The organism is Aeromonas sp. FDAARGOS 1415, assembly GCF_019048365.1.
Lineage (GTDB): Bacteria > Pseudomonadota > Gammaproteobacteria > Enterobacterales > Aeromonadaceae > Aeromonas > Aeromonas taiwanensis.
In genome coordinates this window covers 1129005-1185702 of the sequence record NZ_CP077363.1, presented here as the reverse complement: position 1 = coordinate 1185702, position 56698 = coordinate 1129005, and the positions used below count along the sequence as shown (strand labels likewise).

54 protein-coding genes (2 of these 54 only partly in view) are annotated in these 56698 nt (G+C 61.8%); 28 read left to right on the top strand and 26 right to left on the bottom strand.

The window, feature by feature from the left end:
• From I6L45_RS05710 to I6L45_RS05695, 4 genes are all read left to right on the top strand, one after another.
• On the top strand, positions 1–1049 hold the 3' portion of the coding sequence (locus tag I6L45_RS05710; RefSeq protein WP_216983665.1) for an amino acid permease. It extends 397 nt beyond the left edge of the window; only the last 1049 of its 1446 coding nucleotides appear in the window; its start codon lies off the left edge, out of view; its stop codon occupies positions 1047–1049.
• 76 nt (positions 1050–1125) lie between these two features.
• Entirely contained in the window at positions 1126–1464 is a 339-nt protein-coding gene (locus I6L45_RS05705) for a tRNA-binding protein (RefSeq protein WP_026080427.1), read from the top strand.
• A gap of 166 nt (positions 1465–1630) precedes the next feature.
• The gene (locus I6L45_RS05700) at positions 1631–3070 is read left to right on the top strand and encodes an amino acid permease (protein ID WP_216983664.1); all 1440 of its coding nucleotides are present in this window, start codon (positions 1631–1633) and stop codon (positions 3068–3070) included.
• A gap of 211 nt (positions 3071–3281) precedes the next feature.
• Positions 3282–4253, top strand: a complete 972-nt coding sequence (locus tag I6L45_RS05695) for a bile acid:sodium symporter family protein (protein WP_216983663.1) — start codon at positions 3282–3284, stop codon at positions 4251–4253.
• A gap of 58 nt (positions 4254–4311) precedes the next feature.
• On the opposite strand, the gene ovoA is transcribed toward I6L45_RS05695, so the two are convergent.
• Complete coding sequence (gene ovoA, locus I6L45_RS05690; RefSeq protein ID WP_216983662.1) at positions 4312–6462, bottom strand: 5-histidylcysteine sulfoxide synthase; 2151 nt, start codon at positions 6460–6462, stop codon at positions 4312–4314.
• 325 nt (positions 6463–6787) lie between these two features.
• On the opposite strand from ovoA, the gene I6L45_RS05685 reads away from it, so the two are divergent.
• Positions 6788–7510: a head GIN domain-containing protein gene (locus I6L45_RS05685; protein ID WP_216983661.1), complete on the top strand. Its 723-nt coding sequence runs from the start codon at positions 6788–6790 to the stop codon at positions 7508–7510.
• Between the two features lie 75 nt (positions 7511–7585).
• On the opposite strand, the gene I6L45_RS05680 is transcribed toward I6L45_RS05685, so the two are convergent.
• The 3 genes from I6L45_RS05680 to I6L45_RS05670 form a co-directional block, all read right to left on the bottom strand.
• Positions 7586–8092, bottom strand: a complete 507-nt coding sequence (locus I6L45_RS05680; protein ID WP_216983660.1) for a DinB family protein — start codon at positions 8090–8092, stop codon at positions 7586–7588.
• A gap of 64 nt (positions 8093–8156) precedes the next feature.
• A complete protein-coding gene (fghA, locus tag I6L45_RS05675) occupies positions 8157–9011 on the bottom strand; it encodes an S-formylglutathione hydrolase (RefSeq protein ID WP_216983659.1) in 855 nt (284 codons plus the stop codon).
• A gap of 51 nt (positions 9012–9062) precedes the next feature.
• Positions 9063–10190 carry an S-(hydroxymethyl)glutathione dehydrogenase/class III alcohol dehydrogenase gene (locus tag I6L45_RS05670; RefSeq protein ID WP_010672469.1) on the bottom strand — a complete coding sequence of 376 codons (1128 nt, stop codon included), beginning with the start codon at positions 10188–10190 and terminating at the stop codon, positions 9063–9065.
• 118 nt (positions 10191–10308) lie between these two features.
• On the opposite strand from I6L45_RS05670, the gene I6L45_RS05665 reads away from it, so the two are divergent.
• Positions 10309–11214 (top strand): LysR substrate-binding domain-containing protein, encoded by a 906-nt coding sequence (locus I6L45_RS05665; RefSeq protein ID WP_216983658.1) that lies wholly within the window; start codon positions 10309–10311, stop codon positions 11212–11214.
• A gap of 59 nt (positions 11215–11273) precedes the next feature.
• On the opposite strand, the gene I6L45_RS05660 is transcribed toward I6L45_RS05665, so the two are convergent.
• From I6L45_RS05660 to I6L45_RS05645, 4 genes are all read right to left on the bottom strand, one after another.
• Entirely contained in the window at positions 11274–12239 is a 966-nt protein-coding gene (locus I6L45_RS05660; protein ID WP_134697209.1) for an ABC transporter permease, read from the bottom strand.
• A gap of 2 nt (positions 12240–12241) precedes the next feature.
• A complete protein-coding gene (locus I6L45_RS05655; RefSeq protein ID WP_134697210.1) occupies positions 12242–13360 on the bottom strand; it encodes an ABC transporter permease in 1119 nt (372 codons plus the stop codon).
• 82 nt (positions 13361–13442) lie between these two features.
• Positions 13443–15020, bottom strand: coding sequence for an ABC transporter ATP-binding protein (locus I6L45_RS05650; protein WP_216983657.1), 1578 nt, complete (start codon positions 15018–15020; stop codon positions 13443–13445).
• An 86-nt stretch (positions 15021–15106) separates the two neighbouring features.
• Positions 15107–16105 carry a BMP family protein gene (locus I6L45_RS05645; RefSeq protein ID WP_043763496.1) on the bottom strand — a complete coding sequence of 333 codons (999 nt, stop codon included), beginning with the start codon at positions 16103–16105 and terminating at the stop codon, positions 15107–15109.
• A gap of 583 nt (positions 16106–16688) precedes the next feature.
• On the opposite strand from I6L45_RS05645, the gene I6L45_RS05640 reads away from it, so the two are divergent.
• From I6L45_RS05640 to uvrD, 3 genes are all read left to right on the top strand, one after another.
• Positions 16689–18698 (top strand): hypothetical protein, encoded by a 2010-nt coding sequence (locus tag I6L45_RS05640; RefSeq protein WP_216983656.1) that lies wholly within the window; start codon positions 16689–16691, stop codon positions 18696–18698.
• A gap of 2 nt (positions 18699–18700) precedes the next feature.
• Positions 18701–19162 carry a hypothetical protein gene (locus I6L45_RS05635; RefSeq protein ID WP_216983655.1) on the top strand — a complete coding sequence of 154 codons (462 nt, stop codon included), beginning with the start codon at positions 18701–18703 and terminating at the stop codon, positions 19160–19162.
• A gap of 67 nt (positions 19163–19229) precedes the next feature.
• A complete protein-coding gene (gene uvrD / locus I6L45_RS05630; protein WP_216983654.1) occupies positions 19230–21401 on the top strand; it encodes a DNA helicase II in 2172 nt (723 codons plus the stop codon).
• A 146-nt stretch (positions 21402–21547) separates the two neighbouring features.
• On the opposite strand, the gene I6L45_RS05625 is transcribed toward uvrD, so the two are convergent.
• The 3 genes from I6L45_RS05625 to ydfZ form a co-directional block, all read right to left on the bottom strand.
• Entirely contained in the window at positions 21548–22435 is an 888-nt protein-coding gene (locus I6L45_RS05625) for a DUF6216 family protein (RefSeq protein WP_216983653.1), read from the bottom strand.
• 259 nt (positions 22436–22694) lie between these two features.
• Positions 22695–23225: a transposase gene (locus I6L45_RS05620; protein ID WP_216983652.1), complete on the bottom strand. Its 531-nt coding sequence runs from the start codon at positions 23223–23225 to the stop codon at positions 22695–22697.
• A gap of 245 nt (positions 23226–23470) precedes the next feature.
• Positions 23471–23668: a putative selenium delivery protein YdfZ gene (gene ydfZ, locus I6L45_RS05615; RefSeq protein WP_134695915.1), complete on the bottom strand. Its 198-nt coding sequence runs from the start codon at positions 23666–23668 to the stop codon at positions 23471–23473.
• 270 nt (positions 23669–23938) lie between these two features.
• Between ydfZ and I6L45_RS05610 the strand changes: the two genes are divergently transcribed.
• Positions 23939–24439 (top strand): DUF1993 domain-containing protein, encoded by a 501-nt coding sequence (locus I6L45_RS05610; protein ID WP_216983651.1) that lies wholly within the window; start codon positions 23939–23941, stop codon positions 24437–24439.
• Positions 24440–24659: 220 nt separating this feature from the next.
• Here I6L45_RS05610 and I6L45_RS05605 read toward each other — a convergent pair whose 3' ends face one another.
• Together I6L45_RS05605 and I6L45_RS05600 are read right to left on the bottom strand one after the other, a co-directional pair.
• The gene (locus I6L45_RS05605; protein WP_216983650.1) at positions 24660–25109 is read right to left on the bottom strand and encodes an SRPBCC family protein; all 450 of its coding nucleotides are present in this window, start codon (positions 25107–25109) and stop codon (positions 24660–24662) included.
• Between the two features lie 114 nt (positions 25110–25223).
• Positions 25224–25880, bottom strand: coding sequence for a hypothetical protein (locus tag I6L45_RS05600; RefSeq protein ID WP_134695912.1), 657 nt, complete (start codon positions 25878–25880; stop codon positions 25224–25226).
• A 254-nt stretch (positions 25881–26134) separates the two neighbouring features.
• On the opposite strand from I6L45_RS05600, the gene I6L45_RS05595 reads away from it, so the two are divergent.
• Positions 26135–26803: a chromophore lyase CpcT/CpeT gene (locus I6L45_RS05595; protein WP_216983649.1), complete on the top strand. Its 669-nt coding sequence runs from the start codon at positions 26135–26137 to the stop codon at positions 26801–26803.
• 65 nt (positions 26804–26868) lie between these two features.
• Here the strand turns inward: I6L45_RS05595 and I6L45_RS05590 are convergent, their stop codons facing one another.
• From I6L45_RS05590 to I6L45_RS05565, 6 genes are all read right to left on the bottom strand, one after another.
• Complete coding sequence (locus I6L45_RS05590) at positions 26869–27510, bottom strand: LysE family translocator (RefSeq protein ID WP_216983648.1); 642 nt, start codon at positions 27508–27510, stop codon at positions 26869–26871.
• A gap of 84 nt (positions 27511–27594) precedes the next feature.
• Complete coding sequence (locus tag I6L45_RS05585; RefSeq protein ID WP_216983647.1) at positions 27595–28398, bottom strand: AraC family transcriptional regulator; 804 nt, start codon at positions 28396–28398, stop codon at positions 27595–27597.
• 56 nt (positions 28399–28454) lie between these two features.
• Positions 28455–29351 carry an EamA family transporter RarD gene (gene rarD / locus I6L45_RS05580; protein WP_043763466.1) on the bottom strand — a complete coding sequence of 299 codons (897 nt, stop codon included), beginning with the start codon at positions 29349–29351 and terminating at the stop codon, positions 28455–28457.
• Between the two features lie 122 nt (positions 29352–29473).
• Positions 29474–29647 carry a hypothetical protein gene (locus I6L45_RS05575; protein WP_167332244.1) on the bottom strand — a complete coding sequence of 58 codons (174 nt, stop codon included), beginning with the start codon at positions 29645–29647 and terminating at the stop codon, positions 29474–29476.
• A gap of 124 nt (positions 29648–29771) precedes the next feature.
• Complete coding sequence (locus I6L45_RS05570; protein ID WP_216983646.1) at positions 29772–31268, bottom strand: aldehyde dehydrogenase; 1497 nt, start codon at positions 31266–31268, stop codon at positions 29772–29774.
• 244 nt (positions 31269–31512) lie between these two features.
• Complete coding sequence (locus I6L45_RS05565) at positions 31513–32055, bottom strand: cupin domain-containing protein (RefSeq protein ID WP_043763458.1); 543 nt, start codon at positions 32053–32055, stop codon at positions 31513–31515.
• Between the two features lie 171 nt (positions 32056–32226).
• On the opposite strand from I6L45_RS05565, the gene I6L45_RS05560 reads away from it, so the two are divergent.
• From I6L45_RS05560 to I6L45_RS05535, 6 genes are all read left to right on the top strand, one after another.
• Complete coding sequence (locus I6L45_RS05560) at positions 32227–33555, top strand: aspartate aminotransferase family protein (RefSeq protein ID WP_134695907.1); 1329 nt, start codon at positions 32227–32229, stop codon at positions 33553–33555.
• A 99-nt stretch (positions 33556–33654) separates the two neighbouring features.
• Entirely contained in the window at positions 33655–35151 is a 1497-nt protein-coding gene (locus tag I6L45_RS05555) for a CoA-acylating methylmalonate-semialdehyde dehydrogenase (RefSeq protein WP_216983645.1), read from the top strand.
• 82 nt (positions 35152–35233) lie between these two features.
• Positions 35234–35962: a glutamine amidotransferase gene (locus tag I6L45_RS05550; RefSeq protein WP_043763453.1), complete on the top strand. Its 729-nt coding sequence runs from the start codon at positions 35234–35236 to the stop codon at positions 35960–35962.
• 154 nt (positions 35963–36116) lie between these two features.
• Positions 36117–37088: a LysR substrate-binding domain-containing protein gene (locus tag I6L45_RS05545; protein WP_043763451.1), complete on the top strand. Its 972-nt coding sequence runs from the start codon at positions 36117–36119 to the stop codon at positions 37086–37088.
• A 64-nt stretch (positions 37089–37152) separates the two neighbouring features.
• Positions 37153–37992 (top strand): PfkB family carbohydrate kinase, encoded by an 840-nt coding sequence (locus I6L45_RS05540; RefSeq protein ID WP_043763449.1) that lies wholly within the window; start codon positions 37153–37155, stop codon positions 37990–37992.
• A 286-nt stretch (positions 37993–38278) separates the two neighbouring features.
• Positions 38279–38731 carry an Rrf2 family transcriptional regulator gene (locus I6L45_RS05535; protein ID WP_005326180.1) on the top strand — a complete coding sequence of 151 codons (453 nt, stop codon included), beginning with the start codon at positions 38279–38281 and terminating at the stop codon, positions 38729–38731.
• Positions 38732–38802: 71 nt separating this feature from the next.
• On the opposite strand, the gene I6L45_RS05530 is transcribed toward I6L45_RS05535, so the two are convergent.
• Positions 38803–39315 carry a ferredoxin-type protein NapF gene (locus I6L45_RS05530; protein WP_182935653.1) on the bottom strand — a complete coding sequence of 171 codons (513 nt, stop codon included), beginning with the start codon at positions 39313–39315 and terminating at the stop codon, positions 38803–38805.
• Between the two features lie 136 nt (positions 39316–39451).
• Here I6L45_RS05530 and I6L45_RS05525 point away from each other — a divergent pair, with 136 nt between their 5' ends.
• Together I6L45_RS05525 and rmuC are read left to right on the top strand one after the other, a co-directional pair.
• Positions 39452–39667 (top strand): hypothetical protein, encoded by a 216-nt coding sequence (locus tag I6L45_RS05525; RefSeq protein ID WP_043763441.1) that lies wholly within the window; start codon positions 39452–39454, stop codon positions 39665–39667.
• A 67-nt stretch (positions 39668–39734) separates the two neighbouring features.
• A complete protein-coding gene (gene rmuC, locus I6L45_RS05520; protein WP_216983644.1) occupies positions 39735–41066 on the top strand; it encodes a DNA recombination protein RmuC in 1332 nt (443 codons plus the stop codon).
• An 84-nt stretch (positions 41067–41150) separates the two neighbouring features.
• On the opposite strand, the gene I6L45_RS05515 is transcribed toward rmuC, so the two are convergent.
• The 5 genes from I6L45_RS05515 to def all read right to left on the bottom strand — a co-directional run bounded on the left by I6L45_RS05515 (position 41151) and on the right by def (position 46960).
• Positions 41151–42593 carry a TrkH family potassium uptake protein gene (locus tag I6L45_RS05515; RefSeq protein ID WP_210549880.1) on the bottom strand — a complete coding sequence of 481 codons (1443 nt, stop codon included), beginning with the start codon at positions 42591–42593 and terminating at the stop codon, positions 41151–41153.
• A 93-nt stretch (positions 42594–42686) separates the two neighbouring features.
• On the bottom strand, positions 42687–44063 hold the full coding sequence (gene trkA / locus I6L45_RS05510; RefSeq protein WP_043763436.1) for a Trk system potassium transporter TrkA: 1377 nt from the start codon (positions 44061–44063) through the stop codon (positions 42687–42689).
• 74 nt (positions 44064–44137) lie between these two features.
• Positions 44138–45430 carry a 16S rRNA (cytosine(967)-C(5))-methyltransferase RsmB gene (gene rsmB, locus I6L45_RS05505; RefSeq protein WP_134695903.1) on the bottom strand — a complete coding sequence of 431 codons (1293 nt, stop codon included), beginning with the start codon at positions 45428–45430 and terminating at the stop codon, positions 44138–44140.
• Positions 45431–45490: 60 nt separating this feature from the next.
• Complete coding sequence (gene fmt, locus I6L45_RS05500; protein ID WP_216983643.1) at positions 45491–46435, bottom strand: methionyl-tRNA formyltransferase; 945 nt, start codon at positions 46433–46435, stop codon at positions 45491–45493.
• 12 nt (positions 46436–46447) lie between these two features.
• Complete coding sequence (gene def / locus I6L45_RS05495) at positions 46448–46960, bottom strand: peptide deformylase (protein ID WP_042078370.1); 513 nt, start codon at positions 46958–46960, stop codon at positions 46448–46450.
• Positions 46961–47068: 108 nt separating this feature from the next.
• Between def and I6L45_RS05490 the strand changes: the two genes are divergently transcribed.
• The 7 genes from I6L45_RS05490 to aroE all read left to right on the top strand — a co-directional run bounded on the left by I6L45_RS05490 (position 47069) and on the right by aroE (position 53085).
• On the top strand, positions 47069–48157 hold the full coding sequence (locus I6L45_RS05490) for a LysM peptidoglycan-binding domain-containing protein (protein WP_216983642.1): 1089 nt from the start codon (positions 47069–47071) through the stop codon (positions 48155–48157).
• Position 48158: 1 nt separating this feature from the next.
• Entirely contained in the window at positions 48159–49274 is a 1116-nt protein-coding gene (gene dprA, locus I6L45_RS05485) for a DNA-processing protein DprA (protein WP_216983641.1), read from the top strand.
• On the top strand, positions 49267–49740 hold the full coding sequence (locus I6L45_RS05480) for a DUF494 family protein (RefSeq protein ID WP_025325340.1): 474 nt from the start codon (positions 49267–49269) through the stop codon (positions 49738–49740). The genes dprA and I6L45_RS05480 overlap by 8 nt, the downstream gene beginning before the upstream one ends.
• 55 nt (positions 49741–49795) lie before the next feature.
• Positions 49796–50353, top strand: coding sequence for a type I DNA topoisomerase (locus I6L45_RS05475; protein WP_216983640.1), 558 nt, complete (start codon positions 49796–49798; stop codon positions 50351–50353).
• Positions 50354–50592: 239 nt separating this feature from the next.
• Entirely contained in the window at positions 50593–51153 is a 561-nt protein-coding gene (locus tag I6L45_RS05470; RefSeq protein ID WP_216983639.1) for a Sua5/YciO/YrdC/YwlC family protein, read from the top strand.
• 98 nt (positions 51154–51251) lie between these two features.
• On the top strand, positions 51252–52160 hold the full coding sequence (hemF, locus tag I6L45_RS05465; protein WP_216983638.1) for an oxygen-dependent coproporphyrinogen oxidase: 909 nt from the start codon (positions 51252–51254) through the stop codon (positions 52158–52160).
• A gap of 103 nt (positions 52161–52263) precedes the next feature.
• Positions 52264–53085: a shikimate dehydrogenase gene (gene aroE, locus I6L45_RS05460; protein ID WP_210549871.1), complete on the top strand. Its 822-nt coding sequence runs from the start codon at positions 52264–52266 to the stop codon at positions 53083–53085.
• A 999-nt stretch (positions 53086–54084) separates the two neighbouring features.
• Here aroE and yihA read toward each other — a convergent pair.
• Positions 54085–54741, bottom strand: coding sequence for a ribosome biogenesis GTP-binding protein YihA/YsxC (yihA, locus tag I6L45_RS05455; protein ID WP_043763412.1), 657 nt, complete (start codon positions 54739–54741; stop codon positions 54085–54087).
• A gap of 143 nt (positions 54742–54884) precedes the next feature.
• Here yihA and I6L45_RS05450 point away from each other — a divergent pair, with 143 nt between their 5' ends.
• Together I6L45_RS05450 and yihI are read left to right on the top strand one after the other, a co-directional pair.
• On the top strand, positions 54885–55502 hold the full coding sequence (locus I6L45_RS05450; RefSeq protein ID WP_216983637.1) for a cytochrome c: 618 nt from the start codon (positions 54885–54887) through the stop codon (positions 55500–55502).
• Between the two features lie 802 nt (positions 55503–56304).
• Positions 56305–56698 carry the 5' portion of a Der GTPase-activating protein YihI gene (yihI, locus tag I6L45_RS05445; protein ID WP_043763407.1) on the top strand. 182 nt of this gene lie beyond the right edge of the window, so the window shows 394 of its 576 coding nt (coding positions 1–394); its start codon is at positions 56305–56307; its stop codon lies beyond the right edge, outside the window.

Genomic DNA, 56698 nt, shown 5'->3' with positions numbered 1-56698 from the left:
TCCTGTTCGCCTTCGCCACCTATGTCTCTACCAACGGCGCCAAGATGCTGGGCCCCATCACCTCGGTGACCTCGTCCCTGATGCTGCTGCTGACTCTCTCCTACATTCTGCTGGCGGGTGCGGCCCTGATCGGCGGCGTGCAGCCGGCCGACCCCATCACGGTGGAAGCCATGGTTCCCGATTTCAGCTGGGCCTTCCTGGGTATTACTACCTGGATCTTTATGGCGGCCGGTGGCGCCGAGTCGGTGGCGGTCTACGTCAACGACGTCAAGGGCGGCTCCAAATCCTTTGTGAAGGTGATCATCGTCGCCGGCATCTTCATCGGCGTGCTCTACTCCATCGCCTCCCTGCTGATCAACGTCTTCGTGCCGAGCGGCACCCTGAAATACACCGGCGGCTCGGTGCAGGTGTTCGAGGGGCTGGCCTCCTACTTCGGTCTGCCTGAAGTCCTGGTGAACCGCTTCGTGGGTCTGGTCTCCTTCACCGCCATGTTCGGCTCCCTGCTGATGTGGACTGCCACTCCGGTAAAGATCTTCTTCTCCGAGATCCCGGCCGGCATCTTCGGCAAGAAGACCGTCGAGCTGAACGAGAACGGCGTGCCCGCCCGGGCGGCCTGGATCCAGTACCTCATCGTGCTGCCGCTGATGGTGATCCCGACCCTGGGCTCCAACACAGCACAGGATCTGATGAACACCGTCATCAACATGACCGCCGCCGCCTCCATGTTGCCGCCGCTGTTCATCATGCTGGCCTACCTGAATCTGCGGCTGAAGCTCGATCACCTGCCGCGGGAGTTCAAGATGGGGTCGCGCACCACCGGCATCGCCGTGGTGTCGGTGTTGATCGCCATCTTCTCGGTGGGCTTCCTCGCCTCCACCTTCCCCACCGGCGCCGACATCATGACCATCATCTTCTACAACGTCGGCGGGATCGTGATTTTCCTCGGTTTTGCCTGGTGGAAATACAACAGATACGAGGCCTCCCTCAGCGCCGAGGCGCGCGCGAAAGAGGCCCAGCCGGCGGCGCAGGTCGCCATGCAGGCGCCATAGGCACTGCATTGAATCCCAATCAGACCGGGTGGCCGTTGGCCACCCGCAAACCATTGAGCCAGATAAGGAGAAGAGCATGAGCGAGACGATCGAGTTTGCCGAATTCAAGCGGGTCGAGATGAAGGTGGGCAAGGTGCTGGAGGTGGTGCGCCACCCCGGGGCCGACAAACTCTACATCGTCCAGATCGACGTGGGGGGCGAGCGACCGCTGCAGACCGTCACCAGTCTGGTGCCTTACTACAGCGAAGAGGAGCTGATGGGCAGCGAGGTGGTGGTGCTGACCAACCTCAAGCCCACCCGAATGCGCGGTGAGCGCTCCGAGTGCATGTTGCTCTGCGCCGAGACCCCGGACGAGAGCCAGAGCGTGCTGTTGCAGCCGCGGGTGCCGATGGCACCGGGCACTCCGATCGTCTGACTGGTTTTGCGAGCCGGTGCGGGAGACTGCACCGGTTCACCAACGAGGCCGCCCAAGCGGCCCGATCATAACAAGAGAGTAAAGCGCAGGGCCGACAGACCCTTGCCAAACACATCACAGAGTCACAGCGTTACCCGCAGGGAGCGCGAGTCCATTGGAGGACACCATGTCTGAATCCGTACGCGACACCATAGGCAAGTTTGCCCTGTTGTCGATGACCTTTGCCGCCGTGTTCAACGTGCGCAACATCGTCAACAACAACATCGAGCTGGGGCTCAGCTCCGCCCCCATCTTCCTGCTGGCGACCATCGTCTACTTCATCCCGTTCGTCTTCATCATCGCCGAGTTCGTCTCGGCGAACAAAAACTCCGAGTCTGGGATGTACGACTGGCTGAAAAAGCCGCTCGGCACCCGGATGGCCTATCTGGGTTCGTTCCTCTACTGGTTCGTGAACCTGTTCTGGTTCGTCTCATTGCTGCCCAACGTCATCGCCTACGCCTCTTACGCCATGCTGGGGTACGAGTACAGCTTCTCCCCCATGGTCACCTCGATCATCTCCATCGTGCTGTTTGCGGCGGCGACCCACATCTCCACCAAGGGGGCGAGCTGGCTCGGCAAGATTGCCGAGATCGTGGCCTACGGGGTGTTTGCCCTGTTCGCCATCTATGTGCTGGGTGCCCTGATGGCCCTCGGCGGCGATCACGTGCCGGCCCAGCCGATTACGCTGGAGGCCATGACCCCCACCGTCAACTGGGCGACGCTCGGCATCATGTGCTGGATCTTCCAGGCGGCGGGCGGTGCCGAGACGGCAGCGGCCTACCTCAATGACGTGAAGGGGGGCCAGAAATCCTTCATCAAGGTGATCATCAGTGCCGGCGTCGTCATCGGTGCCATGTATGCGGTCGGTTCCCTGCTGGTGAACGTGTTCGTACCGCGCGAGAGCCTCACCTATGCCGGCGGCATGGTGGAGATCTTCACCGGCATGGCCCAGTACTTCCAGCTGTCGGAGGCGCTGGTGGGCCGCTTCGTCGGCGTGGTGCTGTTCATCGCCATGTTCGGCTCCATGATGATGTGGACCTCGGCGCCGGTGAAGATCCACTTCTCCGAGATCCCGCAAGGGGTTTACGGCGAGAAGACCACCCAGCTCAACGAGCACGGCGTGCCGGTGCGCGCCGCCTGGTGGCAGTTTGCTTTCGTGTTCGTGATGCTGGTGGTCAACGGCTTCGGCTCGGAATCGGTGCAGCAGATGATGAACACCGCCATCAATCTCACCGCAGGGACTGCCATGTTGCCGCCGATCTTCATCATGGTGGCCTACTTCGTGTTCCGCTGGAAACATGACGACACTCCCCGCGAGTTCCGCATGGGGTCGCGCAAATTCGGCATGGCGGTGGTGTCGGTGCTGATCGCCATCTTCGTGGTGAGCATGAGTGCCTCCGCCTTCCCGGCGGGGGTCGATCTGGTGCGCGCCTTCTTCATCAACGTCTTCATGACGGCGGTCTTCTCGGCGCTGGCCTACTGGTGGATCTCCCGCTTCGAGAAGCGGCAGGCCCGCAGGCTGGCCGGTGGAGCGAACGACGGCGGCACGCTGGCCAAGCAGAGTTGAGACACAAGGCTGGCCGGATCCGGTGGCCAGCCGGGCTTGCTTAATTTCCGGCAGATAAAGGGGGGGCGCTCAACTTTGCGCCTCCCGCTTATCGGGGTAAGCTGGGGATTCGTTTCAACAGGAGCTGTGCCACAGCTCCTGTTGTGTTTCCTGTCGTCCCCGATCACCGGCCCCGCGCGGGGACGGGATCTGCTTTCACCGGAGACCGCTCGTGCGTCTGGATCCCTTTACCTCTGTACTGATTGTGGTGGTCGCGCTGGCCTCCTTCTTCCCCTGCGAGGGGCAGGTGGCCGTCTGGTTCGGTCTGCTGACCAAGCTGGCGGTGGCGCTGCTGTTCTTCATGCATGGTGCCAAGCTGTCGCGCCAGAACCTGCTGGCGGGCCTCGGCCACTGGCGGCTGCACCTGGTGGTGATGGCCAGCACCTTCGTGCTGTTTCCGCTGCTGGGGCTGCTGCTCACGCCCCTGGTGCCCCACTGGCTGAGCCCGGCCATCTACCTCGGCTTCCTTTATCTCTGCGCCTTGCCCGCCACCGTGCAGTCGGCCATCGCCTTCACCTCCATGGCCGGCGGCAATGTGTCGGCGGCGGTGTGCAGCGCCTCGGCCTCCAGCATCCTCGGTATCTTCCTCTCGCCTGTGCTGGTGGGGCTGATGATCAATGTACAGGGGGAGGGGGTCGATACCTGGCACTCCATTCAGGCCATCATGGTGCAGCTGATGCTGCCGTTCGTGGTGGGCCATCTGTCGCGCCCGCTCATCGGCCGCTGGGTCGACAGTCACCGGCCGCTCATCGGCAAGCTGGATCAGAGCTCCATCCTGCTGGTGGTCTATGTGGCCTTCAGCGAGGCGGTGGTGCAGGGGATTTGGCACCAGGTCGGCTGGTACGATCTCGCCAGTATCGTGCTGCTGAGCTGTGTGCTGCTGGCACTGGTGCTGGGCTGGAACGTCTGGATCAGCCGTCGCCTCGGTTTTGGCAAGGCGGACGAGATCACCATCGTCTTCTGCGGCTCCAAGAAGAGCCTGGCCAACGGGGTGCCCATGGCCAACGTCATGTTCCCGGCTGCCAGCGTCGGGGTCATGGTGCTGCCCCTGATGATCTTCCACCAGATCCAGCTGATGGTGTGCGCCGTGCTGGCCCGTCGCTACCGCGAGCAGGAGACGGTGCCCCAGGTGCAGCAGGGGTAAGACGTCCGGATAAAGAAGAGGGAGGCCAGTGGGCCTCCCTCTTTCGTTTGCCGCCTCGTCAGCGTCTGCGCCAGACGGTGAGCTGGGCCACCGTGTGCTGGTACTTGCGGGCGGTCTCGCGGATGACGAAGGGGACGTCCCTCGGGGGCATGTATTCCTCGAACTCCTCCGCCAGCAGCCGCTGCAGCGCCTGATAGGTGCCGAGGGCCTCGCCATTTTCCCGGATGCCGCCGAGCCAGTTGGCCCTGGGGGTGTAGTCGGTCAGCCAGGTGTAGGGACTGGTGAGCACCAGCAGGCCGCCGCTGCGAAGGCGCGGAGCAATGTCCCGCAGGAAGCGGGCGGGTTCCCGCAGCCGGTCGATGAGGTTGGAGGCGAGCACCAGATCGTAGTCCGCATACTTGGGCTTGAGGTTGCAGGCATCCCCCTGGCTGAAGTGGACGCGATCGGCCTGCTCGCGGCCGAGCTCATGGCGGGAGAGCCGCGCCTCGCAATACTCCACCAGCTCCCCTTCCACCGGCACCGCGTAGCGGAAGCTGTCCTGGCTGGCGAGCGCCAGCGCCACGTCGATGAAGCGGGCCGAGTAGTCGACCCCGTCCACGTGGGCGAAGTGGCGGGCCAGTTCGAAGCTGGCGCGGCCGGTGGCGCAGCCGATGTCGAGCGCCCGCTCATGGCGGCCGCAGAGCTCGCTGGCAAGACCGGCCAGAGCCTCGGCGTAGTTGGCGACCCCGAAGTGGCTCGGACCGTACTGGAAGTCGAGATACTGGGCGACCAGGGTGTCGGTTTCATAAGGGTTCACGATGACGGGCTCCTGATGGCGTGAGACCAGGTAGCGGAAGCCCGCGTGCTGGAAGAAGTGGCGACGGAAGGCGTAGCGGGAGGATTTGAGTGCCTCGTTGCCGGTGCTGATCCAGCTCCCGCCCTTGATGAGGGTGTGCTTGCCGTCGAAGGTGGGGGTGGAGAAGTCGTCGTAGAGGGGATGCACCTTGAACCCCTCGAAGCCGTCGATGGCGGTGCTGGTCCACTGCCAGACGTTGCCCACCAGATCGAAGAAGCTGCCCTGGGGGCAGGCATCCACCGGACAGGAGGAGGCGAAGCGGGCCAGGTTGATGTTGCCGGGCGCCTCGATCCAATCCGGCTGATCGCCGGCCAGTTGCTCCCGCAGCAGCATCCACTCCGCCTCGCTCGGCAGCTGGATGGGCAGGCCGGTCTGATCCGCCTTCCAGCGGCAGAAGGCGGCGGCCTCCAGCTGGTTCACCTCCACCGGCCAGTCCCAGGGCATGGGGACCTGCTCGGTCATCAGCCGCAGTTGCAGTTGCTCGGGCTCGGCGGGGTTGCCGACCCAGAAGGTGGGCATGCGCGCCCTGGCATACTGGCGCCAGCCCCAGCCTTCGTCATCCCACCAGGCCCGGGTCTCGTAACCGCCGGCCTGCACGAAGTCGAAAAATTCTGCGTTGCTCACCAGCATGCGGCTGGCCTGGAAGGGGGCCAGTTCGATATGGCGCTCGCCATATTCGTTGTCCCAGCCGTAGGTGGCGTCCTGCTTGCCGAGCCGCACCCGGCCAACGGCCACCGGCAGCAGGCTGTTGGCGGGCACTTCGTCACGGCGATGGCGCGCCTCGGGGCAGACCGGCCACTGGGGCTGGCTGCGCACCCAGGCGAGCGGCAGCTGGCGGATCAGCACGCTGGAGGTCTCGAGATGGATGCGCTCGTGCTCTATCCCCATCAGGATGACCCAGGCCGGGCTTTGCCAGCCGATGGGCAGTTCGATCGGCATCTTCTCGATGAAGTCGACCACCAGGGCGCGCACCCGGCCGCGATAGGCGCGCAGCTCGCTGACGGAGGGCCAGTCGTAATGGGTCTCGTCCAGATCGTCCCAGCTCATCTCGTCCACCCCGATGGCGACCATGGCCTCGATGCGGGGATCGAGGCGCCCTTCGATGAGGCGGGCCGCCAACAGTTTGTTGACGAAGAAGGCGGCGGTGTGGCCGTAGTAGAAGATGAGCGGGTGGCGCAGGGGGATCGCCTTGTTGAACCAGGCGCGCTCGTCGGCCAGGCACTCGAACAGGGAGTCATAGAGATCAAACGTCTGGCAGAAGTAGGCGAGCAGCTCGCGGCGCTTGTGCTCGGGATCCGTGCCGGTCAACAGCGGGGTTCGTGTGGGGGCGGGCAGGCCCTCTGGGGTGACGAAGGGGTGGCTGGCTTGGGTCACGCTCTGACTCCTTGTTGGTATGCATCGATGGAGTGCTCTATACGCACCAGGTATCACTATTGGCTCAACAGACCGGCGCGACAACAAAAAACTGTCGATCTCTGCCGCCATGGCGGGGGGCCGCCGGGGGAACGCCTCCCCGTCCGGGCATGGCCAGTTTTGCCAACATATGGTCTAAATGGCACCTTACAGCCTGATGACATGACCAGGTAAAATAGAAAAGAGCATATAAATCATATAATTGAGATTATGGCACAGGGATTGCCATCATCTGGTCCGAACGAGAACCATTGGGCCGAAACCGGCCATCAACAGGGAGAGAGACATGAAGTGGATTCTGGGGGCGATGCTGGCTCTGGGGCTGGGGGGCTGCAATCAGCTGGATGATACCCTGGTGAGGGGGAGTGGCCCCGTCATCGAGCAGCACCATGGCCTGGGCCTGCAGGTGACCCGGGTGGAGGCGGCAGTGCCGGCCAGCATCCACCTGAAGGCGGGGGAGCAGAGGGGCATAGTGATCCGTGGGCAGGAGGATCTGCTGCCCTATCTGGTGCTGACGGAGCGGGACGATACCCTGGAGATGAAGGTGAGGGATGGCTACCGGTTCGAGCTCTCCGAGCCCATCGACATCGACATCACCCTGCCCCGGGTGGAGGCGCTGGCCCTGGCGGGCCTGGCTCGCGGCGACCTGAGCGGCTTCAAGGGGAATGAGCTGGTGCTGTCGGTGGCGGGCCTGGGCGACATCGTCGCCGACCGGCTGGAGGTAAACCGGCTGGAGGGCAACGTGGCCGGGGCGGGCAGCCTGGCTCTGGGGCAAGGCTCGGCCAGGGAGATCGAGCTGAACGTGGCCGGTGCCGGCGGCGTCTCGGGCGAGGGGTTCGAAGGCAGGGAGGTGGAGGTCAACATCGCGGGCAGCGGCGACGTCAAGGTGCGGGCCAGCGGGCAGCTGAAGATCGGCATCGCCGGTGCCGGCTCGGTCGGTTACTGGGGCGATCCCGCCCTGACCAGCGAGATCGCGGGCTCCGGCCGGGTGAGCCGGCTGGGGGGCTGAGTCGCCCGCCCTATCCTGATAAAGACGCAGGCCCGGCAGGGCCTGTTTTGTTATCCGCGGGTGTTGGGCCTTGTCTCAGGCGAGGGGCAGGGCGAGGCGATGATCCGCATTCAGGCGCATCAGCAGCCACTGCATGCCGGCGAGGTGCTGGTGGTCGTGGCTGACGAGCAGGCGAACCAGGCCATCCAGGGTCACCTCCCCATAGTTGCCGTAGCGTGCCCGACGCTGCCAGGCGTCGGACGGCACCGTCTTCAGCCATTCGACGGTCTGCAGGCGGGCGGTGCGAAAGCGCGCCAGCTGCACGGCGGGAGCCTGCTGCCGGTACAGGTTGTCCTGCGCCAGCTGATAGCCATCGAGGGAGGCCAGTTCGGGCAGGCTCTCCGCCAGGGTGCGGCGAAAGCGCACCTGATAGCCCAGAGTTTCGATGTCCAGCAGGTGGCAGAGGTGCCCCCGGGCGCTGAAACGCTCGGAGGGGATCCCGGCCCAGTTGGCGGGCTCCCAGTCCAGGTACTCGTCGGGCACCTGGGCAAGCAGTCCCTCGAACTGATCCGGCATGGCCAGCAATGTGGTGAATAGAGGCATCCTTGTTTCTCGTTCCTTGTGTCTCGGGGCGGCCAGCATGGTGGCCGCCACCAGGTCTGGCCCCTTACTTCTGGGCCGCGTCGCCCAGATGGCGGGCGTGGAAGCGAAGGTGCGCCTCGATGAAGCTCGCCACGAAGTAGTAGCTGTGGTCGTAGCCGGGGTGACGGTTGAGCTCGAGGGGCCAGCCCTTGGTGCCGGCCACCTCGGCCAGGGTATCGATGCCGAGCTGTTCGGTCAGGAAGGGGTCGTCCAGCCCCACGTCCACCAGGGTCGGCAGGGGCGGGCTGTCGTGATGGCGCAGCAGCTGGCAGGCATCCCACTCCTGCCACAGCAAGGGGTTGTTGCCGAGGTAGGCTCCGAGCGCCTTCTGGCCCCAGGGGCAGCGGCTCGGGTGGCTGATGGGGCTGAAGGCCGACACCGAACGGTAGCGACCGGGTTCGCGCAGGGCGGCGATGAGGGCACCGTGGCCCCCCATGGAGTGGCCGCTGATGGCGCGTTTCGTCGAGACCGGGAAGTGGGTCTCGATGAGATCGGGCAGCTCCCGGGTGACGTAGTCGTACATCTGGTAGTGGTCGCGCCAGGGATGCTGGGTGGCGTTGACGTAGAAGCCGGCCCCCATGCCAAGGTCATAGCCGGGATCGTCTGCCACTCCCTCGCCGCGGGGGCTGGTGTCCGGTGCCACCAGGGCGATGCCGAGCTCGGCGGCGATGCGCTGGGCCCCGGCCTTCTGCATGAAGTTCTCGTCGGTGCAGGTGAGGCCGGAGAGCCAGTAGAGCACGGGCACCTTCTGGCCGGTGAGGGCCCGGGGTGGCAGGTAGATGGCGAAACGCATCTCGCAATCGAGCGCGGTGGAGCGGTGGCGATACTGCTTGTGCCAGCCGTCGAAGCTCTTGTTGCTGCTGATGATGTCCAGATTCATCGAAGGACTCCTCGCCCCGCCTATTCATCGATGGGCGGGGCTCTCATGGGATCAGTAGTGGATAACGGTGCGGATGCTCTTGCCTTCGTGCATCAGATCGAACGCCTCGTTGATCTGCTCGAGGGGCATGGTGTGGGTGATGAAGTCGTCCAGTTTGAACTCACCCTGCATGTAGCGCTGCACGTAGCTCGGCAGCTCGCTGCGACCGCGCACGCCCCCGAAGGCGCTGCCGCGCCACACCCGGCCGGTGACCAGCTGGAACGGACGGGTGCTGATCTCCTGGCCCGCACCGGCCACGCCGATGATGACGGATTCGCCCCAGCCCTTGTGGCAGCACTCCAGCGCCGCGCGCATCACCTTGACGTTGCCGATGCACTCGAAGGAGAAGTCGACGCCGCCGTCGGTCATCTCGACGATCACCTCCTGGATGGGCTTGTCGAACGTGTTCGGGTTGATGCAGTCGGTGGCACCCAGCTTGCGGGCCAGCTCGAACTTGCTCTCGTTGATGTCGATGGCGATGATGCGGCCGGCCTTGGCGAGGCGCGCGCCTATGATGGCGGAGAGGCCGATACCCCCCAGCCCGAAGATGGCGACGCTCTCACCCTCCTTGACCTTGGCGGTGTTCATCACGGCGCCGATGCCGGTGGTGACGCCGCAGCCCAGCAGGCAGACCTCTTCCAGGGGGGCGGCCGGATCCACCTTGGCGATGGAGATCTCCGGCAGCACAGTGTATTCGCTGAAGGTGGAGGTGCCCATGTAGTGATAGATGGGCTGGCCATCCTTGGAGAAGCGGGTGGTGCCGTCCGGCATCAGCCCCTTGCCCTGGGTGGCGCGGATCTTCTGGCACAGGTTGGTCTTGCCGGACTTGCAGAACTTGCACTCGCCGCACTCGGGGGTGTAGAGCGGGATCACGTGATCGCCCACCTTGACGCTGGTGACGCCCTCGCCGACGGATTCGACGATGCCGCCCCCTTCGTGGCCCAGGATGCAGGGGAAGACCCCTTCCGGATCTTCGCCGGACAGGGTGAAGGCATCGGTGTGGCAGACGCCGGTGGCGACGATCCGCACCCGCACTTCACCGGCCTGGGGCGGCATGACCTCGACCTCTTCGATGGAGAGGGGCTGGCCTGGTCCCCAGGCGATGGCGGCCTTACACTTGATGCTTTGAACCTGTGCCATGAATGACGTCCTCGTAGTGGTTGGATGAACGGAAATGAGTTCGGAGATCCAGTGTAGTTTCCCGCCGATTTGGTGATAATAAGGTGAAATCTGAAATCACTTTTACACACAGGTAATAATGTTCGGTTGGGAAGGGGTCTGTGAATTTGTCAGCGTGGCGGAGCAGGGGGGCTTTACCCCGGCCGCACGCAAGCTCGGGGTCTCGGTGGCCCAGGTGAGCCGCCAGGTGGCGCAGCTGGAAGACAGGCTGCAGGCCAAGTTGCTGCTGCGCACCACCCGCCAGGTGCGGCTCACCGAGCTCGGGGAGATCTATTTTCGCCACTGCCGCCAGCTGCTCGACAACCTCTACGAGGCGGAGCTGGCGGTGGGGCGTCATCAAGCGGTGCCGCAGGGCACCCTGCGCATCACGGCCCCCGTCTCCTACGGCGAGAGCCGCATCGCCCCCCTGGTGAACGACTTCATGGTGCGCTTCCCCCAGCTGGAGGTGACCCTCAACCTCACCAACCAGCTGCTGGATCTGGTGCACGAGGGCTACGATCTGGCGCTGCGACTGGGCCACCTCAAGGACTCCAGCCTGGTGGCGCGCAAGCTGGCGCAGCGGGTGCCCTATGTGTGCGCCTCCCCGGCTTACACCGCCCGCCACGGCATGCCCAACAGCCTCTCCGAACTTGCCCGTCACACCTGTCTGGTGGGCAACAGCGACGAGTGGCACTTCACCCTGGATGGCCGCCCCCACAGCGTGCGGGTCCACGGCCTGCTGCAGTGCAACAGCGGTCACGCCCTGCTGGATGCGGCCCTCAAGGGGATCGGCATCATCCAGCTGCCGGACTACTACGTCAGCGACCACTTGGCCCGGGGGGAGCTTATCGAGCTGCTGCCGGAGCTGCGGGCGCCGGCGGAGGGGATCTGGGCCCTCTATCCCCACAACCGCCACCTCTCCCCCAAGGTGCGGCTGCTGGTGGACTACCTGGCCGAGCGCCTTAGCGACCCCCATCAGCCCGCCCTGGTGCGGCCGGTTGGTTGAGCGTTCAAAAAGAAAAGGCCCGCACAAGCGGGCCTTTTTGCATGGCATGAAGGACGGGGCTATTCCCGCTCCTTGACGTAGGGAGTGCCGAGGGCCTTGGGTGCCACCGCCTTGCCGATGAAACCGGCGAGCAGGAAGACCGTCAGGATGTAGGGCAGCGCCTCGATGGCCTGCACCGGGATCGGGAAGTCGCCGATGCTGACCCCTTGCAGCCGGATGGCGACCGCATCGAGGAAGCCGAACAGCAGGCAGGCCGCCATGGCGTTCCAGGGGCGCCACTTGCCGAACACCAGGGCCGCCAGGGCCATGAAGCCCTTGCCCGCGCTCATGTTGGGGATGAACTGGGCGGTCTGGGCCACCGCCAGATAGGTGCCCCCGATGCCGGCCAGCAGGCCGCCGATGATGAGCGCCGTGTAGCGCATGCGCACCACGGAGATACCGGCGGTGTCCACCGCTGCCGGGGCCTCGCCCACCGCCCGCAGGCGCAGGCCGAAACGGGTGCGAAACAGCACCCACCAGGCCAGGGGCACGGCGGCGAACGCCACGTACTCCAGCAGGGAGTGACCGCTCAGGAGCTCGCTGTAGAGCTGGCCGATGACGGGCACGTCATAGAGCTCCTTGGCGTAGGGCAGGTCGATGGGAGCGAAGCGGGCATCACCGGAGAGCGCCGGCGTCTGGCCGCCCTGATCGAACCAGTAACGTCCCAGGGTGACGGTCAGGCCGGCTGCCAGGATGTTGATGGCCATGCCGCTCACCACCTGATCCCCCCGGTGGGTGATGGTGGCGAAGCCGTGCATCAGGGCGAACAGGATGGAGACGCCCACCCCGACCCCCAGCCCAATCCAGGCGGAGCCGGTGACGGCCGCCGCAGCCGCGCTCGCGAAGGCAGCTGCCAGCAGCTTGCCCTCCAGGGCGATGTTGACCACCCCGGAGCGCTCGCAGAACATCCCCGCCATGGCGGCCAGGATCAGCGGCGGTGCGGTACGAATGGTGGCATCCAGCATCAATATCAGCGTTTCGAACATGGTCAGGCTCCTTTGACTTGCGCGGCCGTGCGGTTGGCGAAGGCCAGGTAGGCCTGCTCGATGCGCGGGCGCAGCATGTGCTCCAGCGCGCCGCAGAACAGGATCACCAGACCCTGCAGCACCACGACGATGTTGCGGTCCACCCCGAACTCGAAGCTGAGCTCGGCGCCGCCCTGGTAGAGGAAGCCGAACAGCAGACTGGCGATGATGACGCCGACCGGGTGGTTGCGACCCATCAGCGCCACTGCTATGCCGGTGAAGCCGAAACCTTCCACGAAGTTCAGCTTGATCTGGTGCAGCTCACCTTGCAGCACGTTGAGGGCGAAGAAGCCCGCCAGCATGCCGGAGATCACCATGGCCAGGATCACCACCCTGGGGTAGGAGATGCCCGCATAGGCGGAGGCACTCTGGCTCGCACCCACGGAGCGGATCTCGTAGCCCCAGCGGGTATGCCAGATGAAGACCCAGACCAGGAGCGCACAGATCAGCGCCCAGAAGAAGCTGATGTTGAGCGGGCTGTTCGGGACTTCCATGCCGAAGCCGGCCAGCAGTTCGCTCATCTTCGGCAGCCAGCTCGCCTCGGCGAACACCTTGCTCTCGGTGGCCATGGAGCCCGCCGGCTTGAAGATGTCGACCAGCAGGTAGGCCATCAGGGAGGCGGCGATGAAGTTGAACATGATGGTGGTGATGACGATGTGGCTGCCCCGCTTGGCCTGCAGCCAGGCCGGGATGAAGGCCCAGGCCGCGCCGAACAGGCCGCCGGCGATGATGGCCAGCGGCAGCAGCAGGGCGAACGGCAGCACGTCGCCGAGCAGCAGGCAGACCAGCCCGACGCCGAGGCCGCCGATGTAGGCCTGCCCCTCACCGCCGATGTTGAACAGGCCGGCGTGGAAGGCCACCGCCACCGCGAGACCGGTGAAGATGAAGCCGGTGGCGTAGTAGAGGGTGAAGCCTATCCCCTCGCCGGTGCCGAAGGCGCCGTACCACATGATCTCGGCCGCCTCGACCGGGTTGATGTCGAGGTAGTAGAACAGGATGGCCGACACCAGGAAGGCCAGCAGGATATTGAGCGCGGGCAGGACGCCCACGGAGATCCAGGCGGGAACACGTGCTTGGCTCATGGGCGAGCCTCCTTGGCAGTCTCGTCGGGGACGAAGGGGTGGGCGGTCATCCGGCCCACGGTGTTGCGAATGGGTTGCTGGCTCATGGGGTCACTCCCTGGGGCTGGCTGGCCGCCACCTCGTCGGGAACTATGTTTGCCATCATCAGGCCTATGGTGCGTTCATCCGCCCTGGCGCCGTCCAGCTCGCCGACGATGCGGCCATCGGCGATGACCAGGATGCGGTCGGAGAGGCTCATGATCTCGTCCAGCTCCACCGACACCAGCAGCACGGCCTTGCCCTTGTCGCGCATGGCGATGATCTGCTGGTGGATGTACTCGATGGCGCCGATGTCGACGCCCCGAGTCGGCTGACCGACCAGCAGCACGTCCGGATCCTGCTCCACCTCCCGGGCGATCACCAGCTTCTGCTGGTTGCCGCCGGAGAAGTTCGCGGTCTTGTGCTCCGGGCTCGGCGGGCGCACGTCCCACTTGTCCATCTTGGCCTGGCAATCCTGGCGGATCGCCTCCTTGTCCTGCAGCCAGCCCTTGTTGTACTGGGCACGGCGGTGATAGCCGAGGATGAAGGCCTCTTTCGCCTCGAAGCGATTGATGAGCCCCATCTTGTGCCTGTCTTCCGGGATGTGGCCGAGGCCGAAGTTGCGCACCTGCTCCGGATCCGCCGGGTGGCTCAGGCTCACCTCGTGGGTCTGCTCCCCGACGAGGGTGAAGCTGCCCTTGCTCGGCTTGAGGATGCCGCCGAGCAGGCTGAGCAGCTCGGACTGGCCGTTGCCGGAGACCCCGGCGATGCCGACCACTTCCCCGGCGCGCACCGCGAAGCTGACGGACTTGACCCGCTCCACCCCGGCGTCATCGACGTAAGAGAGACCCTCGACCTTGAGCTTGGCCTCGCCCGGATGGGCGCTGCCCTTGTCGACCTTGAGGCGCACCTTGCGGCCCACCATCAGCTCGGCGAGCTGCTCCTTGTCGGTGTCTTTGGTGGCGACGTGGGCCACCATCTCGCCCCGGCGCATGATGGAGACCTGATCCGTGATGGCCAGGATCTCCCGCAGCTTGTGGGTGATGAGGATGATGGTCGCCCCCTGATCCCGCAGCTTCTTGAGCACCTCGAACAGGTGGTCCGCCTCTTGCGGGGTCAGCACCCCGGTGGGCTCGTCCAGGATCAGGATGCGGGCGCCGCGATAGAGCGCCTTGAGGATCTCGACTCGCTGTTGCAGGCCCACCGGCAGATCCTCGACCTTCTCGTGCAGCGGCACCTCGAGACCATAGTCACGGGCCAGCTCGCCGAGCAGTTTCTCGGCCGCCGCCAGGCTCTTGCCCAGGTGCCAGCCGTTTTCCGCGCCGAGGATGACGTTCTCCAGCACGGTGAAGTTGTTCACCAGCATGAAGTGCTGGTGCACCATGCCCACGCCTGCGGCAATCGCATCTTGTGAGCCATGGGGTTTGAAGGGTTTACCGTCGATCAGCATCTCGCCTTTGTCGGCGTGGTAGAAACCGTAAATGATGCTCATCAGGGTCGACTTGCCGGCGCCGTTTTCACCGACGATGCCGTGAATGCTGCCTTTACGAACCTGGAGGTCGATCTGCTTGTTGGCGTACACGTCGCCGAACCGCTTATCGATACCTCTTAATTCGATGGCATAGCGATCTGTCTGGTCCATGATGCAGTCCTTGCGGGTCATGAAGTAGAGACTAAAAACCGGCCCGTGCGGGCCGGTCATCACAGGTTGAGAGTCGTAGCAGTGACTCAGTACTTACAGGCGTTGTCGCTCATGTAGTCGTGCACCTTGATCTTGCCGGCGATGATGTCGGCCTTGATGCTCTCGACCTTGGCCTTCATCTCCGGGGTGATCAGCTTGGCGTTGTTGTCGTCCAGCGCCCAGTCAACACCGCCTTCGGCCAGACCCAGGGACTGGATGCCCGGCTTCCAGCTGCCCTTGGCAGCGTCATCCCAGCTCTTGTACGCAGCCAGACCCACGGACTTGACCATGGAGGTCAGCATGGTGCCCGGTTGCAGGTGGTTCTGGTTGGAATCCACGCCGATGGCCAGCTTGCCTTCGTCCTTGGCAGCCTGGTAGACACCGATGCCGGTACCGCCGGCGGCGGCATAGACCACGTCGGCGCCCTTGGCGAACTGGGACTTGGCCAGCTCGGCACCCTTGGCCGGGTCAGCAAAGGCCGCCGGGGTGGAGCCGGTCATGTTCTGGTAGACGTCGATCTTCGGATTGATGTACTTGGCGCCCTGCTCGTAGCCGCACTCGAACTTGCGGATCAGCGGGATGTCCATGCCGCCCACGAAGCCGACCTTGCCGGTCTTGGAGGCGATGGCGGCCAGCGCACCCACCAGGAAGGAACCTTCATGCTCCTTGAAGATGAGGGACTGCACGTTCGGCTTGTCGACCACCATGTCGATGATGGTGAACTGGGTGTTCGGGAACTCGGTGGCGACCTTCTCTACCGCAGAGCCCATGTTGAAACCGACGGCGACGATGGGGCCGTTGCCACGGCTGGCCAGACGGCGCAGGCCCTGCTCGCGCTGGGCTTCGTTCTGGGGCTCGAACTCCTTGACCTTGACGCCTTTGTCCTTGTTGTAGACTTCGACGCCGTTGCGGAACACGGCTTCGTTGAAGGACTTGTCGAATTTGCCGGCGGTGTCATAGATGACGGCGGGCTCGGAGGCTGCCTGGGCGGACAGGGCAGCGAGGGTGAGGGCGGCCACGGTGGCCAGCTTGAGCACTTTAGTCACGATCGTATCCTTGATTGTTATGTTGAGGGTCCACAACCCGCCGTAGCAGCAGGCTATAAAGCACGCTGGCTAACTGTAAGTGAGCCAGTCTGTGGGTCAAGGGGATCATAGAGGAAAAACGTTTGCGTTAACGGTTTGAAATATAAGCAAATTGCCTTATAAGTGTTTGTTTTTGTGCTTTTTTGTAGATTTAAATTCTGGGATTAATAGGTGCCGATCGACATTTATGTTTGTATTCATAGTGTTAGGCGCAACCGTTTTCCTCCCTCGATGAAAAAAGTGGTGCCTATCGACGCCTTTCTCTGCGTGGATGCCGCATCCGTCTTGCCTCGTCTGCCGTTGTGGATGAGATCCCTCTGATCAGCCTCAGGAGGCTGAGTTATTCATCCACCGAAGGTGGCTATCGCTCGCCAGTCGGCGAGTTTCTGCCCGATATGCATGCCCATGACGAAAGCCATATTGATAGTGATCACACTCATATGGAAACGCGTTGGTATTTGTCATATGAGTACGATAGGGTGTGCCCGGATTTATTGCGTCCCGGGATGGGACGTGTTTTTTCAATTTGTTCGGGTGATAAAAAATGAAAAAAAACGTGCTGAGTATGGCTGTGGCCTGCATCTTGTCCGGTGCCATGTTGACCGCTTGCGGGGGCGGTGGTGACGACAATGGTGGGGGTAGCAACGGCGGTGGCAATAACGGGGGAGGAACCGATACCGGCAGCAAGCCTCAACATACCGCCGTCTTCCTGGATTCGGTTGTCGGCGGCCTCAACTATCAGTGCGGCGATTACAGCGGCGTCACCAATGCCAAGGGGGAATTCCTGTTTGATGATGGTGACGACTGCACCTTCACCTTGGGCAATCAGCGTCTGGGCTCCGTGGTCCTCAAGGCGGGCAGCTCTCTGGTCACGCCCTACACTCTGGCCGGTGATGACAAGGAGAAGGCGATCCGCATCGCGGCGCTGTTGCAGACCCTCGACAGTGACAGCAACCCGGAAAATGGTATCACCCTAGACAAGGAACAGGTGGAGAAGCTGGGGATCATCGAGCTGGGCAGCGACGAGGCATTCAACACGTCCCTGAGCGAAGGACTTAAAACGGCGGGTCTGGTCAAGACAGTCGTCTCCCTGGCGGCTGCGAAAGACCACCTCTCTGCCACCCTGGCAGGGGTCAATGGTCGTTCAGTGGCGGTCGACAAGGTGCTCTCCGATCTGCAGGCATTGACCGATCTGAAGACGCTGGACGTCGAGAGCAAGTTCAAGGAATACAAGGAGACCCTGCAGGCAGAAACCAGCGATAGTGGCAAGGTGGATCGTGAGATCGTACTGGCGATGCTTACGCTACTAGAGGTAACGAATGATCCGATCATCAGCCAACGGTTTGAGCTCCAACCCACTTCTCAATTGGGACAGGGTTATGAAACCTCTCTGGCCAAAATCCTGGATATTATTATCAATCCGGGGAAAGCCATGGCATTTGCCATCAAGACGCAACCAGAAAGTACAGTGGATATTGCGACCTTGATGGGAAAATATGCAGCCGAACTGGATAAAGTGAGCAGCAATCTCGCCAATATTTCCGATCCTGATTATGCCGCGACTTACGAAAACGGCGATGCCTCCTTTACAATCAATTTTGACACAGTAAAGGAGTTACGAGCATCAGCACTTGCCCTGGCATCGGCGATGAATGTCATAGCATCGTATCAGTATGGATCTGCCAGCCTGTGGCAAGCACACAGCGATGAGCAGGTTACTTTTGATACATTTGCTAAGACCTATAAATACACACAAGAACAAAGCCAGACAGAGTTCACCTTTGGCCGTGAGACAATTAATGCTGAATATCTTCAGGCCAATATCAGACCGGCCTCACTGCTTGAGGACAAAAATTTCTTTGTACAGGTACCAGGTTATGCAGCGTTGCTGACAAAAGCTAAACAGCAATTGCAGGAGTCGTTGGATATCGCTGCGACGCTGCAGACTCTTGGCGACACGTTGGTTGAGCAAAAATCTTTCATCGAAAAGCTCAGAAAGCACTTGATGGGGGATACCAGTGTGCCGACCATTGAGATGCATGATAATGTCCATATCGATGATGAAGGTGAATGGTTGGGTCGGGACATCGAAGCTAAATATATGGTGAATATCAATCAGTTCTTTGCGCTTGGTCTTGACCGTTCAGCAGTGGACATTAATGTCACCGAATACTGCAAGTATCGTGGAAAAACGGCTGGTGAATATGATGAGTCGATGTCCAAGGCGCTCGATATGGCCATGTGTCGAGTATCAGAGTCTGAAGTCAAAAATATTAATCAGCAGTCTGAAGAATTCGGTGCATTCCTTCCCTTCTATTTCTTGGATCACGAGTCTCTGCAAAACGCTGAAACAGGTGATTGGGAGGGGTATGTTTACCATTTTGCTCAAGGTATCCCTATGAATTGGTTCAGCGATATCAGGGCAAAATCGGATACCAGCTTTGGCAAAGTCTTTGTATCGTGCAAGGCCAGACTGGATGGAAGTGAAGAGTGGCAGGAGAAACCGTGTGATTGGTTGTTCTCGAACTCACTCTCCGAGAATAGCTGGAAGTAATAATGCCAAAGTTGGCAATTTTATTCTGGCTGTTAACCCCGATGGCTTATGCCATCGGGGCTATTCAAATATATAAAGACTATCACCAGACGACCTATGATAAGCAAGGGCGATTTTTATACAGTCTATCAGTAGATCATCTCACGGAACGCCTGCCAGATTTATCCTCCCGAAAATTTACTGAACTGCTCAACTTTAACCGCTGGCAGAGCCAGAGCACTCAAATAAGCGCTGGGCGATTCGAAACGCGAAAAGGAACTATCCAGTTTGCCAGGGGGCATTTCAGCGGTGGCGATCTGCTGTTGTTTGACGCCCGTGGAGAGATTGTGTCGGGTCGGATATCCAGTCCGGAAGTACGTATCCGGCTCACCGATCTGCACATGACGGCCCGCAGCGCTATCCGGTTTGATACCAACGGCAAGATGATAGCGCATCAGCGCCTCTTCCAAGCTTCCTTGTATTAATCCTGTGTTTGGTCTCTGGCCCCGCAGGCCGTATAATCGCCGCCTGTATAAATAAACAGGAGTGGTGATGGACGTTTCAACCCTGCTCGACGGGCTCAACGACAAACAACGTGATGCCGTTGCGGCCCCTCGCTGCAACCTGCTGGTGCTGGCCGGTGCCGGTTCGGGCAAGACCCGGGTGCTGGTGCACCGCATCGCCTGGCTGATGCAGGTGGAACGCTGTTCACCCTTCTCCATCATCGCGGTGACCTTTACCAACAAGGCGGCGGCCGAGATGCGCGGCCGGGTCGAGAAAGTGATCGGTGACGGCGTGCGCGGCATGTGGATAGGCACCTTCCACGGTATCGCCCACCGATTGCTGCGGGCCCACCATCTGGATGCGGGCCTGCCCCAGGACTTCCAGATCCTCGACTCCGACGACCAGTACCGCCTCATTCGCCGGGTGCTCAAGGCGCTCAACCTCGACGAGAAGCACTGGGCTCCTCGCGCCGTCATGGGCTACATCAACGGCAAGAAGGACGAGGGGCTGCGCCCCGGCGACATCGATCTTTACGGCGACCCCGTCACCCGCACCTATCAGCAGATCTACAAGACCTATCAGGAGACCTGCGATCGCTCCGGGCTGGTGGACTTCGCAGAACTCTTGCTGCGTGCCCACGAGCTGTGGCTGAACAAGCCCCACATCCTCGAGCACTACCGCGATCGCTTCCAGAACATCCTGGTGGACGAGTTCCAGGACACCAACGGCATCCAGTACGCCTGGCTGCGCATGCTGGCCGGCGACACCGGCAAGGTGATGATCGTCGGCGACGACGACCAGTCCATCTACGGCTGGCGCGGCGCCAAGATTGAGAACATCCAGCGCTTCCTGACCGACTATCAGGGCGCCGAGACCATTCGCCTCGAGCAAAACTACCGCTCTACCGCCAACATCCTGAAAGCGGCCAACAGCGTCATCGCCAACAACGCCGAGCGCCTTGGCAAGGAGCTGTGGACCGAAGGCGCCGAGGGCGAGCCGATTTCGCTCTATGCCGGCTTCAACGAGGTGGATGAGGCCCGCTTCGTGGTCGGCCGCCTCAAGGACTGGAAAGAGAAGGGCGGTTTGCTGGCCGACTGCGCCATCCTCTATCGCTCCAACGCCCAGTCCCGGGTGCTGGAAGAGGCGTTGATGCAGGACGCCATGCCGTACCGTATCTACGGCGGCCTGCGCTTCTTCGAGCGCCAGGAAATCAAGGACGCCATGGCCTACCTGCGCCTTATCAACAACCGGGGCGATGACGCCAGCTTCGAGCGGGTCGTCAACACCCCGACCCGTGGCATCGGCGATCGCACCCTCGAGATCCTGCGCAACAACGCTCGTGATCAGGGCCAGAACCTGTGGCAGTCCGCCAAGACCCTGCTGGCTGACAAGGTGCTGACCGGCCGCGCGGGCAACGCGGTGCGTGGCTTTGTCGAGCTGATCGACGCGCTGGAGGAACAGGTCTCCCTGCTGCCCCTGCACCAGCAGGCGGATATCGCCATCCAGCACTCCGGCCTCAAGGCCATGTATCTGGCGGAAAAAGGCGAGAAATCCCAGGCGCGGGTAGAGAACCTGGACGAACTGGTTACCGCCTGCCGCCAGTACCAGCGCCCGGACGAGCTGGAGGACATGAGCGATCTCTCCGCCTTCCTCGCCCACGCGGCGCTGGAATCCGGCGAGAATCAGGCGGACGAATACGCCGACGCGGTGCAGCTGATGACCTTGCACAGCGCCAAGGGGCTGGAGTATCCCCTGGTGCTGCTGGTCGGCGTGGAGGAGGGCATGTTCCCCAGCCAGCAATCCACCGAGGAGTCGGGTCGGCTGGAGGAGGAGCGGCGTCTCTGCTATGTGGGCATGACCCGCGCCATGGAGAAGCTCTACATCTGTTATGCCGAGAGCCGCCGCATCTACGGCCGCGAGATGTTCCACAAGCCGAGCCGCTTTATCCGCGAGATGCCCGCCGAGTGTCTGGAAGAGATCCGGCTGCGCACTCAGGTCAGCCGCCCCACCCAGTACGGCCGTTTTAGCCAGAACGAGGTGCAGCAGAGCTTCGACGCCAGCGGCATCAAGCTCGGCCAGCGGGTACTCCATCCAAAATTCGGGGAAGGGATCGTGCTGAACTTCGAAGGGGTCGGCCAGCAGAGCCGGGTGCAGATCCAGTTCGACGACGTCGGCGCCAAGTGGCTGGTGACGGCGTATGCCAGATTGGAAGCGCTTTGATTTTTCCCGCTCTTGATGCAATCAACCCGGCTTAGGCCGGGTTGATTTTTATATGACCTATCGCAACAACTTGAAATACGCGATCGTCCGAATACGCTTCGCTATTCGAACCTACGGACCTACGGACCTACGGACCTACGGACCTATTACGTTTCGCTGATTGAACGTTTAGAACTATTTTTTATTTCATCTAAAAGTACAGGTTTATTAGTTGGGCTTTTTGGTGAGGGTTTTTCAGAAAATAAACGATGATATAATGCATTCGCCTTGCTCAGAGCAAGAACCCACTTAGCAAATGACATTGTATATGCACTAGTTAATACCAATAGAGCCAAATAAGTATAGAAATTGCTATGTATAGATTTTTCTACATAGATTTTAGTACGCTCACTTTTAATGTCTTCCTGAAGGAGGTTAACAATTTTTGTTGGAATGGGGTTTTCAGCTACGCTTATGAATCGATCACTATATATAATCCATGGGTCATTGAAATATGTTAACTCTTCGATTCTATCTTTATACACCCATACCCATTCCCCATTAGCTTTTATTGTAGAAAGGATAGCATTTGACAATTTCGTTTTTATCGCCACATTAATAATGAACATAGATAGAGCCATAAAAGCAGCGGCTGTTATTACGCTGATTAGATATGTTATAAATTTAGGTTTTTTTAATGTAACAGAGTCATTTTTATAAGTTAAATGAGAGTCAATGCCTTTGATTTCATCATGACCAACCCTATTGTTTTTACACCAAGATATAATTGCTCTTGCATGATATATACTAGAAAATTTAAATGCCGGAAGAAATATCCGTATCTGCTCTAGCTCTATTTGGTCATTACTAGCAGAGGCTAATTCCTCGTCTGAAAACTCTAATCTCCTTCCCATAACCTTTTCCCAAAAGAAGAGGTTTCTAATGTTCCTGTGTTTGATAAGGGTAATTATCATCCAGCCAGTAATCAAAATCGCCATGATAATTGACAGTAGGTTGCTAGTGATTACATTTATTAATTCTGAGTTGATATCCATTCATGTTTCCTGATTACATTGGATTGTATTAATTTAAAGCACCATCGAATGTTTTCTCTATTTTCTTGGCATCCAAAAGTAGAGATTATGCAGCCTGTGCTAAGAGTTGTTTTTGCGTGTGCCAACAGGGACCCATATTGGGCCGCTCATGGTTATAAACCCACTCCCAGTTCGTGGCAAGTCCGTAGGTTCGATTAGCGAAGCGTAATCGGACGTTCGCGTAATCGGACGCTTACAACGGAACAACCCTTTCAGGGGGTTACTCCAATCCCCCCAAGACCCCATCCACCGACTCGCACCAATCCGGTGGATAGACGCCGCTCGCCACATAGCGATGGAAGGTGGAATACGGCCAATCGGCCACCCGCGTAACATGACCATGTTTGAGCGGGTTGATATGGACGTAATCCATATGGCGGCGGTAATCCTGCTCGTCCCGGATCAGGTGTTCCCAATAATGGCGTTGCCAGATGCCCCGCTCCCCGTGGCGCAACCGGGTCTGGCTGCGGCGTTCGGTCACCGGCAAGGCGCGGGAAAAGTGACTTTTGATCAGCCGCCAACGCAGGGGGAAGTCGGTGTCCCCTTCCGGCAAGGAGAGCATGCAGTGGAGATGGTCGGGTAGCACCACCCAGGCGTGGATGGCGAAGGGGTGAGCCTGCTGCACCCTGGCAACACTATGGCGCAGCAGGTCGATCTGCTCCACCAGCAGCCGGTTGTTGCGCCGCTCCAGCAGGTTGACGGTAAAGAACCAGGTTCCGCCGGGCCACCATGCCCGCCGCCAGTTGGCCATGCTGCTCCTCCCTTGTGGTGAAAGCCAAGGATAGCCTCGGAGGGGTTTGATGACTTGAGTTGCAGGGTACGGGAACCTGGGGTGACACGATAGCCTGATGACGCGATCGTCCGATTACGCTTCGCTAATCGAACCTACGCAATAAAAAACGGTGGGAACGAGGGAGGGAACCAGAAACCCGGCCACCGATGGGGCGCGGCGGCCGGGTGAATTGTAAAGAGTAGGGTGACAGGTAAATCCGGGTATCAGCCTAGTCTAATCAACTCGATGGGCGCGTAACGCTCTTGGGAGTTGGTCAGCAGCACGCACTTCTCGTGCTCCGCCTCGTAGGGGCTCAGGTGGTCGGTGTGGGCCTCCTTCAGGGTGTCGACGGCGCCGGTGGCGGCGATCATGACGCGCTGGCCCAGGGTCAGCACATTGCGGTTCCGATCATAGATCTTCATGGCATTCTCCTTTCGGGTGGGTGTCCCGGCCCGTGCCGGGAACAACGGCCCCAGACTACTCCCCTGAAAAATGCGATGCCTGTCACAGATCAAAAAAGGGCGCAGAAGGGTCAGGGGGAGGCGGACAGGGGGGGTATCCGCTCCCTGTCGCCAGCCATCTCCTGTCGCAACTCATGCCCGCTTTTTGCGGCCACGGGCTCGAACTGCAAAAGGGATGCGCTATAGTGGAGGCCGCTCGTTTATCCGCCTTCAACCAACCGAGAGTGCATTATGAATCGTGAGATTGCTGCCCAGTTTATCAAGATGCTGACCAACCTCGACCAGTGCCTGGCCAAGGCCGAAGCCCACGCCGAGGCGAAGCAGTTCAATGTGGAGAACTTCTTCAATGAGCGCCTGATCGTGGACATGCTGCCCTTCTCCAAGCAGGTGCTGATCTGCTGCGACAGCGCCCGCGCCCTGGTGGCCACCGCCAGCCTGAGTGAGCCGCCGGTGCTGGGGGACGATCCCAAGACCATGGCGGATCTGCGCGCCCACGTGGCCAAGACCATCGCCTATCTGCAGAGCAAGCTGGACGCCGACTTCAGCCAGTATGCGAGCGGCCACTACACCCCCTACTGGGCCGGTGGCAAGGGGATGGACGGCCACACCTGCGTACACGAGTACGGCATCCCGAACTTCTACTTCCACCTCACCATGACCTATGCCCTGCTGCGCCAGGCCGGGGTGGACCTCGGCAAACGTGACTACCTGGGCGGCCTGAACCTGCAATAAGCACCCCTCCAATCAGGCTATTTGAGTCGCCATGTTGAACCCAGGCAGTGCTCGACACCTCACGTACTCCAGTACGCGCCGGTTTCTGCGCGCTGGCTGTGTCCACACTGCCTTCGACAATGACGTCTATTGGGATAGGTTGTAAGTCGGGGTCTGCCGCAATGAAGAGAGCCTGCCACTGTGGCAGGCTCTCTTTTTTGGGCTGGCGAAGGGCCGCGGGTTATTCGTTCGGGATCTCGGGCTCCACCAGGGCGGCGAGCTGGAGGAGGGACTCCTGCCAGCCGAGGTAGCACATGGCCACCGGGATCTGCTCGGGGATCCCCGCCTGTTCGATGGCAAGGTCGGTGCCGCACAGCACCTGGGTCAGGGTGATGGTGACCCGCATCTCTCCCGGCAGGTTGGGATCGTCGAAGCGGTCGGTGTAGCGGATGAGGCTGCCCGGCTCCAGCGCCAGGTACTCGCCGCCGAAGGCGTGGCTGTGGCCGGTGCCGAAATTGAAGAACGCCATGCGGAAAGTGCCGCCGACCCGGGCCTCCAGGGATTCCACCCGGCAGGTGAAGCCGTGGGGCGGCAGCCACTTGGCGAGCGCGTCCCCTTCGATAAAGGCGCGGTAGACCCGCAGCGGTGGCGCCTTGAGGACGCGGTGGAGTGTCACTGTGCCTGTGCTCATAAGGAGTTCCTTCTCGTTGGTGTTGGAGCCAAGGATAGTCGTCACCGCCGGGCCGATCCCGGCCGGAGGGGAAAAGCGGGGTGGCAGCTGCCTCGCCTGTCGTCGTTTTACTCTTCAACCGCCGAGGGCGATGGTGGCCATCACGATGGCTACCCCGGCGGCGGCGAAGAGCACGCCGATAAGCCAGGAACGTCGCGAGCCGGCATAGCGGGCCAGGCCGTACCCAATGCCCATCAGCATGGCCAGGGCGATGGCGTGGGAGAGGCGCAGGGCCGGCACCGGCTCCGTCAGGAAGAGGAAGGGCAGCAGTACGGGGAAGGTGGAGAGGAACACCATGAAGAAGACCCCCAGGCTGTTGAGGAGATCGTTCAGGCGAAAGAGGGAGCCCTGGATCAGCTCGGGACGCTGGCGCAGGCGCGCCTGCCAGTCGGCGATCTCGTCGTCGCGGCAGATCGCCGCGAGCAGGGGCGGCAGGGCGTCTCGCAGGGCCGCCGTGCCCCTGTCATCGCCAGCAGGCAGCTGGTTGAGCCGTTGCAGCAAGCGCTGGGCGTGGCCGCGCTCGGCCAGGGTGGTGATGAGGTAGACGATGGCATCGATCATGCCCCAGGCGATGTTGCAGCCGATGCCGGCGATCAGCAGATCCCGCACCTCGGCCCGCCCCGCCTCCAGGGCGTTGAAGCCGCCGGTGAAGGTCAGCACCATCAGCAGACCGAACAGGATCTCGGCGTAGCGGGAGATGGGATCCAGGGGGGAAAAGCGGCATTGGTTCATAGGGATTGCCCGGCACAGTCCGTCAGATCATGAGCATGGGTCGGCCCCGGGACGGGGTCAAGGCAGCGGGAAAACGGCCACGGCAGAGGGGCGCCGGGAGGCGAAGGGGTCATGGGCGCGTCTGGTCCCCGCGACCGGTTTCTTCGCTAACAGAATGATTTTGCGATGGATTGGCGAGGAGTTGATCAAGTTAGCGGTTATTGTCACCGTTCGCTCATATAATCGCCGCCATGGACGCGACTCGGAAGGATTCGATGACACAGCTGATGGCGGCCCTGCTGGGGCTGTTTTACGCCGGCCTGATCTGGGCGGCGCCCGTTCCCTTCGTGGCCGTTCCGGCCAGTCTCTCCCCGACACAGGCCAGGATGGAGCCGTTGCTCTCCTGGTTCGCGGGGGAATTTTCCAGCCAGGAGCAGGCCGGTTATGACAAGCGCTTCACCAGCGCCGAGCTGCGGCTGGTGGAGATCTGGCCGGGGGAGGGCCCCTTTCGCTGGGTCTATGCGGAGCAGTTTCTGACCGAGCGGGCGCAGCGACCGTTTCGCCAGCGCATCTACCGTTTCTCCCCCTTGCCCGATGGCCGCATTCTGATGGCCGAGCTGACCATGCCGAGGGCCACCGACTTCGCCGGTGCCTGGCGCCGACCCGAATTGCTCGACTCCCTCACCCCCCAGCAACTCTCCCTGCGGGAGGGGTGCGAGATCTGGCTGACCCGGGAGCCGGGCGGGGAATACAGGGGGAGCAGCCGGGTCGGCCGCTGTGCCACCGACTTTGGCGGCGCCACCACCCTGGTGCAGTACCTCTGGATCGGGCCGGACAGCGTCAGGCTGCTGGATCGGGCCTATGACAACGGCGCCCGCCAGCGCTGGGGCAGCCCGGGGGAGGGGTACGTCTACCTGCGCAAGGGGACCCGGCGCGGGGAGTAGCGCCCGGGTTCTTCCCCAGGCGATCCTCGCTGGATGATGCCAGCGGATGGGGCCACCTCTGCTCTCTATACCACTCCCAGCCAGTGCGCCTGCAGGTCGAGCAGGATGGAGAGGCTGACCGCGCCGAACAAGAGGCCGGTGACCAGGTTGAGGGGGCGCTGGATGCGGCCGAGCAGGCGCTGGGCCCGGACGGTGGAGAGGCTCCAGGCCAGGGCGCCGAACCAGAGGAGGGAGATCAGGAACAGCTCCAGGATCAGCAGGCCCCGGGTCAGGCCATCCACCTGGGGCGTCACCATGGCGGCCAGCAGCCCCATGAAGAACAGCAGCGCCTTGGGGTTGAGCAGGTTGGTGGCCAGCCCCCGTCTCACCCCCTTGCGCCAGCCCGGTCGCTCGTTGCCCGCCTGCAGCACGGCATCCCCCGACCCCTGCCAGGCCGCCTTCAGCGCTCCCCAGCCGAGCCAGCCCAGATAGAGGGCGCCCACCACCTTCACCGCGAGAAAGAGCCAGGGTTGGCTCGCGATCAGCAGGCTGATGCCGGTCAGGCTCAGGGTGGCGTGCAGCAGGATGGCGAGGGCGATGCCCAGGGCCGCCCCGAGGGCGGTGGGCCTGTGCAGGCTGGTGCGCAGGATGAGCGCGAAATCCGGGCCAGGGCTCGCCAGGGCGACGAGGTGGACGAGACCCAGGGTCAGAAACAGGCTGGTGAACATAAAAGACCTCCGACAGCGGTATGGAGGTGACAGCATGGGGCAGGACGGGGGGCGCTGGATTGTAAAAGATTGCAGCGACGACGATCAGGCGGGCAGCATCTGCTGGCGGTACTCCGCCGGGGTGAGCCCGAAGGCCTGACGAAAACCGTGGTGGAAGTGGCTCTGATCGAAGAAGCCTACCGCGAGCGCCACCTCGCTGACCGGCAGGCCGCTGCCAAGCAGGCGCTTGCCCTGCTCGAGGCGCAGCCTCTTGAGCCAGGCGTAGGGTGTCATGCCGGTCTTCTTCTTGAACTGACGCAGGAAGGCGAAGCGATCCAGTCCAAACAGGGCGGCCAGGTCTTCCAGACTGTGGCGCTCGTCCAGCCGGGCCATCAGATGGTCGCGCAGGTATCTGAGTTGGGGATCCGCCAGGGCGTGGCGCTCGGGGGCGAGCCGGAAGAGCTCGCCGAGCAGGGCCAGCAGCTGGCTCTCCGCCAGCAGGCCGTCGGGGTTTGATTGATCCAGATACATGTGCAGACGGGCGAAGCCCTGATAGAGGTCGGGGCGACTCTGCAGCCCCTTGTCGAAGAAGGGCTCCGGGTGCTCCGGCAGCCAGCGGGCCAGCTGCTCCGGGGCGATGGCGAACACCCGCACCTCGTACCCTTCCGGCAACAGGCTCAGGCCGTCGTGCATCTCGTCCGGGTTGACGGTGGAGAGTTCGCCCCGCACCAGATTGTGGCTGCTGCCCTTATGGATGAACTTCTGGCCGCCCTGCTGCACCAGACCGATGTGGTAGTCCAGGTGCACGTGGCGGCCATAGCTGAACTCCCTGTGGTGGGAGTGGGAGAGTTCAACCCCCGGCAACAGCCGGGATTGCCAGTAGTGGATGCGGGATGGGGAGGTGCTCATCCCCTATAGATACCCCGAAAGCCGCCCCTTGGCTTGTAGATTATTGCGCCGGCGCTTCAGCCGGCCTCCTGGCGCCGCTTGCCGCTGCGCAGACCGTCCAGGCTGAACAGTACCAGAGCGCTCCAGATGCAGCCGAAGGTGATCATCTTGTCCAGCGCCAGCGCCTCGCCATACAGGGTCACCGCCAGGATGAACATCAGGCTGGGGCCTATGTACTGGAAGAAGCCCAGGGTGGAGAGCTTGAGCCGGGTGGCCGCCGCGGTGAAGCAGAGCAGGGGCGCCGTGGTGACGGCGCCGGCGGCGATGAGCAGCAGGTTCAGGTGCCAGTCATTCTGGGTGAGGTGGCTGGTGGGGCTGTCGGCGATGCCCCACAGATAGAAGGCGGCCGGCGGCAGCATGATCAGGGTCTCGATGAGCAGGCCGGTGAGGGCATCCAGCGCCAGCTTCTTGCGAATGAGGCCATAGATGGCGAAGCTCGAGGCCAGTACCAGGGCGATCCAGGGCAGGGAGCCGAATGCGATGAGCTGGACGGCGACACCGACAAAGGCGAGCCCCACCGCCCACCACTGCAGCCGACGCAGCTTCTCGCTCAGAAACACCATGCCGAGCAGCACGTTGAACAGGGGGTTGATGTAGTAGCCGAGGCTGGCATCCAGCATGTGGCCGTTGTTGATGGCCCAGATGAACAGCAGCCAGTTGCCGCCGACGGTGACCGAGGTAAAGGCCAGGGTGAGCAGTACCCTGGGCTGGCGCAGCACCGCCTGCACCTTGTGCCACTGGCGACCGAGCAGGACCAGCACCATCAGCAGGGCGCAGGACCAGATCATGCGGTGAGTCAGGATCTCGGCGGCCGGCACGGCGGACAGGGACTTGAAGTAGATGGGAGCCAGGCCCCAAAGGGTATAGGCGCCGAGGGCATAGAGGACGCCCTGGCGCTGAACGTGTTGTTGCATGTGGATAGCCTTCACTGGAGAGCGGATGTCGGGGAACATCGCAAAAAGTCAGTGTAGCGATCCTTTTGAGGGGAAAGAAGACAATAAATGGGTCCGATGGGGCTTTGGCAGCAGAAATGGGGTCAGCGGCCGCCCCCGCGGCGTATCTTCTCCACATCCAGCAGCAGCCACAGCATGAGCGCGATGGCGGAGATCCAGGGGCCCCAGGTCACATAGGCCTCGCCCTGTCCCAGGATGAAGAACAGCAGCGGCAACCCCACGACCAGAAACAGTACACTTCCCAGAAAGAACAGCATTTTTATCTTTAAATTTAATGGCTTGCTATTTGACGATTATATCGATTGGGCGCGGGGATAAAAGCGTAAAAACGAGAAAGGGGGATTTATCCCCCTTTCTCGTCGGCAAGCGTCATTTATGACGTTATTCGAGCTGGATCCAGGTGCTTTTCAGCTCGGTGTACTTCTCCAGCGCGTGCAGGGACTTGTCGCGGCCGTTGCCGGACTGCTTGAAGCCGCCGAACGGCATGGTCATGTCGCCCCCGTCCCAGTTGTTGACGAAGACGGTGCCGGCGCGCAGGGCGCGGGAGCCCTTGACCGCCTTGTTGAGATCCGCCGTCCAGATCGCCGCCGCCAGACCGTAGTCGGTGTCGTTGCCGAGCGCGATGGCCTCTTCCAGGGTGTCGAAGCCGGTCACCGCCAGCACGGGGCCGAAGATCTCCTCCCGGAAGATGCGCATCTCCGGGGTCACGTCGTCGAAGATGGTGGGCTCGATGTAGAAGCCGCCGCTCTCGGTCTGGGTGCGCTTGCCCCCCAGCAGCAGCTTGGCACCTTCCTGCTGGCCGATATTGATGTAGTTGAGCACCTGCTCCATCTGGACGCTGTCCACCATGGCGCCGATGCGGGTGGTGGGATCCAGGGGGTTGGCCGAGACCCACTCGCGGGCGTGGGCCAGCAGCCGCTCCATGAACTGCGGCTTGATGCTGTTTTGCACCAGCAGGCGGGAGGCGGCGGTGCACACTTCCCCCTGGTTGTAGAAGATGGCGCCCACGGCGCTTCTGGCGGCGGCATCCAGGTCCGGCGCGTCCGCCAGTACGACGTTGGGGCTCTTGCCGCCACACTCCATGAAGGCGCGCTTGAGGTTCGACTTCCCGGAGCACTGCACCAGGTGTTTGCCGATCTTGGTGGAGCCGGTGAAGGTGATGCAGTCCACGTCCATGTGCATGGCCAGCGCCTCGCCAACCGTGTGGCCGAAGCCGGGCAGCACGTTGAAGACACCGTCCGGAATGCCCGCCTCTTTCGCCAGACCCGCGATGCGCAGGGCGGTGAGGGGGGACTTCTCGGAAGGTTTCAGGATCACCGAGTTGCCGGTGGCGAGCGCCGGGCCCAGCTTCCAGCAGGCCATCACCAGCGGGAAGTTCCAGGGCACGATGGCGGCCACGACGCCGAGGGGCTCCCGGGTCACCAATGCCAGGGCGGCTTCCTCCACGGGGGCGACCTGATCGTAGATCTTGTCGATGGCCTCGGCGTTCCAGGCGATGCAGTTGGCGGCGGCGGGGGCGTCATACCCCATGGCGTCACCGATGGGCTTGCCCATGTCCAGGGACTCCAGCAACGCCAGCTCCACCAGATTGAGGCGCATCAGCTCGGCGAAACGCTGCAGGGTCAGCTTGCGCTGCTTGGGGGAGAGGCCGCACCAGCGCTTGTCGTTGAAGGCGGCGCGGGCCGCCTGGACAGCCAGCTCGGCATCGTCGGCGTCGCAGGAGGCGACCCGGGTCAGCAGCTGGCCGTTGGCCGGGTTGATGCAGTCGAAGGTGGCGCCATTGATGGCGTCCCGATAACTGCCGTCGATAAAGGCCTGCGAGGGCAGGGTCAGATGGGCGGCCTTGTGTTGCCACTGGGCCAGGGTCAGGTCACTCATGTTCACTCCTTGAACCGGTCTTAAGTCAGTTCCCGCGTATCAATATGCTAAACATCCTGCCGCTTGTAAATCCATCTTGTAACAATTCGTTAAACACTGCCCCCTGTCATCACCGCTGGCGACCGCTTCGGTCGCAGTGACGGAACGCGAGCATGGCTCCCGTCAATGGCGGTCTGGGCCCCGGTTTTAGCCGCGCCGTCAGGGAGTTGGCACTCCCCGGGTTAGCGGGCGCAGCAGGTTGTTCTTAGAAGCTGGCGGGGGTGTTGGCGGAGATGAGCACGCACTCCTGCTCCCCCACGTTGCGAAAGCGGTGCGGAGTGCGGCTGTCGAAGTAGTAGCCGTCCCCCGGCGTCAGCAGATAGACCTGCTCACCGACGGTCACCTCCACCTCGCCCCGGATGATGATGCCGCACTCTTCCCCTTCGTGGCTCAGCATGTCGTCGCCGGTGTCGGCGCCCGGGGGCAGGATCTCCTGCATCATGCCGATGGCTCGGTTGGCGCGGCTGTGGCCCACCAGGCGGTAGCTGATGGGGTGGGTGCCGAGATCCGGCATGTCGTCCGCACGGAAGATCACCTCGGAATCCATCTCCGTCTCGTCGGTGAAGAAGCTGGCCAGGGACATGGGGATGCCTTCCAGCACCTTGCGCAGGGAGGCCACGGAGGGGCTCACCTGATTCTTTTCGATCTGGGAGATAAAGCCGTTGGTCACACCGGAGCGTTTGGCCAGCTCGCGCTGGGAAAGGGCCGCCTTGGTGCGAACCGCCTTGAGGCGGTGACCGATATCCATCGATAGACACTCCTTGACTGTTTACTATTATTAAAATTGTGTTAAATATCTTATACCACCCCTGAGGGGTGACACCAAGCGGGGCGATAAAAGCCCTTTTTTATGGATTCAGGTGTTTAATTTAATAGGCAAGAGCCGGGTGTTACTAAACGCCTTAAGGATGAGGTGACCATGAAACCTGTCAGCGACATCAATACCCCCGACATGTCCGCCTTCTGGATGCCCTTTACCGCCAACCAGCAGTTCAAGGCGGCGCCGCGCATCCTGAAGTCGGCAGAAGGGATGTATTATCACTCAGAGGATGGCCGCAAGATACTGGATGGCACTGCGGGCCTCTGGTGTTGCAACGCGGGCCATGGTCGGCGCGAGATTGCCGAGGCGGTCTCCCAGCAGATCTCCCACCTCGATTTTGCCCCAACGTTCCAGATGGGTCACCCCCTGCCGTTCGAACTGGCCAACCAGCTGGTGGAAATCGCCCCCAAGGGCTTCGGCCATGTCTTCTATACCAACTCAGGTTCGGAGTCCGTGGACACGGCACTCAAGATCGCGCTGGCCTGGCAGCGAGCTCGTGGCCAGGGTACCCGCACCCGGCTGATTGGCCGCGAGCGAGGCTACCATGGTGTCGGCTTCGGTGGCATCTCTGTGGGCGGCATCCCCGGCAACCGCAAGTGGTTCGGCTCCCTGCTGACCGGGGTGGATCATCTGCCCCACACCCTCAACATCGCCAGGAATGCCTTCACCAAGGGGCTGCCGGAGGAAGATCTCAGCCTGGCTGACGAGCTGGAGAAGATCGTCTTCCTGCACGACGCCAGCAACATAGCGGCGGTGATCGTCGAGCCCATCGCCGGCAGCACGGGTGTCATCATGCCGCCCAAGGGCTACCTCAAACGGCTGCGGGAGATCTGTACCAAGCACGGCATCCTGCTCATCTTCGACGAGGTGATCACCGGTTTCGGTCGCCTCGGCTCTCCCTTCGCCGCCCAGGAGTTCGACGTCATCCCCGACATGATCACCTGTGCCAAGGGGCTCACCAACGGGGCCATCCCCATGGGCGCCGTGCTGGTACAGAACCACATCTATGACGACATGATGGCGGCGGGCAAGGGAGCCATCGAGCTGTTCCACGGCTACACCTACTCCGGCCATCCGGTGGCGGCCGCCGCGGGCCTCGCGACCCTCGAGATCTATCGCAAAGAGAACCTGCTGAGTCGCGCCGCCGATCTGGCGGGTTACTGGGAAGAGGCTGCCCACTCGCTGAAGGGCTGCAAGCACGTGAAGGACGTGCGCAACTACGGCCTGGTGGCGGGCATCGAACTGGAGCCCATGCCCGATGCGCCGGGCAAGCGCGCCTACGAGGTGTTCGTGCGCTGCTTCGAGAAGGGGGCGCTGATCCGGGTGACTGGCGACATCATCGCCCTGTCGCCACCCCTCATCATAGAGCGCAGCCAGATCGACGATCTCTTCACCCTGCTGCAGGACGCCCTGCAGGCCCAGGACTGACCCCTTTATCGCACTGGATGGTGCCCGCCCCGGGCGCCATCTCCCTGTGCCGCCCCCGACGCGGCGAGGGGAGGACGGATGACCCATCACGGAGGATTTATGAGTTACAGGATCGACAACTTCATCGACGGCGAGACGACCGAGAGTCGCAGCGAACGTTTCGGCGCCATCTTCAACCCGGCCACCGGTCAGCAGCAGGGCTCCGTCGTCCTCTCCACTGCCGCCGAGTGTGCCGAGGCGATCGCCAGTGCCGAACGTGCCTTTGCCGACTGGTCCCAGACCCCGCCCCTGGTGCGCGCCCGGGTGCTGTTCCGCTTCAAGGAGCTGATGGAGCAGCACAGGGACGAGCTGGCCCAGCTCATCAGCCGCGAGCACGGCAAGGTCTTCTCCGACGCCCAGGGTGAGCTGACCCGGGGCCTCGAGGTGGTGGAGTTTGCCTGCGGCATTCCCCATCTGCTCAAGGGGGAGCACTCCCTCAACGTGGGCCGCGGGGTGGACAGCCACTCCATGATGCAGCCGGTGGGGGTGTGCGCCGGCATCACGCCGTTCAACTTCCCTGCCATGGTGCCGCTCTGGATGTTCCCCGTGGCGCTGGCCTGCGGCAACACCTTCATCCTCAAGCCCTCCGAGAAGGATCCGTCCCTCTCTCTGCGCATGGCCGAGCTGCTCAAGCAGGCGGGTCTGCCGGACGGGGTGCTCAACGTGATCAACGGCGACAAGGAGGTGGTGGACGTGCTGCTCACCGACCCGCGGGTCGGAGCTGTCTCCTTCGTGGGCTCCACCCCCATCGCCCAGTACATCTATGCCACCGCCTCGGCTCACGGCAAGCGAGTGCAGGCCCTGGGCGGCGCCAAGAACCACATGGTGGTGATGCCGGATGCGGATCTCGATCAGGCGGTCTCCGCCCTGATGGGGGCGGCCTATGGCGCCGCCGGCGAGCGCTGCATGGCGATCTCGGTGGCCGTGGTGGTGGGGGACGAGACCGCCGACGCCCTGGTCGCGAAGCTGTCGCCCCTGGTGGCGGCCCTGCGGGTCGGGCCGGGCCTCGGCCAGAGTCCGGAGAACGAGATGGGGCCCCTCATCAGCCGCGAGCACCTGGCCAAGGTGCGCGGTTATGTGGATCAGGGGGTGGCCGAGGGGGCCGAGCTGGTGGTGGATGGCCGTGGGGTGAGTCACGGTGAGGGCTACTTTATCGGCGGCAGCCTGTTCGACCGGGTGGCGCCCGAGATGCGCATCTATCGGGAGGAGATCTTCGGCCCCGTGCTCGCCATCGTGCGGACACCGGACTACGAGACGGCGCTGCGCCTCATCAACGAACACGAGTACGGCAACGGCACCGCCATCTTTACTTGTGACGGGGACACCGCAAGGGACTTCACCACGCGGGTTCAGGTCGGTATGGTAGGGGTGAACGTTCCCATCCCGGTGCCCATGGCGTTTCACAGCTTCGGTGGCTGGAAGCGGTCCATCTTCGGGCCACTCAACATGCACGGGCCGGATGGGGTGCGCTTCTACACCCGGATGAAGACGGTGACTGCCCGCTGGCCCCAGAGTCTGCGCGCCGGCGCCGAGTTTTCCATGCCGACCATGAAATGATCAACATGCAGCAGCTAGCCCGGACATGGCCCGGCGGAAGGGATCCGCCGGCGTGCCCGCTATCCCTGTGAAGGAGTGACAGATGCGACTGGGTATTCTCGATTGTGACCGGCTGGACCCCGATTTGGTGGGGGATTTCGGCCCCGTTTACTCCGAGATGTTTATCAAGGGTTTCCGGGCGCTGGCGCCGGAACTGGAATTCCGGGTCTGGTCGGCGCTCGACGGCGAGCTGCCTGATGACCTGACCGAGTGCGATGCCTGGCTGATCACCGGCTCTCGCCACGACGCCTACAGCGACGTGCCCTGGATCCTGGCGCTGCGGGAGTGGATCCGCCGGGCCCACGATGCCAACGTCAAGCTGGCGGGGGTCTGCTTCGGCCACCAGGTGATCGCCCAGGCCCTGGGGGGCGAGGTGATGAAGTCCACCAAGGGGTGGGGGCTGGGTGTCTCGGTGCACGCCATGCAGGCGGTGAAACCCTGGATGGCGCCGGGGCTCGAGACCATCCGCATCCTGGCCAGCCACCAGGACCAGGTGGAGCAGCTGCCGCCGGGGGCGACCCTGCTGGCGGGCAATGACTTCTGCCCCAACTTCATGTTTTTGCAGGGGGACAACATAGTGGCCATTCAGGGCCACCCGGAGTTCTCGGTGGAATACAACCGTGCGCTGATCGAGCGGCGGCGGGACCGGCTGCCCGATGCACACTACCAGAGCAGCCTCTCCTCCCTGGAGGGGGAAGTGGACTCCGCCACCATGATGCAGTGGCTGCTGCAGTTCCTCGGCATCCTGCCGGTCGGGGTTGCCGCGCACTGAGCCGCCGTTTGTCATATCCGCCGCGCTGATGCTAGATTTTGTAGCAAAATGAAGGATCAAGCGGCGATATGCCCAGTTCGGATGATACACTGGCCGCCATTTTTGGCGGCCTTGTCCATCAAGGACAGCCGCGCCAGCCTGTGAGGGTGCAACCTTGAAACTACAGCAGTTGAAGTATCTGATCGCGGTGCGGGACCACAATCTCAACGTCTCCGTCGCTTCCGATGCGCTCTATACCAGCCAGCCTGGGGTGAGCAAGCAGATCGGCTTGCTGGAGAGCGAGCTGGGGGTGCGTATCTTCGAGCGTCGCGGCAAGCACCTGCACCGGATCACCCCGGTGGGGGAGGAGATCATCAAGTGTGCAGAGGCCATGCTCAACATCGAGAGCAAGATCAAGGCCATCTCCCGGGAGTATCTGGATCCGACCGTGGGCACCCTCAACATCCACACCACCCACACCATCGCCCGTTACCTGTTGCCGAAAAGCGTCACCTACTTCACCAAGAAGTACCCCAAGATCTCGTTCCACCTGCACCCCGTGATGTCTGCCACCAAGGAGCAGATCAGCAAGGGATATTCGGATTTTTCCATCGTGGCCCACGAGATAGGCTTCGACAAGGAGCTGATCGCGCTGCCCGCTTACCTCTGGACCCTCTCCCTGGTGGTGCCGCAGGATCACCCCCTGGCCAAGGTGAAGAAGCCGACCCTGGAGCAGCTCTGCCAGTACCCCATCCTCAGCTACGAGAGCGGTGCCACCGGGCGCCAGGTGCAGGACAAGGTGTTCCAGGCCGCCGGCCTCACCCCCACTTACTACATGACGGTGATGGATGCCGGTGTCATCAAGCGCTACGTGGAGTTGGGCTTTGGCATCGGCATCATCTCCTCTCTGGTTGCCAACGACCACGACGCCCCCGGCCTCGTGGCCATCAACCTGGAGCACCTGTTCGAGCCCTGCCCGGCCCAGATCTGCTTCAGCAAGAGCATTCTCTTGCAGAACTACATGTATGACTTCATCAGCTCCTTCTCCCCCCATCTCACCAAGGAGATGATCCAGAACGTGATGCAACAGCCGACCCAGGCGCGCATCGACGAACTGCTGGCCGGGGTGGAACTGCCCGTCTACTGAACGCTCTCCCGTTGTCTGTCCGGCACCCCGGGTGCCGGCGCCTGCCCGCCCTGTCGAGGTTCCCATGTCCCGCATTCTGCTGCTCGCCAATCTCAACTGTGATCACGTCCTCTCCCTGGCCGAGCCTCTGGTGGCGGGGGCGCGGTTGCAATACGTGGATCAGGGCCGCCGGCTCGGGGGCGGTGCCGCCAACACCGGCATCGGGCTGGTCTGGGCAGGGCACGAGGTGATCATCGCCTCCCGGATCGGGCTGGACGAGACCGGCGACTGGCTGCTGGAGCAGGCGGCCTCCTATGGCCTGGACTGCAGCCACGTGGAGCGCTTCGGCGGCGAGACGGGGGAGCTGCTGGTGCTGGTGGATTCCACCGGGGAGCGCACCATACTGCGCCGTCCCCGTCGCCCGGATCTGCCGGGGGATCTGCCGAGCGAGGGGGTGGATTGCCTCTATGTGAACTATCCCGGCACCGCCATCATCGGCTACATGCGCCAGATGCTCGGCAAGAGTTTCGTGGTGGCCCAGTACCCCAAGGGAGGGCAGGCGCGCCGCCCCTGCCATGTGCTGGTGGCCTCCCGCTCCGATCTCGGCGAGGTGAGCGACCCCTGGCAGCATGCCCGCCAACTCGCCGGCGAGCAGCTCGAATGGCTGGTGCTCACCGAGGGCAAGGCGGGGGCCGTGGCCATCCACGGTGAGGAGCAGGTGCGGGTGGCGGCGCGGCCCGTCTCCGTGGTGGACACCACGGGGGCGGGGGATGCTTTCGCCGGCGGCCTCATTCACGGGCTGGCGCGAGGCATGGCGATGGGGGATGCCCTGCAGTGCGCGGTGGACTGGGGCGCCTTCGCGGTCGCCTCAGAGAGTTCCATCCCCTCCCAGGCCCTGAAAAACTGGCTGAAACATCCTCACTGAGCCCCTCTTACGGCAGGCTGCCCGGGGTGACGGTAACCCTCCTCTCCCCGGCATGTTGACGCCGGAAACGGCCAAAACCCCGGGCCAAGGCGGCAAGTTTGCGATCAATCAAAGAAAGTGCCGATTTATGTACATCTTCATCGACACCCGTCCGGGCTGCTCTTAACCTTGTCACTCCACGACTCGGTCGAAGCGGCAACCCCGTGCGAAAGCATGTGCAGTCTCCCCTCTTTGGCCATCGGCTGTCGTCCTGATTTCTGGCTTGTAGTAAGAGGCAAGTGCGACCATGCAACTGACACGATTTACCGACTACGCCCTGCGTACCCTGACTTTCCTGGCGATCCAGCCCGGTGATCGCCTGTCGACCATCACGGAAGTGGCCGACACCTTCGCCATCTCCCGCAACCACGTGGTCAAGATAGTGCACCAGCTCGGCATCAAGGGTTACATCGAGACGGTGCGCGGCAAGCATGGGGGTATCCGGCTCGGTCGTTCCGCCGTCTCCATCAACCTGCGGGATGTGGTGATGGACATGGAACACGTGCTCTGCCCGGTGGACTGCAAGCGCGAGAACTGCCGCCTCTCCGGCGGCTGCCGCATCCAGGGCATTCTGCGCCGTGCCATGAACGCCTTCCTCGAGGTGCTGGGGGAGTACACCCTGGCCGATGCGGTGCGGGACCCGACCCGGCTCTGCCACCTGCTTGGCATTGAGCAGGACAATATCCTGACCATGGCCTGAGGGCGATGGCAGAACAAAGGGGCCTGATGGCCCCTTTTTGCTGTCTGCATAAATCTGGCTTGGAAATCGGTTCAGGGCTGGGGGACAAGCGTGATGGCGCCGTGCAGACAGGCAAGGCCGCAGGCACCGCAGCCATCGCAGGCCGCCATGTTGACGCTGACCCCGCCGTTGCTGACCTTGATCGCCTGCAGGGGGCAGGCATCCTCGCACAACAGGCAATAGAAGCCCTGACGGGCCTGACAGCTCGCCTCTATCCTGACCCGGGTCTGCACCTGGCGGCCGAGGCGCAGGTCCAGCGCCCCGGTGGGACAGGCTCTGGCACAGCTGCCGCAATAGCTGCACTGGCCGCAGGCGAGATCCAGCACCGGGGTGCCGGCGACGGGGCTGCCAGCGTACTCGGGCCGGTCGGCGGGCTTGAGCAGGCCGTTGGGGCAGGCCTGGAAGCACGCCCCGCAGCGCTTGCACAGGGTGAGGAACTGGGACTCTTCGATGGCCCAGGGCGGGCGCGCCTCATGGCAAACCACCTTGGGTCTGCGGGGGCCTCTCAATGCGTGTGCCAGCCAGCGACAGAAAAAATGAGTCATGCTCACCCCTATACCTATTAGGGGTTAATTTTATCCAGTTTTCACCGGGCAAGCCAGAGAATAGCTCGGGGCAGGATCGCAAGCCGGGTTGCCCTTGTGTAAGCTAGGCGGATCTTTTTGCGGGATGAATGAACTCATGTGGCTATTTCTGTGGCGTGCTTCTCTGCTCTATGTCTTCCCCCTGCTGATGTGGGCTTACTGCCATCTCAAGGGTATCGAGTTCAGCGAACTCGATACCGGGGTCAACAGCCACAAGTGGGTGGTGCTGGCGGCCTATCTGATCTACGTGCTGCTCTGGTTGCTGCTCAACCGCTACCTCGAACTCTTCCTGCGCCAGCGGGGGCGTCGATGATGCCCGGGATAGCCGCACTGGCGGCGCCACCTGTGCTCTCCCGTGCCCAGGCAGGGCGGGGTGACCGATGAGCCCGCTGCTGACCTGGTGGCCCGCCGTGCTGGCGGCCCTGCTCGCCCTGCTGCTTGGCTGGCTGGCGGGGCGCCGCAGTGCCCGGGAAGAGGCCCTGCGCCTCGAAGAGCGTCATCAGGTGCTGCAGGATCGCTGTGACGAGCTGCAGGACGACAAGATGCTGGTCCAGCAGAAGCTGGAGCAGCAGCAGACCCTCTTGCTCAAGCTCACCGCCCGTCTCAAGGATGCCGAAGCCACCCTGCGCAGCGAGCGCCTCGCCAGTGCCGAGAAGTTGCAGCTGCAGCAGCAGGCGGAGGTACGCCTCAGCCAGCAGTTCGAAAACCTTGCCAACCGTATCTTCGAGCAAAACTCAGGTAACTTCCGCGAACTCAATCAAAATAGCCTGGATCTGCTGCTAACCCCGCTCAAGGAGCAGATCGAGGGCTTCCGCCGCCAGGTGGGAGAGACCCACGCCCAGGAGACGGCCCAGCGCCACAACCTCAAGTTCGAGCTGGAGCGCCTCGCCGAGCTCAACGCCCGCATGACGGAAGAGGCGGCGGCCCTGACCCGCGCCCTCAAGGGGGACAGCAAGCAGCAGGGCAACTGGGGCGAGGTGGTGCTGGCCCGGATCCTCTCCGAGTGCGGCCTGCGGGAGGGCCACGAGTACCACACCCAGGTCAACATCGAGGTGGACAAGGGCAAGCGCTATCAGCCCGACGTCATCGTTCACCTGCCCCAGGACAAGGACATCATCATCGACGCCAAGGTGTCGCTGACCGCCTATGAGCGCTGGTACAACGCCGGCGATGAATTGGAGAAGGCGGTGGCGATCAAGGAGCACGTCGCCTCGGTGCGCAACCACATCCGCGAGCTGGGCCGCAAGGATTACCAGCAGCTGCCCGGGGTGCGTACCCTGGACTATGTGCTGATGTTCGTGGCGGTGGAGCCCGCCTTCCTCACCGCCCTGGAGGCGGATCCCTCTCTGGTGCGCTACGGGCTGGATCACAACATCCTGCTGGTAAGCCCCACCAACCTGATGGTGGCGCTGCGCACCATAGAGAATCTGTGGCGCTACGAGCGGCAGAACCAGAACTCGCGTCAGATCGCCGAACGGGCCGGCCGCCTCTACGAGAAGCTGAGGTTGTTCGTGGAGGAGATGCAGCAGATGGGGGGCAGTCTGCACAAGGCGCAGGAGAGCTACGACAAGGCGATGGGGCGGCTGGTCAACGGCCGCGGCAACCTGATCGCCCAGGCCGAGCGATTTCGCGAGCTGGGGGTGGAGGTCACCAAGCCCCTGCCGGAGTCCCTGGTCGACAGGGCGCTGGAGCGGGAGGAGTCGGCCGACTGAGGCGCTCGCTCACTTGGATGACGACAGCAGAAAGGGCAGCCAGTGGCTGCCCTTTCTGCGTCTGCGCTCCTGTGGGACGGCGGCTTACTGCTTCCAGAAGGAGGGGAAGAAGAGCACCGCCACGGTCAGGATCTCGAGTCGTCCCAGCAGCATGCCGAATGACAGTATCCACTTGGCGGAATCCGGCAGGCTCGCAAAGTTGGTACTGGGGCCGATGACCGGCCCCATGCCCGGGCCCACGTTGGCCACGGCGGTGATGGAGCCCGAGATGGCGGTCAGGGGATCCAGGCCGATGGCGGCCAGCAGGGCGGCGATCAGCAGGATGATGGCGAAGTAGACCAGCACGAAGGAGATCAGGGAGCGGATGATGGCGTCGTTCACCGGGCGGCCGTTGTACTTCTGCGGGAAGACGCCGGAGGGGTGCATCAACTGGCGCATCTGCTTCTTGAACAGGGCGAAGGCCACCTGTACCCGGAAGATCTTGAGGCCGCCGGAGGTGGAGCCGGAGCAGGCACCGAGCGCCAGCAGGATCATGAAGATGATGCTGGTGAGCGGCCCCCAGGTACCAAAATCACCGAGGCCGAAGCCGGTGGTGGTGAGCACGGAGACGATGTTGAAAGTGCTGATGCGCAGGGCGTCCATGAAGCCGTAAATATCTCTGACCCACAGATAGAAGGTCACCACCACGGTCACCCAGACGATCAGCCAGAAGAAGCCCTGTACCTGGGCATCCCGCAACAGGCTGTTGTCACGGCGGGAGAGGGCCTGTACGTAGAGCAGGAAGGGCAGGCCGCCAAGGAACATGAAGAGGGTGCCTATCCAGTGCGCCGCGTTGGAGAAGTGGGACATGGACTGATCCGAGGTGGAGTAGCCGCCGGTGCTGAGGGTGGTCATCGAGTGGTTGACCGCCTCGAACAGGGTCATGCCGCTCACCCAGTAGGCCAGGAAACAGAGCATGGAGAGCACCAGATAGACCAGCACTATGTTGTTGGCCACCGTCTTGGCGCGCGGGGCGCTCTTGTCGGACCAATCCGAGCTCTCGGTCTGGAACAGCTTCATGCCCCCCACGTTGAGGTAGGGCAACACCGCCACCGCCATCACGATGAAGCCGACCCCGCCCAGCCACTGCAGGATGGATCGCCACAAGAGGATGCTGTGGGCCATGTTGTCCAGCCCGGAAAGCACGGTGGAGCCCGTAGTGGTCACCCCCGACATGGTTTCGAAGTAGGCGTCGGCAAACCCGATGTGGGTGATGAAGACGAACGGCAGGGCGCCGAAGACGCAGGCCACCACCCAGACCGAGGTGGTGAGCAGGAACATCTCCCGCACCCCGAGGTGGAACTCCTCCTTGCGCCCGTAGTGCAGGCAGAGCAGGGCGGCGCCGTGGGTGATGAGCACCGACTTGAGAAATTCGACGAAGCCTTCCGAGCCGGTCAGTAGGGCCAGCAGGGTGGGCAGCCACATGAAGAGGGCCAGCTTGGAGAGCACCAGCCCGAGGGTGAAGACGATGGGACGCAGCTTGATCATGCAAGATAACCTGGTCGTTGATTAAAAAAAGACCCGGACCTTGCCTGCGGGAAGGTGCCGGGTCTGGATGCCGTTGCCTGGTACATGGCCGGCTTACAGGAAGAAGGGACTGGGTTGGAACAGGCGTTCCACTTCCGGGATGTACTTCTTGTCCACCAGGAACATGACCACATGGTCATCCTGCTGAATTTTGGTGCGATCGTGCGCGATCAGCACCTCGTCCCCCCGGACCACTGCGCCTATGGTGGTGCCGGGCGGCAGCTTGAGCTCGCCCACCGTTTTGCCCACCACCTTGGAGGTGTTCTCGTCCCCGTGGGCGATGGCCTCGATGGCTTCGGCCGCACCGCGGCGCAGGCTGTAGACGTTGGCGATGTCGGCCCGGCGCACATGGGTCAGCAGGGCCGAGATGGTGGCCTGCTGGGGGGAGATGGCGATGTCGATGGAGCCACCCTGCACCAGATCCACATAGGCGCCACGCTGGATCAGCACCATTGTCTTCTTGGCACCCATCTTCTTGGCGAGCAGGGCCGACATGATGTTGGCCTCATCCTCGTTGGTAACCGCGATGAAGACGTCGATCTGATCGATGTGCTCCTCCGCCAGCAGCTCCTGATCCGCCGCATCACCACAGAAGACGATGGTATGCTCCAGATTCTCGGATAGCTGCTCTGCCCGCTTCTGGTTGCGCTCGATGAGCTTGACGCTGTAGCGCTTCTCCAGCTGGCGGGCGAGGCCGGCGCCAATGTTGCCGCCCCCGACGATCATGATGCGCCGATAGGGACTCTCGAGGCGTTGCAGCTCCGACATCACGGCGCGGATGTGGCCCGCCGCCGCCACGAAGAAGACCTCGTCGTCCGCCTCTATGATGGTGGTGCCCTGAGGACGGATGGAACGACCCTGGCGGAAGATGGCGGCGACCCGGGTCTCGATGTTGGGCATGTGATCCCGCAAAGTGGAGAGCGCATTGCCCACCAGGGGGCCGCCGTAGTAGGCCTTGACCGCCACCAGACCCACCTTGCCGCCGGCGAAGTCGACCACCTGCAGGGCACCGGGATACTCGATGAGACGGCGCACATAGTCCGTCACCAGCTGCTCGGGGGCGATCAGGTGATCCACGGGCACGGATTCCGGCAGGAACAGGCGATCCCGCTCCACCAGGTAGGCCGGGGAGCGAATGCGCGCTACCTTGTTCGGGGTGTTGAACAGGGAGTAGGCCACCTGGCAGGCGACCATGTTGGTCTCGTCACTGTTGGTGACCGCGACCAGCATGTCTGCATCCTGGGCACCCGCCTCGCGCAGCACCCTGGGGTGGGCGCCGTGGCCATTCACCACCCGCAGATCGAACTTGTCCTGCAACTCCCGCAAGCGATCACTGTCGGTGTCGACGATGGTGATGTCGTTGTTCTCGCCGGCGAGGTTCTCGGCCAGGGTGCCACCTACCTGACCTGCGCCCAGAATGATGATCTTCATATGGACATCGTACTCAAGGTTGTTGCTTCGAAATGAGGCGGCCCGTCACCGGGCCTGCCATCCGCCTGTTCGGTCTACAGCTTGATGAGCTTGGCATAGTAGAAGCCATCCATCTCCGCCTCACCGGGCAGGAACTGGCGGCCAGGACTGGCCGGGGTGTCCGCTGCATGCAGTGGCACCAGGCGGGCATCCGGGGTATCGGCCAGGAAGGCGCGGATCTGCTCCCGGTTCTCTTCCGGCAGCACGGAACAGGTGGCGTAGAGCAGGGTGCCACCGCTTTTCAGCTTGCCCCAGAGCGCGTTCAGGATGCGGCGCTGCAGTTCGGCCAGTTCACGGATGTCCTGGTCCCGGCGCAGCCACTTGATGTCAGGGTGGCGACGGATGACGCCGGTGGCGGAGCAGGGGGCATCCAGCAGGATGCGGTCGAACTGCCCCTGTGGCCACCACAGATCCGGCGTGCTGGCATCCCCGTGGATCACCTGGGCATGGAGGCCGATGCGATCCAGGTTTTCCTGCACCCGCTTGAGGCGTTGCTCGTCGGCATCCACCGCGACGACGCCAGCCAGCTTGGGTTGGCGCTCTAGCAGGTGGGCCGTCTTGCCACCGGGGGCGGCGCAGGCATCCAGTACCCACTCGCCCGGTTGCGGGTCGAGCAGGCGGGCGGCCTGTTGGGCGGCGCCGTCCTGCACGGAGCAGTCACCCTGCTCGAAGCCGGGCAGTTTGGTCACGTCGCAGGGGCGTTCCAGCAGGATGCAGTCTTCCCCCTCTTCACCGGCAGAGGCCGGGATACCCGCCTCACTCATGCGGGCCAGCATGGCCTCGCGGCTCTGGCGCTGGCCGTTGTTGCGGATCCACATGGGGGGACGCTGGTTGTTGGCCTCCATGATGAACTCCCAGTCGTCTGGATAGGCCTGACGCAACCGCTTGGTGAGCCACTCCGGGTGGCCGAGGCGGATGCTGGGCACGCGGTCGATGCGCAGCAGTATGACTTCGGCGCTGCGCTGGAAGTTGCGCAGCACCCCGTTGATGAGGCCGCGCAGGGAGGTGCCCTTGAGCAGCTTGACGGCGTTGACGGTCTCGGCCACTGCGGCGTGAGCCGGGATGCGGGTGTAGATGAGCTGATAGAGACCGACCAGGATCAGGTAGTGGAAGATGCGGCTCTTGTTCTTGAGTGGCTTGTCCATCATCTCGCCGACAGCGGCATCGAGACGGGGCAGCCAGCGCAGGGTACCGTAGCAGAGTTCTTGCAGGAGGGCGCGATCGCGGGGCGCGACTTTCTCCTGGGCAGCAGGCAGAACGGCGGAGAGGGATTGGCCCTGATCCAGCACCTGTTGAATGACGAGAGCAGCCTGTGCGCGTGTTTTCATAGCGTTACCTTAGATGCACAAGTCGGGGCATGAGCCCCGCCTGTGTCAATTCAATCCAGATCAAAGCAGTTGCGTGCCGGCTTCAAACCAGTCGCGGCGAGAGTTGAGCAGATCCGTGACGGACATGGCCTTCTTGCCGGGGGGCTGCAGGGTCAGCAGGCGCAGCACACCCTTGCCGGTGGCCACGTCAATCCCCTGCCTGTCGGCCTTGAGCAGGGTGCCGGCCGCCTGGCCGTGCTCCTGTGCGACGACCTCGGCCTGCCACACCTTGACGGTCTGGCCGGCGACCTCGAACCAGCTGATGGGCCAGGGGTTGAAGGCGCGGATGCAGCGCTCGATGGCGGTAGCCTCCATGGACCAGTCGATGCGCGCCTCTTCCTTGGAGAGCTTCTCGGCGTAGTTGGCCAGGGTGTCGTCCTGCGGCTCGGCGGCGGTGTTGCCGGCGGCCATGGCATTGAGGGTGTCGACCAGTGCCTGCGGGCCCAGACCGGCCAGCTTGTCATAGAGGCTGGCTGAGGTTTCGTCGGCCGCAATGGGGCAGGTCACCTTGCGGATCATGGCGCCGGTGTCCAGTCCCACGTCCATCTGCATGATGGTGACGCCGGTTTCGGCATCGCCCGCCCAGATGGAGCGCTGGATGGGGGCCGCGCCGCGCCAGCGCGGCAGCAGGGAGCCGTGCACGTTGATGCAGCCCAGACGCGGGGTGTCGAGCACCACCTTGGGCAGGATCAGGCCGTAGGCCACCACGACCATCAGATCTGCGCCCAGTGACGCCAGTTCAGCCTGTGCCTCTTCGTTGCGCAGGGAGGCGGGCTGATAGACCGGCAGTTCGTGGGCCAGCGCAAGCTCCTTGACCGGGCTGGCGGTGAGCTTCTGGCCACGGCCGGCGGGCTTGTCGGGCTGGGTGTAAACGGCGACGACCTCGTGGTCGGAAGACAACAACGCCGCCAGGTGACGGGCGGCGAAGTCGGGGGTACCGGCAAAAATCAGTTTCAGCTTGTTCAATGGGGCAGATCCTCAGAGGACTTTGCGATCTTCACGGGCCATCTTTTCCAGCTTCTGACGAATGCGCTGGCGCTTGAGCGGGGACAAGTAATCCACAAACAGCTTGCCGACCAGATGATCCATCTCATGCTGTATGCAGATGGCGAGCAGATCGTCCGCTTCCAGCTCGAAGGTGTTGCCGTGGCGATCTTGCGCCCTGACCTTGACCCACTCGGCGCGCGGCACCAGAGCCCGGTTGCCGGGCACGGAGAGGCAACCCTCTTCGATGCCGGTGCTGCCGGACTGCTCCAGGATCTCCGGGTTGATCAACACCAGCTGATCTTCACGGTTTTCAGAGACATCGATGACGATGATACGCTGATGAATGTCGACCTGAGTTGCGGCCAGGCCGATGCCTTCCTCCGCGTACATGGTTTCGAACATATCATCTACAATGTGTTGTAACTCGGGTGTAAAGGCCTCGACAGGGGCCGCGACTGTGCGCAGGCGTTCATCGGGGAAACGCAATACATCTAGAATGGCCATAATTTTTTCTTTAGTTTCATATAAACGCAGTCAATATTGACGTAATTCTAGTCATTTACGCCGACAAAAAACAGCAACACTTTGCGTGCAGAAGTAACAGGGAGTGTTATGTATCTGAAGCAAATCGTCGTCGCCTGCCTGGCGACAGCCCTGGCCGGTGGCGCCATGGCACAGCAGTTGACCCTGAAATCCGGTTATCCCGAGGCCTATGTGGTCCGGAAGGGAGATACCCTCTGGGATATCTCGGGTCAGTATCTCGCCGAACCCTGGCTCTGGCCACGCCTCTGGAACATCAATCCCCAGATTGCCAATCCACACTGGATTTACCCCGGTGACGTGCTGCATCTGAGCTGGGTCAACGGTGAGCCACGCCTCGGCAAGGCCAGCCAGGGGGGCAAGCAGGTCATCCGCCTCTCGCCCAAGAATCGGTACGAGAACAAGGCCAATCCGATCCCGACCCTGCCCCTCAGCGAGATAGGCCCTTTCCTGCAAACCGATCACATTCTAGCCAACAGCCAGCAGAGCAAGGATCTTCCCTATGTGCTTGGCAACAATGACAAACACATAGGCATGCTGGAAGGTGACACTCTCTACGTGAAGGGTTCCCTGACCCCCGGCCAGAGCTACGGCGTCTATCGCCCCGGCGTGGCATACAAGGACAAGCACACCGGCGAGCTGCTCGGTCAGGAGGCTGTCTTCGTCGGCACGGTGCGGGCGGAGGAGCGCCTGGACAACGACAGCACGCGCGTCACATTGACCCACAACAGGCGCGAGGTGTACCAGGGGGACAAGGTGATGCCGCTGCCGTCACAGGAGAGCCTCTCTGCCGTGTTCATGCCCAAGGCGGCGCCATCCATCTCGCCCGGGTATGTGATCGAGTTGCCGAGCAAGGTACACGGGGGAGGCAAGTTTGACGTCGTGCTGATCAACAAGGGGCAGCGGGATCAGGTTGCACCTGGCGATGTGCTCGAGATCCAGCGCCCAGGCGCAGGGCTGGTGGACAAGAATGGCAAGACGTCATATCGGGAATATGCATCCGTCTATGACAAGGCATTCTACTCTTCGGGCAAGTCGACCCTGCCTGCCGAGGCTGTTGCCAGGGTCATGCTGTTCAAGGTGTATGACAAGTTGAGCTATGGCCTCATCCTGCAGAGTCAGGATCTGGTCGGTTCTGGTTATCAGGTCAGTAACTTCTGACGTGCCCGTCCCTCTCGAACGGCTGTCACGGTGGCTGACGCTGGATGCGATCACCGGCATCGGCCCGGTGACCGCAGCCCGGCTGCTCGCACATGTCGATGGCAATATCGACACCCTTTTTGAACGTGATGACGCCGAGTTGCAGGCCCTCGGCCTGCTCCCGACCCAGATCAGGCAGCTGAGGCAACCTTCCCTCGTGGTGGAGCAAGGGCTGCGCTGGGCCGAGGTGCCTGACAACGTCCTGCTGTGTCCGGATGATCCTGCCTATCCTGCGCTGCTCAAAGAGATCCCCGCCGCTCCGCTGCTGCTCTATTGCCGCGGGAATATCCCATCCCTCGCCTTGCCACAACTGGCGATGGTGGGTACCCGTCACCCCACTTATGCAGGCAAGGACAACGCGGCACGTCTGTGTGCCGAGCTGGTTGAATGCGGTCTGGCGATCACTTCGGGGTTGGCGCTGGGTATCGACGGCGTCTGCCATCAGCAGGCGATGGCATCGGGGGGCGTGACCCTGGCGGTGCTGGGCTCCGGGCTCGACTGCCTCTACCCAAGGCGCCATCAGGGGCTGGCGATGCAGATCCTCGAGCAGGGCGGTCTGCTCCTGTCCGAGCTGGCACCGGAAAAGGGGCCGCTGGCCGAACACTTCCCCCGCCGCAACCGCATCATCAGCGGTTTGTCGCTGGGGACGCTGGTGGTGGAGGCGGCCGAACAAAGCGGCTCGCTCATCACGGCTCGCTACGCGCTGGAACAGGGGCGCGAGGTCTTTGCCGTGCCCGGTGCTCCACAGAATACCCAGGCTGCCGGATGCAACCGCCTGCTTCAGCAGGGTGCCAAGCTGGTCTTGAATGCGGCCGATGTGCTGGAGGAGTTGCCTGTTCTGGTGTCGACCATGGGAGGAAGGGGAATTGCTTCTGAGGCATTGCATAATGGCGAATTGCCTTATGCCGATTTGTTGGATAACGTAGATTATGAAGCCACGAGCGTGGATACCGTTGCCGAGCGGGCCCAGCTTCCTGTCGAAGTCGTGTTGGGCAGGTTGGTTGAGCTGGAGCTGATCGGCGCAGTGATGGCGGTAGCCGGTGGATACGTCAGAGCGAGGAGGGCGAATCATGTTTGATGTATTGATGTACCTTTTCGAGACCTACATCCACAGTGATGCAGATGTGATGGTCGAGCAGGATGAACTCACCGACGAACTGAGCCGGGCCGGTTTCAATCAGGACGAAATCGAGAAGGCGCTCAACTGGCTGGAGCGGCTGGCCAATCTGCATGACAGCGAGCGGGAGGTGTACGTCACCGCCAGCGCGCAAGGGTCGATGCGGATCTACGCCCCGCAGGAACTGGCTCGCCTCAGTACCGAGTGCCGCGGTTTCCTGCTGTTCCTGGAACAGGCCCAGGTGCTCAATGCCGAAACCCGCGAAATATGTATCGAGCGTCTGCTCGAGCTGGACAAGCCGGACATCGAACTGGATGACCTGAAGTGGGTCGTCATGATGGTCCTGTTCAACGTGCCGGGCAGCGAGAATGCCTACCAGCAGATGGAAGAGCTGGTGTTTGACGAGTCAGACGGCGTCATCCACTGACAGTCACGTGCCGCGCTGGTAGAATTCAGGCCATCTGGATTTCAAGGCGCGGCTCATGTCAAAGATCGATCATCACCTCTTTTCTGCCCACGAACACGCATTCGAGCGCGAACCGTGCCCGCAGTGTGGTGCCGATCTGGTGATCCGCCAGGGCAAGCACGGTCCTTTTCTGGGCTGCTCGGCCTATCCCGCCTGCGACTATATCCGCTCCCTCACCCCCTCCGGTCGCGACATCGAGAAAGTGCTCGAGGGGTCGGTCTGCCCGGATTGTGGTCATCCCCTGGCGATCAAGAAGGGGCGCTACGGCCTGTTCGTGGGGTGCACCCAGTACCCGACCTGTCAACACATCGAATCCCTGCAGGAGAGCGACGACACACAGATCCTCTGCCCCGAGTGCGGCAAGGGGCACCTTGTCAGCCGCACCTCGCGCTACGGCAAGCAATTCTACTCCTGTGATGCCTACCCCCATTGCAAGTATGTGGTGAACGACAAGCCGGTTCCCATGCCTTGCCCCGAGTGTGGCTGGGGCATCATGGTGGAGAAGAAAGTGAGGGGGAGCCTGCGCTGGGTCTGCCCGCAAAAGAAATGCTCCCATCAGATTGAGCGGGTATAATCCTGCCGCCATGCCGCGACGGTTTCCCCTCGCCATGATCTACCTTGAGATGGCTGTGCCGATGGGCTGGCATTTGACTGTTCGGCTACCCATTGACGTGGCGAGGCGCCTGCCGTAAGGGGCCGCACATCAGGTTTCCATGAGGCCTGCATGTGTAAGATGATGGCCCTGAGGGCTGCCATGGCGGTTCAACCAACAACCCAGTGATGAGAGGCGACAGCTCGGCTGTCGCATTTTTTATGTCAAACGAATTTGAACAAGCCGTCATCGCCCTTGAAGGTGAAGGGGTGATTGCCTATGCCACTGAGGCCGTGTTTGGCCTGGGGTGTGACCCGGATTCCGAAACTGCGGTGCAGCGCCTGTTGGCCATCAAGCAACGACCTGTTGAGAAGGGACTGATCCTGATCGCGGCCGAGCTGGCGCAGTTGCAGGATTACATCGATCTGAGCCAGCTCAGCGATGACCAGCTGGCGCGAGTCGAAGCCAGCTGGCCAGGCCCCTTCACCTGGATCATGCCGGCTCGCCCGACGACACCGTCCTGGCTGACCGGTCAGTTCGATACCCTGGCGGTGCGTGTCTCGGCGCATCCTCAGGTGCAGGCCCTGTGCCGTGCCTTTGGGAAGCCGCTGGTCTCCACCAGTGCCAACCTGACCGGCGAAGAGCCTGCGCGTCGGGTTGCTGATATCGGTGAACTGCTGGCGAGCCAGCTGGCCTATATCCTGCCCGGTGAGGTGGGGGGCCAGGCCAATCCGTCGGAGATCAAGGACGCCCGTACCGGCGCCATCATTCGCCCTTCCTGAGCGGAGGCGGGATCCCGCGTAGCACTTTGGGTGATAAGCCCATGACATTGCGATAAAAATGGACAGGGCGTTCGAGATCCTGTCTGACTGGAGACAAGATGAGCAAACCGGATGTGGCCCAGGTCAAGGCCTTCCTGCTGCAGCTGCAGGACGAGATCTGCCATGGCCTGGAGCAGGCTGACGGCATCGGGCGCTTTGTGGAGGACCTCTGGCACCGCGAGGGCGGTGGTGGTGGCCGGACACGGGTGCTGCGCCATGGTGCCGTGATAGAGCAGGGGGGCGTCAACTTCTCCCATGTCTATGGTGACGCCATGCCGGCGTCGGCGACCGCGCATCGTCCCGAGCTGGCCGGCCGCAGGTTCGAGGCCATGGGAGTGTCTCTGGTGATCCACCCGAACAACCCCTATGTGCCGACCAGCCATGCCAACGTCCGTTTCTTCATCGCCGAGAAAGAGGGCGAGGCGCCCATCTGGTGGTTTGGTGGTGGCTTCGATCTGACACCGTTTTATCCGTTTGAAGAGGATGTGCGGCACTGGCACCAGGTTTCCCATGATCTCTGCCGACCCTTTGGCGAGGAGATCTACCCCGAGTTCAAATCCTGGTGTGATCGCTACTTCTTCCTCAAGCATCGCAACGAGACGCGCGGAGTCGGTGGGCTCTTCTTCGACGACCTGAACCGCTGGCCGTTCGAGGAGTGCTTCGCCTTCATGCAGGCGGTGGGCAAGGGGTATCTCGATGCCTATCTGCCCATAGTGGCACGGCGCAAGGCGCTGCCCTATGGCGAGCGGGAGCGGGAATTCCAGCTCTACCGCCGGGGCCGGTACGTGGAGTTCAACCTGGTGTATGACCGGGGGACCCTGTTTGGTCTGCAAACCGGGGGACGTACCGAGTCGATCCTGATGTCGATGCCACCGCTGGCTCGCTGGGAGTATGACTGGCAGCCGGAGCCGGGGAGCCCGGAGGCGTTGTTGTATGCCGATTACCTTGCACCACGGGAGTGGCTGTGAACCGAGGGGCCATGACGGCCCCTTTTTACTGGCCGATATTCGGCTTGTCCCCGCATCAGAAAACCCGTTAAATCGGGATATTGCCCCCTGATGGAACTCTTCGATGGATCGTTATCTGGTTTTTGGCCACCCGGTGCGCCACAGCAAGTCCCCTTTCATCCATACCCTGTTTGCCAGACAAACCCAGCAGGATCTGGAATATGGTCTGGCCGAGCCGGCTGTCGACGAGTTTGGCGAAGCCCTGCGTACCTTCTTTGCCCAGGGCGGCAGGGGATGCAATGTCACTGTGCCCTTCAAGGAGCAGGCATTCGCCCTGGTCGACCGGCTGAGCCCCAGGGCCAGGCGGGCGGGCGCGGTCAACACCATCAAGCTGACCGATGACGGCGTGCTGCTCGGGGATAACACGGATGGTGCCGGGCTGGTTGCCGATCTCAAGTCACATGGCGTGGCGCTGGCCGGGAGCCGGATCTTGTTGCTTGGTGCAGGCGGTGCTGCTCGCGGTGCCCTGGCACCGCTGCTGGCCGAAAACCCGAAGGAAGTGGTCATCGTCAACCGTACTCATGCCAAGGCCGAGCAGCTGGCTGCCGAGTTTCACGATCTGGGGGCGGTCAGTGCCCAGACCTATGCCGGGTTGGCTGGCCGGTTCGACCTCATCATCAACTCGACCTCTGCCAGCCTGCAAGGGGAGTTGCCCCCCCTGGATCCTGCCCTTATCCATGCTGACATCACCATCTACGACATGATGTATGGTGCAACGGACACCGCCTTTATCGGTTGGGCCAAAGAACAAGGTGCGCGTCAGACGATGGACGGGCTCGGCATGCTGGTGGAGCAGGCCGCGGAAGCCTTCACCGTGTGGCGTGGCATCCGGCCTGGTACCAAGCAGGTATTGAGAGAGCTGAAACGCAACCTGGGGATGCTATAACCTGGCCTGTGGGCCGGGTGGCGTGGTTAATTAGCCGAGCCGGCTCACCCCGGCTCGCGTCGTTGATGGGCGCCCCAGCCTCTGCATATGCGCAGGGGCTGGGCCTCTTTTATTTGGCTGCGTGCATTTGCTGATGCTCTACGAGCGCAGGTACAGGTCAATCCTATATAAATCAATTTAAAAACAGAGACTTATTTGTCTTTTGGCTTGCGCCCTTCATCTTTTTTTCAGTTTTTTCTCTAAGCAGCGGAACTAGTGCGGCGAGCTGCTGACTAACAAGATAGTTGAGGAAGTGCTAGCTAGTCACCTTTATAACGCCCCGGTATTCGTACTGGGGATTTTTTTATGCGGCTGATAAATAAAGAAATTTATCTCTGTTACCTTGAGTGAAACTAAATTACATAAATTACTTTCACTTTCTGCTGCTTTGCTGTACAGTTGTCTGCGTAGGGTACAGAGGTAAGATGTTCTATCTTTCAGACCTTTTATTTCACGTAATTGAATGTGGCTGAATAGCAGCCCCGATGAGTCATCGTCGGGGCGTTTTTTTATGTGTTCGCGTTAGAGCAAATGCTTTAATTTGCGCAGTCTTTTGCTAGAATGAGACTGTTTCTTGAGGAAAACCAATCGTCTTTGTTCTCGAGAACTCGCTTTTTCCCAATTTTTTGAATTCATTTCTCAGGCCGGTCCGCAGCAGCGAGACTGGCCTCATTTTTATCCTTCCTCACGTTCCTTTGGTAATAAACTTTCAGTTTCGTTTGTGACAATCCTTTTGTCACATTTTTATAACTTGAGTGATGAAAACGGTGCCAAGGGTGTGAAAAGTTAATTCTCACAGCAGCCAAACAGGCTATCTATATGATTATAAAGGGTGGTGTGGTCGCGGAACGCGTATCAAGATGACGTGCGGAGGGCGCTTGTCTGAGGCTTGGGAGGGATGAAAGTCTTTCAATCAGCGGAGGGTCAACTCCGCTCATTGTCGCATGGAAGAGGAGCGGGTTACTCCTCTGTCTGATGCTCTTCGTCGGTGTCTGCCGGGTCGCTATCGGCATTGGACTGGTACCAGCCACTCAGTGTCTGTGCCAGCTTCTCAACCCCGATATTGGTCAGGGAGGAGAATGCTTCAACCTGGATCTGCGGACCCAGCTCAGCCACCGCCTGGCGCACCTTGATCACCTGGTTGTTGCGGGGACCGGGGCTCAGCTTGTCAGCCTTGGTCAGCAGCAGCATCACCGGCAGTTCGCGATGGGAGCTCCACTCCAGCATGTTCATGTCGGTCTCTTTGAGCGGATGGCGGATGTCCATCAGGATGACCAGCCCTTTCAAGGACTCCCGGCGTTGCAGATATTCTGCCAGGGACTTTTGCCACTTAAGCTTCATTTCCAGCGGGACTTGTGCATAACCGTAGCCAGGCAGGTCGACCAGGCGCTTGCCCGGCTCCAGTTCAAACAGGTTGATCAGCTGGGTACGACCCGGCGTCTTACTGGTGCGCGCCAGATTCTTGTGTTTGGTCAAGGTATTCAATGCGGAGGATTTGCCGGCGTTGGAACGCCCTGCAAACGCAATCTCGACACCCCCATCATGTGGCAGGTGGCGGATGTCGGGTGCGCTGGTCACAAAATGCACCTTATTGAAATTCAGAGTTTGTGTATCCAACGTAAATTCCCCATAGAGAGAGAGGGTTATAGAGTTACTTTTTTGTGAAATCGTGTAAAATGGCGTCGCTTAAACGCGTTTATTTTAACATGCCTTCGGCGGCATGGGATCTGGAAGCCTAATAACGAGAAAGTTGGAACGCCATGAAGAACCTAGTCATTACACTTGCTCTGATGGTTGGCGTAACTGGGATGGCACAAGCCAAGGGCGATGCCGCTGCGGGACAAACCAAGGCTGCCGTCTGTGCGGCCTGTCATGGACCGGACGGCAACAGCCCAGTCGACATGTATCCCAAGATTGCTGGTCAGCACGCATCATATATCAAAAAACAATTAGTTGAACTGAAGGCTGCCGCTTCCGGCCAAACTGGTCGGGTGGCCCCCGTCATGGGACCCATGGCACTGCCCTTGTCCGATCAGGACATGGATGACCTGGCTGCCTACTTCTCCAGCCAGAAGGTCACTCCGATCGCCGTGCCTGACGAGGTGGTCGCTGCAGGCAAGGCGCTCTATATGGGTGGAGACACAGCACGTGGCCTGGCGGCCTGCACCGCCTGTCATGGGCCCCGTGGATCCGGTGTCGAGCAGGCCAAGTACCCCAGTCTGTCGGGGCAGCACCCTGCTTACATCAAGGCCCAGCTGGTCGCCTTCCGTTCGGCGACACGGGACAATGATCCCAACGGTATGATGCGCGATGTGGCGAAGAAGTTGACGGATCAGGATATCGAGGCGCTCTCCAAATATGTGGCAGGCCTGCACTGATCACCTCCTGAATCTATCTTGTTGAAAAGCAGAGGGAACCATGGTGTTCCCTCTGCTTTTTTGACATTGTTATCAACTTGTCAAAGTAGCCTGCCTTTTTGTGAGAGATTTTCCATTCTCATGGCTGTCCGTGGCTGAAAAAAGTATGAAATCCATATTGTATAGTCTATGTATTTCAATCTGTTAATGGCAGGTTCTGCTTTCTATCAGTACTTGGATGCATCCTTGGTTGATTGAGCAGGGCGTGAAAATTGTTACAGTGTGCACATGGATTGATCGTGCAGGGCGGGACACCGCGTTCGCCGGTATGACAGGAGGTCGGCTCAAGGCATGGCGGTGATGAGCCGCACATGCAAAGACCAGGATGGTGACCGCCAGGGATGCGCGGAGTTGCGGGATGCAACCACCCCAGTGGGAGGCAGGATGCCACCAGTTCGGGTTAAACAAGCACACGCACATTCAGGACAGGCCAACAAGGGTCAGGAAGACCCAACGACATGATGCGCAGCGGTACGCCCAGGGACAAGGCGATGAGACACCAGGGAACGGGACTTGCATGACAGGATCAAGGCAGCTTCGGCTGCCTTTTTTCTATTGGGTCATTAACCCGCCAAGGCATTCTGTGTCAAAATACCAGCAACATGCCCAGAGGATGCCGATCCTGCGGTGTTCAGCGACCCTAAATGGTCGAATTGGTGCGGGATCCCACTCTTGTTCCAGATTTACTGTTCCCCGCTTCAGCATGCTCCCCGGACGAAACGATACCGGGCGGGTTCAATCCAGTTATTTGTCGGAGTCATTCATGTCGGCCAAACAACCCACCCGCAAGCCTACCGGCAAGCGCAAAGAATCAGATGCCAGTGCCCAGGAAGGTCGTGAGCGCAAGCGCGCCGCCAAGCGCAAGGGCTTGAAGGCGGGCTCCCGCCAGCAGGTCGATCAGGCCACCAAAAAAGGCGGCAACAAGCAGGCCAAGGATCCGCGCATCGGTTCCCGCAAACCCATCGCCCTCGTCGTGGACGAGAAGAGCAGCAAGCCGCAGGCACCCAAGGCCATCAAAGAGAAGAAGCTGGTGATGACGCCCGAGCAGGAGCTGGCCTCCATCGAGAATGATGATCGCCTCAACGATCTGCTGGATCGCCTCGATGCCGGTGAAACACTGGAAGCGGCAGAACAGGCCTGGGTCGACCAGCGTGTCG

Bases quoted from the DNA above. Each gene is read 5' to 3' on its own strand.
- I6L45_RS05705 (WP_026080427.1), top strand. From the start codon at position 1,126: ATGAGCGAGACGATCGAGTTTGCCGAATTCAAGCGGGTCGAGATGAAG.
- I6L45_RS05700 (WP_216983664.1), top strand. From the start codon at position 1,631: ATGTCTGAATCCGTACGCGACACCATAGGCAAGTTTGCCCTGTTGTCG.
- I6L45_RS05685 (WP_216983661.1), top strand. From the start codon at position 6,788: ATGAAGTGGATTCTGGGGGCGATGCTGGCTCTGGGGCTGGGGGGCTGC.
- I6L45_RS05680 (WP_216983660.1), bottom strand. From the start codon at position 8,092: ATGCCTCTATTCACCACATTGCTGGCCATGCCGGATCAGTTCGAGGGA.
- fghA (WP_216983659.1), bottom strand. From the start codon at position 9,011: ATGAATCTGGACATCATCAGCAGCAACAAGAGCTTCGACGGCTGGCAC.
- I6L45_RS05670 (WP_010672469.1), bottom strand. From the start codon at position 10,190: ATGGCACAGGTTCAAAGCATCAAGTGTAAGGCCGCCATCGCCTGGGGA.
- I6L45_RS05665 (WP_216983658.1), top strand. From the start codon at position 10,309: ATGTTCGGTTGGGAAGGGGTCTGTGAATTTGTCAGCGTGGCGGAGCAG.
- I6L45_RS05660 (WP_134697209.1), bottom strand. From the start codon at position 12,239: ATGTTCGAAACGCTGATATTGATGCTGGATGCCACCATTCGTACCGCA.
- I6L45_RS05655 (WP_134697210.1), bottom strand. From the start codon at position 13,360: ATGAGCCAAGCACGTGTTCCCGCCTGGATCTCCGTGGGCGTCCTGCCC.
- I6L45_RS05650 (WP_216983657.1), bottom strand. From the start codon at position 15,020: ATGGACCAGACAGATCGCTATGCCATCGAATTAAGAGGTATCGATAAG.
- I6L45_RS05640 (WP_216983656.1), top strand. From the start codon at position 16,689: ATGAAAAAAAACGTGCTGAGTATGGCTGTGGCCTGCATCTTGTCCGGT.
- I6L45_RS05635 (WP_216983655.1), top strand. From the start codon at position 18,701: ATGCCAAAGTTGGCAATTTTATTCTGGCTGTTAACCCCGATGGCTTAT.
- uvrD (WP_216983654.1), top strand. From the start codon at position 19,230: ATGGACGTTTCAACCCTGCTCGACGGGCTCAACGACAAACAACGTGAT.
- I6L45_RS05625 (WP_216983653.1), bottom strand. From the start codon at position 22,435: ATGGATATCAACTCAGAATTAATAAATGTAATCACTAGCAACCTACTG.
- I6L45_RS05620 (WP_216983652.1), bottom strand. From the start codon at position 23,225: ATGGCCAACTGGCGGCGGGCATGGTGGCCCGGCGGAACCTGGTTCTTT.
- ydfZ (WP_134695915.1), bottom strand. From the start codon at position 23,668: ATGAAGATCTATGATCGGAACCGCAATGTGCTGACCCTGGGCCAGCGC.
- I6L45_RS05610 (WP_216983651.1), top strand. From the start codon at position 23,939: ATGAATCGTGAGATTGCTGCCCAGTTTATCAAGATGCTGACCAACCTC.
- I6L45_RS05605 (WP_216983650.1), bottom strand. From the start codon at position 25,109: ATGAGCACAGGCACAGTGACACTCCACCGCGTCCTCAAGGCGCCACCG.
- I6L45_RS05600 (WP_134695912.1), bottom strand. From the start codon at position 25,880: ATGAACCAATGCCGCTTTTCCCCCCTGGATCCCATCTCCCGCTACGCC.
- I6L45_RS05595 (WP_216983649.1), top strand. From the start codon at position 26,135: ATGACACAGCTGATGGCGGCCCTGCTGGGGCTGTTTTACGCCGGCCTG.
- I6L45_RS05590 (WP_216983648.1), bottom strand. From the start codon at position 27,510: ATGTTCACCAGCCTGTTTCTGACCCTGGGTCTCGTCCACCTCGTCGCC.
- I6L45_RS05585 (WP_216983647.1), bottom strand. From the start codon at position 28,398: ATGAGCACCTCCCCATCCCGCATCCACTACTGGCAATCCCGGCTGTTG.
- rarD (WP_043763466.1), bottom strand. From the start codon at position 29,351: ATGCAACAACACGTTCAGCGCCAGGGCGTCCTCTATGCCCTCGGCGCC.
- I6L45_RS05575 (WP_167332244.1), bottom strand. From the start codon at position 29,647: ATGCTGTTCTTTCTGGGAAGTGTACTGTTTCTGGTCGTGGGGTTGCCG.
- I6L45_RS05570 (WP_216983646.1), bottom strand. From the start codon at position 31,268: ATGAGTGACCTGACCCTGGCCCAGTGGCAACACAAGGCCGCCCATCTG.
- I6L45_RS05565 (WP_043763458.1), bottom strand. From the start codon at position 32,055: ATGGATATCGGTCACCGCCTCAAGGCGGTTCGCACCAAGGCGGCCCTT.
- I6L45_RS05560 (WP_134695907.1), top strand. From the start codon at position 32,227: ATGAAACCTGTCAGCGACATCAATACCCCCGACATGTCCGCCTTCTGG.
- I6L45_RS05555 (WP_216983645.1), top strand. From the start codon at position 33,655: ATGAGTTACAGGATCGACAACTTCATCGACGGCGAGACGACCGAGAGT.
- I6L45_RS05550 (WP_043763453.1), top strand. From the start codon at position 35,234: ATGCGACTGGGTATTCTCGATTGTGACCGGCTGGACCCCGATTTGGTG.
- I6L45_RS05540 (WP_043763449.1), top strand. From the start codon at position 37,153: ATGTCCCGCATTCTGCTGCTCGCCAATCTCAACTGTGATCACGTCCTC.
- I6L45_RS05535 (WP_005326180.1), top strand. From the start codon at position 38,279: ATGCAACTGACACGATTTACCGACTACGCCCTGCGTACCCTGACTTTC.
- I6L45_RS05530 (WP_182935653.1), bottom strand. From the start codon at position 39,315: ATGACTCATTTTTTCTGTCGCTGGCTGGCACACGCATTGAGAGGCCCC.
- I6L45_RS05525 (WP_043763441.1), top strand. From the start codon at position 39,452: ATGTGGCTATTTCTGTGGCGTGCTTCTCTGCTCTATGTCTTCCCCCTG.
- rmuC (WP_216983644.1), top strand. From the start codon at position 39,735: ATGAGCCCGCTGCTGACCTGGTGGCCCGCCGTGCTGGCGGCCCTGCTC.
- I6L45_RS05515 (WP_210549880.1), bottom strand. From the start codon at position 42,593: ATGATCAAGCTGCGTCCCATCGTCTTCACCCTCGGGCTGGTGCTCTCC.
- trkA (WP_043763436.1), bottom strand. From the start codon at position 44,063: ATGAAGATCATCATTCTGGGCGCAGGTCAGGTAGGTGGCACCCTGGCC.
- rsmB (WP_134695903.1), bottom strand. From the start codon at position 45,430: ATGAAAACACGCGCACAGGCTGCTCTCGTCATTCAACAGGTGCTGGAT.
- def (WP_042078370.1), bottom strand. From the start codon at position 46,960: ATGGCCATTCTAGATGTATTGCGTTTCCCCGATGAACGCCTGCGCACA.
- I6L45_RS05490 (WP_216983642.1), top strand. From the start codon at position 47,069: ATGTATCTGAAGCAAATCGTCGTCGCCTGCCTGGCGACAGCCCTGGCC.
- I6L45_RS05480 (WP_025325340.1), top strand. From the start codon at position 49,267: ATGTTTGATGTATTGATGTACCTTTTCGAGACCTACATCCACAGTGAT.
- I6L45_RS05475 (WP_216983640.1), top strand. From the start codon at position 49,796: ATGTCAAAGATCGATCATCACCTCTTTTCTGCCCACGAACACGCATTC.
- I6L45_RS05470 (WP_216983639.1), top strand. From the start codon at position 50,593: ATGTCAAACGAATTTGAACAAGCCGTCATCGCCCTTGAAGGTGAAGGG.
- hemF (WP_216983638.1), top strand. From the start codon at position 51,252: ATGAGCAAACCGGATGTGGCCCAGGTCAAGGCCTTCCTGCTGCAGCTG.
- aroE (WP_210549871.1), top strand. From the start codon at position 52,264: ATGGATCGTTATCTGGTTTTTGGCCACCCGGTGCGCCACAGCAAGTCC.
- I6L45_RS05450 (WP_216983637.1), top strand. From the start codon at position 54,885: ATGAAGAACCTAGTCATTACACTTGCTCTGATGGTTGGCGTAACTGGG.